The organism is Halomonas sp. SIMBA_159 (assembly GCF_046536035.1).
Lineage (GTDB): Bacteria > Pseudomonadota > Gammaproteobacteria > Pseudomonadales > Halomonadaceae > Vreelandella > Vreelandella venusta_A.
Window position 1 is genome coordinate 113,606 of the sequence record NZ_JAWJBT010000006.1, and the last position, 56,951, is coordinate 170,556.

Sequence of the window (56,951 nt, forward strand, 5' to 3'; positions counted from 1 at the left end):
CACTGAGGGTCGATATGTCCCGGGCGGTGCTGTTCGATGCTGAAACCGAGCAGCGGCTGGCCTAAGCCACTGCGTGAGGGGTATTAATCGCTGTTGCGTGCAGCGGGGGCGGGCTCTTTATCAAGCCGCTTGATCTGCCGCCAGAGGTCTTGGCGAAGGTCGGCTAGTTTGGGCTGCTCTTCTGGGGTAAACGCCACCGGGCGGCACAGCCGCTGCGCGCGCATACCTAGGCGGGCGCTCAGCAGCCCCGTTGCTAAGCCTTGGCCGGCTCTTGCCGAAAGGCGGCCTGCCAAGTCCAGCGAGAGCATGTCCATGCTGGCATCGGTAGCCAGTTCGCTGGCGCCTGCAAACGCCATGTTATGCAGCACGTGGCGAAATAGCCGCAGGCGGCTGGCGTAGCCAAGTTCCAGGCCGTACAGGCGGCTCAGCCTATCCACCATGGCAAGGCTGCGCCACGCCACAAGCGCCATATCCACCAGGGTTAGCGGGGAAACCGCTACCATTATGGCGGTTTCCCCCGACATGCGCGTAATCAACCGCTGAGCTTCCCGGTCACGGGGGGCTAGCAGGTGGTAGCGCAGCAGGGTTTGAGTCTCTTCACCGCTATGATGCGGCTGGCACGCCCGCCGAAAGGCCAGCCAGTGCGGGTCGTCGTTGCTCAGTGCAAGCTGCTGTTTTAACTGAACGGCCATCGCCTGGGCCTGCTGGCTGGAGCGCTGGGGAAGCTCGGCTAGGTTGGCCCGTAGCTGGTCGTGGCGCTTTAAGCGCCGCAAACGGCCCAGCTCCTTGAGAAGCGATACCCCGCCCAGCCCAATCAAGCTCATGCCAAACAGCTGCCACGCCATCGCCATCCACTGGGACTGGGACAGCGCGTCAGGGATGCCGGTTGCAAGCTCTACCGTGCCGAGTGTGGCACCGCCTGCCAAGGCGAACATCAGCCCCCAGCGGCGCTTGCGGGGCGCGCCAAGGGTCTCTTCCGGCAGCGCTTTGAGTTCGGCTTGGGTCGCCAGCGGCTGGTGCGATTCAGTCGCTGCAAAGCGTTCATGCTGGCGCAGGGTTTCCTGGGTAGGTTCGGGCGGCGCTTCGGTGTGGAAGTCGCGGCGGGGCTGAGGGTTGCTCATGTCAGTTTGTCTCCAATCAGCCAGTCAATCGCGGCGTCCATACGGATGTGGGGCAGTGCCTCGCTATCGGCGGGCATCGGGCGGAAGCTGGGGAAATCAAACCCTTGCTGCTGCCAAAAATCGACTTTGGGCAGGCGGCTGGGCACATCGCCGGGGTACACCAGCACGTCTTCGCCTTCTAACGTGGTGCCTTTCAGCGCTGGCGTTCGCTTGCCATCATGCAGCACTTCGCGGGCCTCGGTGGCGCGAATGGCCGCCAACGACAGCGCTTTCACCGGGATATCGGCAAAGCGTAAGTCTTTCAATGGCTCCGCCAGCAGCGCTTCTAACAGCTGCACCACGTGGGTGTGCTGGTCGGGCGTCACGTGGTCCGCTTTGGTAGCGGCAATGGCGAGACGGTCAATTTTGGGAGCGAACAGCCGAGTCAGCAGGCTGCGCTTGCCGTAATCAAAGCTCTTCATCAGCTGTTGCAGCGCGCGGGAAAGATCCTCAAAGCGCTCTGGCCCGGCGTTGAGCGCGCCCAGCACGTCCACCAGCACAATCTGGCGGTCAAAGCGGCGGAAGTGGTCGCGGTAGAAGGGTCGAACTACCTGCTGCTGATAGTAGCGAAAACGCGCCGCCAGGGTGGCGTAGAGGCTGGTTTCAGGCAGTGCATCCAGGGTCTCTTTAGGCGCACTTAGCCCCAGTAGCGGAAAAAACTGCAGCACCGGTGCGCCGTCCAACTCGCCGGGCAGTAAAAACCGCCCCGGCTGAAGGTCTGAAAAGCCCGCCTGCTTGGCTCGCCGTAGGCCTAGTGCGTAGGCCTCGGCAAGCGTGGCAAGCTGTGCTTCATCGGCTTCTGCTGTGGGGTCTAGCTGCTCTGCCTCGGCCAGCCATTCGCTAAACAGTGCCCGGCGATGAGGGCCTTCGTGCTGGGCTTGGCTCTGGCTCCAGCTGTAGAAGTCGTGCTGCAGCAGCGGCAAATCCAGCAGCCATTCGCCGGGGTAGTCGAACAGATCCAGCGTCAGGTGAGCGATATCCGGCGTGAACCAGCCCTGCTGGGCAGGGCGGTAGCGCAGCTGTAAACGCAGCTCGCTAATGCCGCGGGTGGGCTCGGGCCAGCGCGGCGGTACGTCTCTCAGCGATGCCATGCCGGGGTCATAAGGGAAGCGTGGCACGCCTAAGTCCGGCTGATTTAAACGCTGTGCGCCTAGCAGGCGGCCTTCACGGGCAACCGGTAGCAGGTCTAACTGTGCTTCTACGCCTGCATGGCGTAGTTGGTTCACCAGCGAGGTTAAAAACGCCGTTTTACCCGCTTGCGAAAGGCCCGTGACCGCCAGCCGCAGCTGCCGGTCTCGGCTTCGCTCTAACATGTTGCTCAATTCGCGGCTTAACGGCTGGCGCATCCTGTCGCTTCCTTCATCGGGTGGGGCATCTTGGCGAGGTGGTCGAGCGTTAGCGCTGCCACATCAAGACAAGCTGGGAGAGCATGGGCAGGGTCGCAATGATAAAACCGACGACCGCGAGGCTATAGCCGGGCCAGCGGCGCTGCATTTTTTGTGCAAGCGTTAAGCCAACCAAGCACACCACCATGCCGATCAGGTTAAAGGCAAGCGTGGCTGCTTCCAGCCATTGCTGTGGATCCATCGTCGCTCCTTGGGGGGTATCAATGGCTTGATCATAGCAAAGCCTGAATGAACCGATCATTAACCGCGGCTTATTGTCGTCCCTAGCAGGTGCTGTGCCCCTGGTACTAACCAAACGGGGTCAAGGCGAGTATTGGCGGCTTCAACGCATAAAAAGTGTTTGGCGGCGTCGGCGGGCGTGTCGCTGGGCAGGTCGCTATCCGGGTGCCAGACCACCGTGGAGTCGCTGGACTGCTTGCCGATGCGCAGCGTGCGCTGGCCATCGTTGAGCAGCACCGCTTCATTGGTGTGATAAATACGGTCGACCGGGCCACGAATCGCCAGCGTGCCTTGTTGTTCAGATTCAGCAAAGTCACGCAGCTTATCCAAATAGCGCGCGCCTGCTAGGCCTTCTAAGCGGCATTGATGCGCCTCATCAACGGCCAGGTAGGTATGCAGTGCGCCGCTGGTTTTGATCGGGGCATCGCCAATGTTTTCGCTGATGATCTCAACGTTTAGCCGCTGAGCGTTGGCTTGAATGACCACGCGGGCGGTAAGCTGGCTATGTAGGCGCTCTTCCGGCGAGAGGTGCACTTCGATGCCTTCGGCGTGGTCGTCAACGGCGTCCAGACGCCACATGGCGTGGCGAGCAAGCCCATGGAAGGGGCCGTTACGCTCAGGGCTCTCATCGGCGTAGCGCTCGTCGGCAAACCAGGGCCAGCAGAGCGGGATGCCGCCACGGATCGCGCCCGGCAGCGCCTGCGGCGTTGGCGTCACCCACAGCCAGCCGGTGTCGTCTGCTGGCTGGAAGTGCAGCACTTGAGCGCCCTGTAGGCTGATCACCAGCTCCCCCCAAGCCATATTGAAGAGCGCGACGTCACGCCCTTCCCAATTGGCCTGTTGGTGGCCATCTACATGGCTAAGCAGTTGCTTAAGAGAGTCGGGAATCATAACGAAGTCCTTATGGGAAGAGGCAACAAATGGGCAGAACAGTAGCGCCGTGTGCTATGGTAGGACAAGCATAGGTAAAAGGTAAAACCCCAAGCTGAGTGAAACCAAGGAGGTTGTATGGGCTTTATTGCATGGTTAATTATTGGTGGTTTGGCTGGCTGGATTGCTGGCAACATCATGCGTGGCGGTGGTTTTGGTGTATTGGGCAATATCGGCGTGGGTGTCGTTGGCGCGCTCGTCGGGGGCTTCTTGTTTAGTTTGCTGGGTTTGCAGGCGGGCGGCTTTATTGGCTCGTTGGTGACGGCAACCGTTGGTGCGGTGGTCTTGCTGTGGGTCATCAGTAAAGTCAAAAGCGCTTAGCGCTACTTATCCCAAACGGTATTTGCTGCCCGGCCTTTGTGCCGGGCAGCGCTGTTTTGTGCGGCTGCTATCGGTCTTGGCAACAGTTTCCGTTACACTATGCGTCTTTTGGCAGCCTTATCAGGCTGCTTTATTTTGTATGGTTTTCATTGATCGCTTTCTGCTTCTTCGAGGTGTCTTTTGGTCGACGCACTAAATACCTGGTGGGCCCAACAGCTGGTGCTGTGTGACTGGGCTTTTACACCGCACCCACTGGCGGTGGATGCGGTAGCGGCTGAACAGCGCTTGCTGCAGCTGGGTATTGCCGATCGTGGCGCGTTGGCGGATCAGCTGTTTTTTGCACTGGGTGCACCGTCAGGCAGCGCCGATAGCCTGCTAGGCGCACTGGAGTGGGCAGCACTCGCCGGGGCGGCGGGCTGGTTGACTCAGGCTCAGGCCACCATATGGGCACACCACCTGACGCGTCGCATAACCTCAGACTATAGCGATCAGCGAGCGTGGCTGTCGGACCTTCGCCGTGCACTCGGCGCCAAAGGCTGGGAAACCGGTGCCGATGACCGCTTTATTGACGCCTGCCAGGCACTGTCTGATCTCGAAAGCGAAGGCGAAGGGATTACTTGGCACGCTCTGGATGCTGAGCTTGCCCGTCTGCCTGCCCCCGCCTCGCTATGGCCGCAAGCGCCAGAGGCCACTCCCTGGCGGCTGGGCGCGCTGTTTCGTCCGGTCGTGATCTATCCGGCTAGCGCCGCCGATTGGCCAGATGCCATCGATTGGCTAGAGCGTATCTGGCAGGTGTATGACCGCGAACAGCTGGTCGAGGTGATGCTGTGGCTAAGTGCTCAAGGGGAGCGACAGCGCTGGGATATTGAAGCCCGAGAGCTTTTGACCATGGACCATGCCCAGCGTCAGGAGTGGCAGCGGGGCGCAGTGAACGATGCTGCTTATGCACCGGTATTAACCAACTTTGTGAATCAAGGGGAGCCGCTAGAGTGGGCCGCTTGGGATTGGCTGCGGTTAGTGGAGCTGGCGTGGGCCGGTGCTTGCTGTGGTTGGCTCAGCCAAGCGGAAGCCGATGACTTAGCGGCTCATGCCGCCGACTTGGTAGGCCGTCGTTACCATGATTGGCATGCGGTGTTGAAAGCCTACATGCGCGGGCAAAGCCTGTTTGAAGGTGTGGACCGCCGCGGTATGACGCCCAGCGCGCGTCATAAGCTGCTCATGCACGCAGCCCATAGCCCGTGGAAACATTCGCTTAGCGCGTTATTAGATGACACTACCCGCGAAGCCTCTCGCACGCGTATCAAAGCGTGGCGCAATACCCCACACCACTGGCTGCTGGCCTTGGCTGGGGTGCGCGAGCCAGATGTGATGCTGCGGCAGTTAAATCCTTCCGCCCCCATTGCCGAAGAGCGCCGCGCGGACGCGGCGGTCTACCTACAGGATTCACTGGGCCTGCACGCCGATGAGGGCCATCAGGTGCTGGCGCGCTATTGGCTGCCTGCCCAGGCACACCACTTGAATCAGTTAGCAGCCGATGCGGTACACGGCGTCATGCCGCCGTCGCAAACGCGCTTTGGCCAGCCAACCCCCGATGAGTTGAAGCAGCGTAACGCGGTGAAAGGGGTGAGCCGCCACGCAGCGACGATTCATATGGCTGAGAAATTCGCTTTTTACCTGCATATGGCCCTCGATAGCGGCTTGTTTGAGCAAGCGCCGCTTATGGAGCACGCCAGCGCCCTGCGCAGCTGCCTGTGCCGTTTTTATGCGACGCCCAAGCGCCTGCTAGAAGCCTGGTTTGCCTGGGAGAGCTGCCTGCCTGAGCCGGAGCATGACTCGCTCATCAATGAAATTGCTTGGCACCTGGAAGACCCTGGCAGCCTGTTTCATTGGCTGGATTGGCGACCCGATGCCTGGTGCGAACCGGGTGAGCGGCCGACGCTAAGTCACTTTACGGCGATGTCGCTAGTGGGGCCGCTGAACAGCGCGGTGTGGAGCGAGCCGCAGTTGGAAAGCCCACGTGAGTGCGCTGATATTCGCGAATGGGTGGAGAGCCACTACCACCTGACCAGTGCTGACGACATGCAGGAGTTTTTAACCTTCATGTTGGAATCGGGCGACCGGCAGGAGTACCAGATTAACTACGCGCCCTACACGCTAAATCCAGAGCGCTTGACCGCCGAAATCGCCATTTTGGAATCCGGTGACTGCGCAGAGGATGAGCGCCATCACCTGTTGCGTCTGCGCCGAGTCAGCACCAATGAAGACGGCTGTAACGACGTTGACATGGCTGCCTGGGATATTGCCCAGCTGGTAGACCTTGCGATTGCGGCACGGCAGTTAGGCTGGCTCGATAAACCGGCGTTTGCTGAGGTCTTAGACCGCGCCTACCAGCTAGCGGCAGATCACTACTCCGGCTGGCAAGAGTATGCAGCGGGTATGTACGCGGGCTTTTCATTTTTTATGGGCGAAACCCCCGAACGTGAGAGCTTTTTAGCCGGTTTTCGCCAAGCGCTGGTGGCCTGGCTATGCGGTGCGCCGGTGCTGGCAGGCCCCTGGGCAAGCCTGGATTTTCCCGGTAACAAGCCGCGCCATTTTGCGCCGCTGCATATTGATACGCTGCCGGGTGATCAACGCGTCTTACATTAGACTCGCCAAGCATAGGATAACTAGCTTATAGTCCAAGGTTTGAAAAAAATGAGTTTTCTCATGCTTGGGTTTTTTTCACTTTCCATTTTGTCACGAGGTTAATCGCATGGTTGCGTCGCCACACCCCGCTGTGACCGCTGTCCGTGTTGTAAGTGTTTGTGTCGCCTTTGCTTTTTTAGCTGGCTGTGCAGGCTCTGCCTCACGCCAGGGCATGGAAGCCCCCGACGATTATTTCTCGATGTCGCTTCCGGGCATGGAGGGAGCCTCTCCCCAAATGTCGCCCGTGGATCCTATCAATGCTCACCTGCGTAACCTGCAGACGCCCCCGCCAACAGTCGTTCGCCAAGCGCTGTTAGAGCAGCATCAGCGGTGGGCAGGAACGCCTTATCGGATTGGAGGGACGACGGATCGAGGGATCGACTGCTCTGCCCTGGTAAGAAACGTTTTCCGCGATACCTTTGACGTTGAGTTACCCCGTTCTACTCGAGATCAAGTGCATGAGGGACGCCCGATCGACCGCCAAGAGCTGCAGGCGGGCGATCTGGTCTTCTTCCGCCCACCCGGACGCTACAACCACGTGGGCATTTACGTCGGCAATGGCTATTTTCTCCATGCGTCCACGTCGAAAGGCGTGATTATTTCCAGCCTGGATAATAGCTATTGGCAGCGCTACTACTGGCAGTCGCGTCGAACCCTAGAGCCGACCAACCTTGCCCAGCTTAGCAGCCGTTTCATGCCGTAAGTGTTCGCCGTGAGCGTTGGTTCACGTTGGAAAGGCCATGATTGAAGCAAAAACGCGCGCCTGGTGGCGCGCGACGGCGGCCCTATGTTTAGGGTCGTTTTTGGTGTTTATTAACCTCTACGTGCCGCAACCGCTACTGCCGGGCCTGAAAGAAGCTTACGGGGTTTCCACCTTAGGCGTCAGCCTGCTGATGTCGGTATCTACGCTCTCTTTGGCCTTGGCGCTTCTGGTGTTTGGGCCGCTCTCCGATGCCATTGGCCGCGAAGGTATTATGCGCATCACGCTGCTCTTAGCGGGTGGCCTATCGCTTGCGTTAGCCTTTGCACCCACCTTTGAAAGCCTATTACTGCTGCGCTTGCTGCAGGGTTTTGTGCTGGGCGGCCTGCCCGCCGTGGCGATTGCCTGGATGGGCGACGAGTTCGATAAAACCGCCTTGCTGAGTGCCGTGGGGCTTTATATCGGGGCCAATTCGCTAGGCGGCATTAGCGGTCGTATTGTCGGTGGCGGGGCGGCGGCAATAGGCGGGCCTAGCGCTGCGTTCCTCGCGGTGGGGGCCATGACCGTGGTGGGCTGTATCATCTTCTGGCGGCTACTGCCCAATAGCCAAGCCTTTACGCCTAAGCGCTTTCAATTACGCCAAGCGGCGGGGGACCTGCTCGGCCATTTACGTTCCCCTGTGCTGCTCGCTGCCTACTTCCTTGGCGGCATTAACTTTCTGATTTTTATTAATCAATACAGCTATATCACCTTCCGTTTGGCGGAGGCGCCCTATCAACTGGCCGCCAGTGGTTTAGGCCTTATCTTTCTCACTTACCTAGGAGGCACCTTTGGTTCGACGGTGTCGGGTAAGTTGGCGGGGCGCTTTTCCCCCGCCAGTTGCATGAGTGCGGGCATTGTGATTCTGATGTTAGGCACCGCCGTGACTCTGGCGGACTCGCTGGCGCTCATCATCCTAGGCTTAACCATTAACGCCTTCGGCTTCTTTTTGGCGCACTCATTGGCCTCTAGCTGGGTGGGGCGCTACGCCCAAGGGGCACGGGGCAGCGCCTCCGCGCTCTATCTGGTGTTTTACTACCTCGGTGCCAGCATTGGCGGGTTTTGGCTGGAGCCTTTTTGGCGCTGGTCCCAGTGGCAGGGCGTGGCCATCGGCTCGTGGCTGCTGCTGTGCGTAACGTTAGCCATTGGTGTTGGCCTATGGCGCTTCGAGCGCCGTGCTGCTAACACGTAAGCGGCCACCAGCCAGATGCCACTGTTGATGGCAAAGGCGTTCTAGCAACGCCGTGTCGTGGCTGATCACGATGACACCAAGCTGGTGGCGTTCAGCGTGGGCTTTGAGCGCTTGCCATAGCGACAGCTGAGTGATGGGGTCTAGCATGGTAGAAATCTCATCGGCCACCACAAAGCGGACACCGGGGGCGAGAGCGCGCAGCACGCACACTCGCTGTAGCTCGCCGCCGGAGAGTGCGCTGGGAAAACGCTTAAGCCATTGCGGCTCAATCCCAAAAGCTTCCATCAATGTATCTGATGGTGTCCAAGCTTCTCTCAATATCTTTCCTACCCGCCAGCGCGGGTTCACCGCCAACTCAGGCGACTGCGGCAGCCACTGAACGGGACGTACCCCTCGTGCAGGCAGCTGAGAGCCGTCTATGGTCACGCTGCCCTGGTGGGGCGTTAGCTGGCCTGCCAACAGCTTGCCAAGCGTTGATTTTCCCGCTCCAGAGTTACCGCTGAGCCCTAACCACTCGCCGGGCGCAAGGCGTAGGGAAATATTCGTTAGCAGGGGCGAGCCTGACGCAAAGCGAAACGATAGTTGATGGGCTTCAAGCAAATGCTGGCTCCTGGCGCACGAATCTGGGCTGCGTGCTGAACGCGTTATCCGGTAGTGCCTGCCACAGTGAACGCGCATAGGCACCTGTCAGCTGTTCGCCCTGGCCACAAAACGCCTGAGCCGGTGCGGTCTCTATACCTCTACCCTGGTACATCACGGTGACTCGGTCGGCAATGGGCAGAGCATGACGCAGGTCGTGGGTAATCAGCATGACTGCTTTGCCCTCAAGTGTCATGGCTTTTAGCGTGGCCAGTACGCGGTCGCGCTGCGTGGGGTCTAGGCCCACGCTAGGCTCATCGGCAATCACTAGATGCGCATTGCCCGCCTGGGCCATGGCGATGAGCACTCGGCGGGCCATGCCACCGGAGAGTTCGTGTGGGTAGTGGGCGGCGGCGTGGCTAAGCTGGTAGTGGTTTAGCAGCTCATCTGCCCGCTGTTGGGCTGCGGGGCGTTCAAGCCCGGCCCGCTGGGCGGCCCAACGCACCTGTCGCTGGCTACGAGCAAGAGGGTCAAGAGCGCTTAATGATTGTGGAATCAGCGTCAACTGACGGCCACGCAGCTGTTGCTGGCGCGCAGGGGTTAATGGCGCTGCTTGAAAATGCAGCGCTCCCTCAAGCTTAGCCGCCGAGGGCAGCAGCCCCATGATGGCGTAGGCCAGCAAGCTTTTGCCTGCCCCGGAGGCACCCACCACGGCATGTACTTCGCCCGCTGCTATGTGCAGCGATAGCGCTTCGATACAGGTTGCCCACTCCCGTCGCCACCAGCGGGGATAGTAGGGGAGTTGCAGGGTTAGCCGGTCAATGGTCAGCATGGCAAACTCCTTGTGAAAATCGCGCGCTCTACAGCGCTTTGCGCAGCATTGAGGCGAAGCGTTCAATCGCCAGCACCATCAGCAGTAAACCCAGCCCCGGAAACACTCCTAGCCACCAGTAGCCGCCGGTAAGGTAGCGCATGGCGTCAGCCAGTAAGACGCCGATGGCGGGTTGGGTTGGGTCCAGGCCGACGCCTAAAAAGGTCAGGGCGGCTTCATGCAAAATGGCATGGGGAAACAGCAGCAGAGCGCCGACCAAGCAGTGGGGCAGTAAGTGGGGCAGCAGGTGATGCCACACAATAAATCCTTGGCGTTTGCCGAATCCTCTGGAAATCGCTACGTACGGGGCATGGCGTACGCTGAGTAGCTCTGCTCGGAGCACCCTAGCGAGGCTGGGCCAGTGGGTCAGCGCCACCGCGATAATCACTGCCTGGGTCCCTCCGCCCAAGGCAAAGGCAATCAGCAGCAGTAAAATCAGATGCGGCACGCTCAGCAGCGTATCAATCAGCAGGCTGACCAGGGCATCTAACGTTGATGACAGCATCGCTAGGCTTGCCAGACTGACGGCAATCACCGTGCCCAGAAACGCAGCGCTAAGGCCTACCCCAAAACTTAGGGAAAGCCCGGCTAGCGTGCGTGCCCATAATTCTCGGCCCAGGGCGTCAGTACCCATCCAGTGGCTGGCGCTAGGAGGCATCAAACGCGCCTCAAACTGCATATGGAGAGGGCTATCGCCTAGCCAGAAGTGGCTGCTAAGCAGGAGTGCTACCAGCAGGCAAAGCACCCCTGCGTAGCCTGCTGCCAGTAAGCGAGGCTGGTGGCTCATCGCTGCCCCTGCCCGATTCGCGGGTCGGCAAGCTGATACAGGCCATCGGCGATGAGGTTGCCGATGCTAACAAACAGCGCGGTAAATAGCGCAATCGCCAGCAGCAGCGGCACATCGCTTCTTAGGCCCGCTGCCACGGTGGCTTGGCCAAGCCCGGGGTAGGCAAAGACTTGCTCAATCAGGATGGAGCCGCCAAACAGTTCGCCGAGAGAGGCAAACGCCAGAGTGATGGCGGGCAGGCTGGCATGGCGAATGCCATGGCGCCAGGCGATATCGAAACGGCTCGCCCCTTGGGCAAAGGCGTGCAGCGCGGTTTCCGAGCGCATAAACGCCACCATCTTGGCGCGGGTGTGGAGCGTAATTGTGGCCGTGCCCAGCAGTGCCAGTGTCGCCGTCGGTAAGATCAAGTGGTGCAGCCGGGTCAGTGGGCTCACCTCTTCTCTGAGAACGCCCATGGGCCCCGCGCAGCAGGTGGGTGTCCAGCCGAGCGTGACTGAAAAGAGCAGTAGGGCCAGCATGGCCAGCCAAAAAGTGGGCGTCGAGGCGGTGACATAGGCATAGCCGCTAATCAAACGGTCAAACCAAGAGCCCTCTTTGCTGCCAGCCGCGATGCCCAGCATCAGTCCCAGTGTTAGCGCCAGCAGCCAAGCGCTGAACAGCAGGCCCAGCGAACGCTGAAAGCGCTGTTGGATCACCTCGCTGACGGGCTGGTCGTAGATATGGCTCCAGCCCAGCTCTCCAGTAAGTAGCTGGCGCAGCCAATGGCTAAATTGAGCGCCTGCCGGTGCATCAAACCCCCACTGTTCAGCAATTAAGGTGCGCTGCTCTGGGCTGACTTGGGCTATCTGTGGGCCGAGATAGGCGTCGACAGGGTCGATAGGTGAGAGCATCATCAACCCAAACGAGACCGCAGCCACACACAGCAGTACCAACGCCAGCCGCAGTGTGCGTGCCGTAAGCCAGATCGCTAGTCGCACGACCAGCGCCATTCCAGCAGGTTAGCCGTTACTGGCCAGCCATGGCCGTGGGGGGCCACGCCGAGCTCACCCAGGTCAAGGCAGCGGTGTTTGGCGTATACATGGGCAAGGTTGACCATCCAGGCCCAACTGGTATCGCCCTGTAGCCCATAGCCGGTTTCGCCATCCCACTGAGCGGCTTGCCAGTGTTGGTTAGCCTCTTCAGGCGTTGCTGCGGCCTGGGCGGCCTCCAGGTGGCTATCCACAGTATCGCTGGCGTAATAGCCGCTGTTGTAAAAACCGAACCCAGCATGCTCGCTATGAAAGAGGTAGAACACTTCCTGCGGACTATGGCTACCAAAACCAAACACAATGGCATCTTGATGGAGGGCTTCCCGCTGAATGTCGTCCCAGTGGCGGCCGGTGGGCTGCATCTCAATGCCGAGCGGCCGCACCATCTCGGCGCTCACTTGGGCTAGCTGTTGGCGCGTGGCGTCGCTGGAGGGGTACGTGAGACGAAAGCGTGCGGGCTGGCCGTCTTTATAGCGCAGTCCGTTCTCCTCTTGGCGCTCCCAGCCTGCCTCCTCTAGAAGCGTATTCGCACGGGCTAAATTCGGCGCTGCCAATTTTTCGCCTTCTTGGCTCCACGGAAGGCCGTCCGCTGGCCCAAAGGCCGGACGTCCAAAGCCGTTGAGCGCGACTTCCACCAGCGTTTCTCGGTTTAAGGCTAGATTCACCGCTTGGCGGATAGCGAGATCCGCCGTGACGTTATTTCCAATAGGGGCGCCGTTGGCTGCCTGCTCGCCTTCATCAGGCTGCATAGGAAATAGAATGCCGCGGTTGTCCACGCTGTTCATAATGACCCGCTGCATTTGGCTGGGGATGTTGTTAGCCAATGCTTGTGGCACCGCTGCGAGATCCACCTCACCAGCATGGGCGGCGCTTAGCGTGGCGCTTTCATCGGTAAAGAGAAACACGAGGCGCTCAAAGACCGGCGCGGGGCCATAGAAGTAGGGGTTGCGCTCAACAATCAGCTGCTCGCCCTCTTGCCACTCGACTAACTGGTAAGGGCCTGAGCCTAGCGGCTGCCTGCCGTACCCGTCGCCATAGCCATTATCCCGTTCAGCGTCAGGCACAATGCCCAGCGTCATGAGTTGGTCAATAAAGGTAATTCGCGGCGTTTTAAGCGTCAGTTCAACCGTGTTGCCGTCGACAGCCCGGGCGCTTTCCAGTGCGCTGAGATCGGCACGTCCACCCGCCTCTGCGGCGGCATTAAAGGTGAAGGCTACATCCTCAGCGGTAAGCGGAGTGTTGTCAGAAAAGCGTACGTCCGTACGTAAAGTGAGCGTCCAGGTCAGGCGATCTTCAGAAAGAGACCATTCTGTGGCTAGGCCGGGTTGCGGAGTTAAGTCTTGGCCACGGGTAAGCAGCGTAGACTGAAACAGCGGGTTGCCATATTGGCCCCAACCTAGCAGCGGGTTAAAGCCTTGCTCTGGTTCGCCGCCAATGGCGAGCACTAGCTGCTCTTTTGCCAACGCTGGCGTGCTTAGCGCTACGCATGTGGCTGCGAGAGCCAGTATGATAGGGCGACGCATGGGACACCTTTTACAGGCTATTAGTATGATGTTTTTACAATAACATCATACTAATAGCACTGGAAGTTGCGGCAATGCACAACAACGGATCAGCTAAGGAGAGGTTATGCAGCGGGTAACGGTGACGCTGGATGAGGAGCTGTTAAGCGAGGTCGATGCGCTGATGGCGCTGCGCGGCTATCAAAATCGCTCAGAGGCCATTCGTGACTTGACCCGCAACGGGTTAAAGCAGGTGAAAGAGGAAGTTGCACCCAATGCGCCGTGTATGGGAGCGCTGGTGTATGTGTATGACCACGCGGCACGCGATCTCTCTAAGCGCCTGACTCGCCACTCTCATGACCATCACGATTTAACGCTCTCAACGCTGCATGTGCATATTAATCACGATAGCTGCTTGGAAGTCGCATTATTGAAGGGGCAGGGGAGTGCGCTAAAGCAGTTTGCTGATGAGGTGACGTCGTCGCGTAGCGTGCGCTATGGCCAGCTTGTGTTGATTCCAGAAGAGTCAAAAGCACATAGCGACCATTAGAAAATAAAAAGGGCGGCCCATTGGCCGCCCTTTGTGGCATGCAAGAGCTTAGTGCTCTACGCCGCCTTCGCCGTGCACGTGACCATGCTCAGCTTCTTCCTGGCTTGCTTCGCGAACGGTCGCAATTTCAACGTCAAAGTTGAGGTGCTGACCCGCCAGCGGGTGGTTGCCATCAACTACAACGGTGTCGCCTTCAACTTTCTTGACGGTAACCATCAGCGGGCCGCCTTGGGTTTGCGCTTGGAACTGCATACCCGGCTCAATGCTTTCAACGCCCTGGAAGGCATCACGCGGTACTTCTTGCATCAGCTGCTCTTGAACTTCGCCGTAACCCTCTTCCGGGGCAACTTTAACGTTCAGCTTGTCGCCAGCAGCGCGACCTTCGAGTTCTTTTTCCAGGCCCGGAATGATGTTGCCAGCGCCGTGGAGATACGTCAGCGGCTCGCGGCCTTCGGAACTGTCTAGCACCTCACCTGCATCGTTGGTCAGGGTGTAGTGGAACGCGACAACCGAGTTTTGCGCAATTTGCATTGAATAACCTTTCGGTGAGTGCATGTCCCAATATGGTAACGCGTGTAGAGCGGCTTGTCAGGGGGTAAGCGGGCTTTTTCCACCCCCACGCCTTTAGCGCTATTGCGCCAGGGGGTGCGCAGAGATACCCTACAGCGACCACTTTTTCACCTGAAATACACTCACTGGAGACCGTTATGACCATCTTCCTAATTTGGGTTATCGCCTTTGTGCTGATTGCTTATTTTGCCAATAAGCGTTGGGAAAGCGGCGTTAGCCAAGGGCTAGATAAAATGCTGCCTAGCGTATTGAAAAGCCACGGTGACAACCGCTATCTGTGGGTTGCTGCTATCGCGGTGCTGGGTGCGACAACGCTGATCCGCCCCGTTGATATCCTGCTGGTCGCGATTCTGCTGGTAGTGATTGCGCTGGTGATTATGAAACTCGCCAACTGGGCAAGCAGTAAAGTCGCTCACTAACACGTTGTAGCATCTGCGTAGTCGCTTCACATAAACAACAGCCCGGCCAAATTGGCCGGGCTGTTGTGTTTCTGGCGGCTACTGAACATCAGCGGTGCAGATGTTCTCGCACCTGATGTTCTTGCAGCTAGATATGTTCACACCTTAAGGGTGCTGGTGTGATGTTAGTAAGGCGCAACGCTCAGGTTGGCGCCGCTACCAATCAGACGCACTCGCTGGCCTGCCTGGAACTGGCGATCGGCGCTTTGTACGACAACTACGTCTGTGCCGTCATCGCGACGAATTTCCATTTCCAGCGCATTAACGCGGTTAGCACGATCTTCTGTCGCGGTACCTGCCACGGCACCGCCTAATGCACCGGCTACGGTTGCTAACTGACGGCCTGAGCCACCACCGATCTGGCTGCCGAGCAGGCCACCGATAATTGCGCCGCCACCACCGCCCAATAAGTTACCTGTGCGGCTATCAGCCTGAATTTGTACTGGACGAACCGCTACAATGGTGCCGTAGCTGACGCTCTGGCCCGTTTGTGCTTGATTGCCACGGTACACGTCACCTGAATAGGGAGCAGTGTTGGCACAGCCTGCCAGGGTCAGAATGCTTAATGCGGCAACGGGTAGTAAACGTTTCATTAAAACCTCCAGTGGGTATCAGCATCGAGGGCTGTAAACCGATCGCAAAACATTGCTTACATCTAGTTTTAGAACAGCGTTCGTTAAAAGATAACGGAAACGTACTGCTTTGACCAGCTATCCAGAAAAAAGGTCACAAAGTAGAGTGTAGTTAGGCATTAAGAAAGCAGTGTGCAAAAAAGTTGCACTGCGCTTGCGGCCGCAATGGCTGCTCTGATTGGCAGACATAAAAACAGGAGGCCGAAGCCTCCTGTGGGTAATGCGAGTCAGCTTGTTTAACCAAATTGGTTCATGGTGTTGTCTTTACCGCCCGCTTTCAGCGCTGCGTCGCCATGGAAGAACTCTTTATGGTCGTCGCCGATGTTAGAGCCTGCCATGTCCTGGTGTTTCACCGTGGCGATACCCTGACGAATCTCTTGACGCTGGACACCTGCCACGTAGGCCAGCATTCCTTCGTCGCCAAAGTAGCCCTTGGCCAGATTGTCGGTAGATAGCGCGGCCGTATGGTAAGTAGGCAGCGTAATCAGGTGGTGGAAAATACCGGCCTCGCGGGCGCTGTCACGCTGGAAGTTGCGTGTCCACTGGTCGGCTAGCTGGCCAAGCTCGGTGTTGTCGTACTCGACGCTCATCAGCTTATCGCGCTGGTAAGCAGAGACGTCTTTACCTTCTTTCTCCCATGCATCAAATACCTGCTGGCGGAAGTTGAGTGTCCAGTTGAAGGAGGGCGAGTTGTTGTAAACAAGCTTAGCGTCCGGCACTACTTCACGAATACGGTTGACCATGCTGGCGATTTGGCCAACGTGGGGTTTTTCGGTTTCGATCCAGAGCAGATCCGCACCGTTTTGTAGGCTGGTAATACAGTCCAGAATGACGCGATCTTCACCGCTGCCTGCTTTGAACTGGTACAAGCCAGAGGCAAGGCGCTTGGGTTTTACCAGCTTGCCGTTTTGCTTGATCACCACGTCGCCGTTATTGATATCGGCAGCGTTCTCAATCACATCACCATCTAGGAAGCTGTTGTACTGGTCGCCAAGGTCGCCCGGCTCATGGGTAACGGCAATTTTCTGCGTCAGGCCAGCACCCAGAGAGTCGGTGCGCGCAACGATCACGCCATCTTCAATGCCCAGCTCTAGGAAGGCATAACGCACAGCATTAATTTTCGCCAGGAAGTCCTCATGGGGGACGGTCACTTTACCGTCCTGGTGGCCGCACTGCTTCTCATCTGATACTTGGTTTTCAAGCTGGATACAGCAGGCACCCGCCTGGATGAATTTTTTGGCCAGCAGGTAGGTCGCTTCAGCGTTACCAAAACCAGCATCGATGTCAGCAATAATGGGGACAATATGAGTTTCGTGGTTGTCGATTTTGCTAATAATTTCTTTTTCTTTAGCGCTATCGCCTGCCTCTTTTGCATCATCCAGGGCGCGGAACAGGTGGTTTAGTTCCCACGCATCGGCCTGCTTTAAGAAAGTGTAGAGCTCTTCGATCAGGTTGGCGACCGAGGTTTTTTCGTGCATGGACTGGTCAGGCAGCGGGCCAAACTCAGAGCGTAGTGCGGCCACCATCCAGCCGGAAAGGTAGAGGTAACGGCGTTTGGTGGTGCCGAAGTGTTTTTTGATGGAGATCAGCTTTTGTTGGCCGATAAAACCGTGCCAGCACCCCAGAGACTGCGTGTATTGAGAGGTGTCGGCATCATATGCTGCCATATCGTCACGCATGATTTTGGCCGTGTAACGAGCGATGTCCAGGCCGGTATGAAAGCGGTTCTGGGTACGCATGCGGGCGGCGTATTCCGGTTTGATCGCTGCCCATTTGCCGCCGTGGGCTTCGCGCAGTTGGGCCATGGCTTTGATATCGTCGAGCAGTCCTGACATGAGCTGATTCCTCCGGGGTTTTATCGTCGTTCGCACGTTAGCTTGTTTTTATGCTGCACCTGCGAGATAGATTCCAGCATTGTTCAATTTCGCGGCGCTGTCTCTACGCCAATCGTCTCTTAGTAAAACGTCGCGGCTAGGCGCTTTGCTTCATACAGCGTAGTGAGCTAACCACTAGGTCGTTCGTTAACGCTGCAGTGCAATAACTATCTACCAGGGGAAGGTATTCAACAATTGTCACTTGGGGGCACACGGCGTTGTAGTCCGACGACAGCGACTACGCCAAACGCCCTGTTTGTGTAGTCGTTTTCCGTCATAACGAGCCATTGGGCATAAAAAAAGCGCCACACAAGGTGGCGCTTTGGTAGGGTAGGCTGAGCAGGTTACAGCGCGAGGACCATCTCTCGATGGGGAATACCCGCATCCATAAAGACATCGCCATGGGCGACAAATCCCAGGCGTTCATAGAAGGCGAGGGCATGCAGCTGAGCGCTAAGCGCGGCGTGAGTGTGTCCTGCTGCGCGAGCAGCCTCAATGGTGGCTTCCATCAACTGATAGCCAATGCCTGTGCCACGTGCGCTGCTTAGCACCGCGACGCGACCAATATGCCCATCGGGCAGTAGGCGCGCAGTGCCCACTGGCTCGTCATTAAGCGTGGCGAGAAAGTGCAGGCAATCCGCATCGCGGCCATCCCACTCTTCCTCTTGTGGAACGCGCTGCTCGTCAATAAAAACCACTCGGCGAATCAGCGAGGCTGCCTCACCCAGTGTCTCCCAATCACCACGCTGAACGGTCGTTACTGCAGCCACGCCTTACTCCTCGTCTTCGTCGCCTTCGCCCATAAAGCCGAGGCTACCGGTATTGATCAGCCGCGTGAGAAGGGCGGCGGCACCGTCGATCTCCAACACTTCTTCGTACATCGGTGTGGGGTCGGCAACGCGTTTTGCTAGGGTGTCAGAGCAGGCGTGGCCGTCTCCGTCGACAAACAGCGTGGTGCCTGTGGTATCGCTGCGCCAGGCAAAGCGCGAACCCGGCATATGGAACAGCGGCTCACCTTGTTGTAGTTGAGCAACAAGGTCAGCTTCGCTCATCGGCTCTTCAAGAGGCACGACTTGGTCCATGTATTTGGGTTGGGTCATCACGCGACCAAACCACTGAGCCACTTGTGCAGAGTTATCCAGCGCTGACAGCATAAACTGACGCATGCGCTCAACGGCGGCATCGTCTAATTCGCCGAGCGCTTCTGCTGGTGCCATGCCCGCATCGCTGTAACGCTGGGAGTCGGACATTTGTTCACCGACGTAGTCGGCGTAGGACGTAATGGCTTCATCTGCAGAGGGCGCACGGAAACCCACCGAAATGGTCATGCAGTCGTCGGTTTGGCTGACGCCGTGATGTGCCCAGCCGGGGGGTAGGTAGAGCATGTCGCCAGGTGCCAGCGTCCAGTCGGAATCTGCTTCAATCTCGAAAGACTCCAGAATGCGCAGGTCAATGCCCTGAATAATGGCGGCGTTATCCGGCTGCTTGCCGCCAAGCTGCCAACGACGGTGCCCGCTGGCTTGCAGCAGAAACACATCGTACTGATCAATATGGGGGCCTACGCTTCCGCCAGGAGGCGCATAGCTCACCATGATGTCGTCTAACCGCCAGCTGGGCAGGAAATCAAACTCTTCCATCAGCGCAGCGATAGAGGGCACATAGTGATCCACCGCTTGAACCAGTAGGCTCCAGTGGCCATCGGGCAGGCGCTCGAAGGTGGCGTTGTCAAACGGCCCGTGAGACACCTGCCAAGGGCCATCGGGGCCGTTCTCTTCCACTAGCCGAGCTTCGACGCCGGGCTCACAGGCAAGACCTGCCAGCTCGTCGGGATCGATGGGGCTGACGAAATCAGGGATAGCGCCACGAATCAGCAGTGGCTTCTGCTGCCAGTAGTTGGCCAAGAAGTCTGCTGGCGTTAAATCGCCCAGCAGGGTGAGTGGCTTATCGTGATGACTCATGGCGTTATCCTAGTTCAAGTGAGCGCTACGTTAGTGTCGCAGGGCGTCGTTTAGAGTGCAGCAAGCCGCTGGTTGAGTGCTTCGGCCTGGGCCTTCGCATTACCAATATAGCTGGCGGGCGAGAGCGCCTTCAGCTCATTTTTGACCGTCTCGGGCAGCTCAAGGGTATCAATAAAGGCGGCAAAGCCCGCTTGGTCAATACGTTTGCCGCGTGTAAGTTCTTTGAGCTTCTCGTAGGGCTTTTCAATGCCATAGCGACGCATTACGGTCTGGATCGGCTCGGCCAGCACTTCCCAGCTGTTATCCAGGTCTTCTGCAAGGCGCGATGGATTAGCTTCTAATTTGCTGATGCCTTTGAGGCTGGCATGGTAGCCAATCAGACCATAGGCCAAACCAACGCCTAGGTTACGCAGTACGGTGGAGTCGGTCAGGTCGCGCTGCCAGCGGGAGATCGGCAGCTTCTGTGCTAGGTGGCTCATCACCGCGTTGGCGAGGCCTAGGTTGCCTTCTGAGTTTTCAAAGTCAATCGGGTTAACCTTGTGCGGCATGGTGGAAGAGCCAATTTCGCCCTCTACGGTGCGCTGCTTGAAGTAGCCCAGGGAGATATAGCCCCATACGTCGCGGTCAAAGTCGATCAGGATCGTGTTGTAGCGGCAGATCGCATCGAACAGTTCGGCAATGTAGTCGTGGGGTTCGATTTGCGTGGTGTAGGGGTTAAAGCTTAAGCCCAGGCCTTCCACGAAGGTGCTCGCGTTAGCTTCCCAGTCGATATCTGGGTAGGTGGTCAGGTGAGCGTTGTAGTTGCCTACCGCACCGTTGATTTTGCCCAGAATCTCCACGCTTTCGATCTGCTTGAGCTGGCGCTTGAGGCGATACGCCACGTTAGCCATCTCTTTACCCAGCGTGGTGGGGCTAGCCGTTTGGCCATGCGTGCGTGACAGCATCGGCTGGCCTGCATGGGCAATCGCCAGCTTGGCAATCTCATCAGCGACTTCGTGCATCGTCGGCAGCATGGCTTTCAGGCCGTCTGCCAGCATCACGCCGTAGGAGAGGTTGTTGATGTCTTCACTGGTGCAGGCGAAGTGGATAAATTCGGTAACGGCGTTTAGCTCTGCCTGGCCTGCAATCTTCTCTTTTAGGAAGTACTCCACCGCTTTGACGTCGTGGTTGGTGGTGCGCTCAATCTCTTTGATGCGTTCCGCGTCATCGACTGAGAAGTCACGAATAAGCTGCTCTAGAAACGCGGTGGCTTCTGCGGAAAGCGGCGGGACTTCGACAATCTGGCCGTGCTCAGCAAGGCGCTGCAGCCAGCGCACTTCCACAATCACGCGCGCACGGATCAGGCCGAATTCGCTGAAGTGTTCACGTAGCGCGGCGGCTTTGGCGCCGTAGCGGCCGTCAACGGGAGAAAGGGCGGTCAGGGCAGAGAGTTGCATGGCTTGGTTTCCAGAGTGGTCAAAGTCGGAGGTCGAAAGTAAGGTGTCTTGGCGGCTAGCTGAAGTTATCCAGCGCTCGGCGTAGCGCCTTGCGTTGAAACACCAGCTTCCAGCGGCGGCCGCCCTGCTGATGCCACAGCAGCGCAAAGCGAATGCCGGCCATTAAGCAGGCGCGTACCCGTTCGGGCATCATGCGGGTTTGCAGTAGCGAGGGGTCGCCCTGCACCACAATGCGCGTTTTAAATGTTGAGATGGTTTCTTGGTAGGTTTCACCGAGGCTGGCAATGACGTTTTCGTGGGTAGTGCCAAAGTGTTCTGCTTGACCTTGTACATGGGTCAGTTTTTGGCCTAACACGTCCATCATTTGGCGGTCGGTGCGCAGCTTATTCATTAGCAGCAGCAGCGAAAAGCCGTAGCGCAATACCACCGGGTTGGCCTGCTTACGGCCAACGAGTGCTTCCAGCGTATCCAGCCCGCGGCGCAGGTTGTTGGGGTGGCCGCCGTAGATGGCTTCAAAGCTTTCCGGGTTGGTGTCTACCGTTGCGTTAATCAGCGTTTCCCACGCACGGGTATCAACTTGCCCCGTGCGGGCGAGCTCATCGACGAGGCTTGCTGCTTGAAAGACCCCCGCCAGGGCGAGGGCTTGGCGGGCGGCGTGGGTGTCGGGCGCGCGGTGAATAGGGGTTGCGCTCATGCAGCGGTCTCCGAGGCATTCCAGGTGGCGCGAATAACGCCGCCGCCTAAGCAGATGTCGTTATCGTAAAGCACCAGCGACTGGCCGGGCGTGACCGCCCACTGCGGGTCGTCAAAAATTACCTCAACGCTGCCATCGGCCTGGGCGACAATTTCGCAGGGGCAGTCGCTTTGGCGGTAGCGGGTTTTGGCGGTAAAGCGGCCTTGCTGAACCGGCGGCTTTCCGGCGACCCAGTCCATCGCCTCGGTGGCGAGTGCATTGGTGTAAAGCAGCGGATGATGCTTGCCTTGCACCACGATCAGCACGTTGCGCTCAAGATCTTTTGCCGCCACGTACCAGGGGTCTTCGGAGTAGTTGGCCAAACCGCCAATACCTAACCCTTGACGCTGCCCCAGGGTGTAATACATCAAGCCCATGTGCTGGCCAATTTCATCGCCTTCAGGGGTCTCGATGGTGCCCGGCTGGGCGGGCAGGTACTGCTGCAAGAAGTCGCGGAAACGACGCTCACCGATAAAACAGATGCCGGTGGAGTCCTTTTTCTTCGCGGTGATGAGGTCGTGCTGCTCTGCCAGGGCGCGTACTTCGGGTTTTTCAAGCTCACCGACCGGGAACAGCGTGCGGGCAATCGCCGCTTCTGGCACCGCGTGCAGGAAGTAGCTTTGGTCCTTATTGCCATCCAAGCCTTTCAGCAGGCGCGGTAGGCCATCGCGAATGCCCTGGCGCACATAGTGGCCGGTGGCAATTTTGCTGGCACCGAGCATCTCGGCATACTCTAAGAAGACCTTAAACTTGATCTCCCGGTTACACAGGATGTCAGGGTTAGGCGTACGGCCTGCTTTGTACTCCGCCAAGAAGTGCTCGAACACGTTGTCCCAATACTCGGCAGCGAAGTTAGCCGTGTGTAGCTTGATGCCCAGTTTGGCGCACACCGCTTCAGCATCGGCGAGATCCTCCTTCGCCGTGCAGTACTCGGTGTTGTCGTCCTCATCCCAGTTTTTCATAAACAGGCCCTCGACCTCGTACCCCTGTTGGAGCAGAAGGAGAGCAGAAACGGAGGAGTCGACGCCGCCGGACATGCCGACAATCACTTTGCCGGTGGCAGCGGTGTGGGTGTCTGACGCGTCCTGGGTGGCTGTGCCATCGGTGGATGTCATTGGCATCCTCAGTTGAAGTGGTGTGCAATTGGGCGGCGATTATACACGATGGGGGCTCGATGCTTCGAGTGCTTCACTCTTGGATCACCGAAAGCGGGAAGTGACGGTGGTTCAGGGCATCGTCAATGCGTTTCAGCACCAGCGGGCTTCTTAACCGCTGCGCGGCCGCGAGGGCGACGATCTCATCGCGTGTTAACCAATGGGTAGCCACAATGGCCGAGTCAATCGCCGTGGTGAGCGGCTGTTCAGGGACGCCGGTAAATCCATGACTGTGAAACGTTTCTCCCTCTTGGGTGTGAAAAACGTACAGCCCTAAATAGCCGGTGAGCGATACCTGCCATGCCGTTTCCTCCTGCACCTCGCGCTTTATGGCGGCTACCGGCCCTTCACCTAGTTCCACATGCCCGGCTGGCTGATTAAAGAGCGTGTGGGCACCACCTTTATCCTCTTCCACCATTAAAAAATGCTCACCCTGCTGAATCACGCAGGCCACTGTGCTGCGAATGGTTGGCCGAACAGTAGGAGAAGGCGTATTCATTTTTTAGGGCCTCTGGATTTGGTGCTTCGTTTGGGAGCTGCTTTTGCGGCACGAGCTTTATTGGTACCTGAGCCTTTTGGTGAGGCGCTTTTCGGCTTGGCGTTTTTTGGCTTAGCCTTTTTTGGCACGGCGCGAGGCTGCTTGGCATTGTCCGGGCGAGGGGCGTGCAGGGTTTCTTTACGCCATTCTCCGGGTGCCAGGTCGCCAAGCTGCCAGGGGCCAATGGCCGCACGAACCAGGCGCAGGGTAGGAAAGCCTACGTGGGCGGTCATGCGGCGCACCTGGCGGTTGCGGCCTTCGCTAATAGTGAGTTCTAGCCAGCTGGTGAGAGGGTGGCGCTTGGGGTCGATCGGCGGGTCACGCTCAGCAATAGCAGGCGGCGCTATACGGCGCGCTTTGGCGGGTAGGGTCGGGCCATCTTTTAACGTAATGCCTGCTTTGAGCGCGCGGATGGCCTCATCGGTAATGTGGCCTTCAAGCTGCACCCAATAGGTTTTTGGCTGCTTGTGTTTGGGGTGAGCAATGCGGTGAATAAGGCTGCCATCATCACTGAGTAGCAGCAGGCCTTCCGAGTCAAAATCAAGACGGCCAGCGGCGTACACCCCTGGGGCGCGAATCACCTCTGCCAAGGTGGCTCTGCCCTGGCTATCGGTAAACTGGGAGAGCATACGGTAGGGTTTATGCAGTAAATATAAGGTGCTCATCGTCTCACAAGCTGTCTCAAGAACTAGAGGTGGAGGATTTGTCGACAATCGCTCATGCGGTTAAAGTGCAGCGCTGGTATAATCCGGCGCAGCTGTTTGAGATGAACCGCTGGCAGCGTAATGACCACCGTTTTCATCTGTCGTCATCGTTACCGCAGTAACCACCGAGTGACCAGTCGTACCACCGACTGACCAAAGGGGCAGCGCATACAGGATGCTCCACACGCTTCGCGGCAAGGCTAATCGTTGAATGAGCCGCGTAGCTCAGGATTTTTTATAATCACAGCGACTGAAAAAAAGAGGTTAACGCAAAAATGTCTAAAACACCGAAGATCATTTATACGCTCACCGATGAAGCTCCTGCGCTCGCTACCTACTCTTTGTTACCCATTATTGATGCCTTTACCGACTCTGCGGGTGTTGAAGTAGAGACTCGCGATATTTCTCTTGCCGCGCGCGTACTGTCCCAGTTTCCCGATGTGTTGAGCGATGAACAGCGCGTAAGCGATGACCTTGCAGAGCTAGGTCAGCTGGCGACCACGCCGGAAGCCAACATCATCAAACTACCTAACATCAGTGCCTCTGGCCCGCAGTTAAAAGCCACGATTAAAGAGCTGCAAAGCCAGGGCTACCCGCTGCCGGAGTACCCGGAAGAGCCGAAAAACGACGAAGAAGCGTCCATTAAAGCGCGTTACGACAAAGCCAAAGGCAGTGCGGTAAACCCGGTGCTGCGTGAGGGTAACTCTGACCGCCGTGCGCCGAAGTCAGTCAAGAACTACGCCCGTAAATACCCGCACCGCATGGGGGCGTGGAGTGCAGACTCTAAGTCACACGTTGCCCACATGAGTGAAGGTGATTTCTACGGCAGCGAGCAGTCCGCTGTCATGGAAAAAGCCACCCAGCTTACCATTGAGCTGCAGCAAAAAGATGGCACCAACGTGGTGCTGAAAAAGAACCTCTCTGTGCTGGAAGGCGAAGTGATTGATGCCGCCAGCATGAGCAGCCGTCGTCTGCGCAGCTTTATCGACAGCCAAATCAGCGATGCCAAAGAGAGCGGTGTTCTGTTCTCACTGCACCTGAAAGCCACCATGATGAAGGTCTCCGACCCGATCATGTTCGGCATCGTGGTGGAAGAGTTTTATAAAGACGTGCTGGAGAAGCACGCCGACGCCCTGAAGAGCGCTGGCTTCAACCCCAATAGCGGTATCGGCGATCTCTACAGCGCTATTGAGAAGCTGCCTGCTGACCAGCAGGAGGCCATCAAGGCAGATGTAGACGCCCTGTACCCATCGCGCCCGGCGATGGCGATGGTCAATTCCCACAAGGGTATTACTAACCTGCACGTGCCCAGCGACGTGATCATCGACGCTTCTATGCCAGCGATGATTCGTGATTCGGGCAAGATGTGGAATGCCAATGACGAGCTGCAAGATGCCAAAGCCGTCATTCCTGACCGCTGCTACGCCACCATCTATCAAGCGGTGATTGAAGACTGCAAGCAGCACGGCGCGTTCGATCCGACCACCATGGGCAGCGTACCTAACGTTGGCCTGATGGCGCAGAAAGCCGAAGAGTACGGCTCTCACGACAAAACCTTCCAGATGCCTGCCGACGGCACCGTGGTTGTCACCGACGAAGCGGGCCAAACGCTGTTTAGCCACCCAGTGGAAGCGGGCGATATCTGGCGTATGTGCCAGACCAAAGATGCCCCGATTCAAGACTGGGTGAAGCTGGCCGTGACCCGCGCTCGCGATAGCGGTGCCCCGGCGCTGTTCTGGCTCGACGCCAACCGTGCCCACGACGCGCAGCTGATCAAAAAGGTCGAAACGTACCTGAAAGATCACGACACCGCTGGTCTGGATATCCGTATTCTGGCCCCGGTTGATGCGATGAAGGTCTCTCTGGAGCGTATCCGCAAGGGTGAAGACACCATTTCCGTCACCGGTAACGTACTGCGCGACTACCTCACCGACCTGTTCCCGATCATGGAACTGGGCACCAGTGCCAAGATGCTCTCCATCGTACCGCTGATGAACGGTGGTGGCCTGTTTGAAACCGGCGCTGGCGGTTCTGCACCCAAGCACGTTCAGCAGTTCCTGGAAGAGAACCACCTGCGTTGGGATTCGCTGGGTGAGTTCCTGGCCCTGGCGGCGTCGCTTGAGCATCTGGGCAGCACCTTTGGCAACGCCCGTGCAACGCTTCTAGCCAAAGCACTGGATGAAGCCAACGGTCAATTCTTGGACAGCAACAAGTCACCGTCGCGTAAAGTAGGCGAGCTGGATAACCGTGGCAGCCACTTCTATCTGGCGCTCTACTGGGCTGAGGCATTAGCGGCTCAGGACCAAGACGCCGAAATGAAGACGCTGTTTGCCCGTTTAGCTGAAACGCTAAAAGCCAATGAAGCCGCTATCGTGGACGAACTTAACAGCGTTCAGGGACAGTCGGTAGATATTCAAGGTTACTTCCACCCGAACGGCGAGCTGGCCAGCCAAGCCATGCGTCCGAGCAAAACGCTTAATGACGCGCTGGCCATGGTCGCTAAAGACTAAGTGCTCCGCGTTTAGTACGCACTACGAGTACTCACTACTAGTAGTCTCTACGTGCGGCCTGCACCCCCTGCCTGCTTTGCGGGCAGGGGTTTTTTGTTTGGCCTAATGTGATAATTTTGTTTTTTTCATGAACCCTTGTTGATGGCGCGCGTCTTATACAGCAGATTAGTGTGTGTACAACTGATTGGTACGAAGATTGAGTTGCATTCGCGCACAGATCTTGTGTTTAAGCCACCGCTCGTCAGCCGAGAGAAGATGATCCTTGCTGCTTATGCTTAATACAGAAAGCCCTTACCTGGCGGCCACCGTAGAGGCAGGCATGACACGCCCAGGCATGCCCGAGCATGACGATGACCTAGCGGTGCAGTCAGCTGAGCCAGCGTTGGCGCAGCCACCCCTGTATAAGGTGGTGCTGCACAATGATGACTACACCCCGATGGAATTTGTCGTTGAGGTGCTGCAAGGCTTTTTTAATATGGATAGCGAAAAAGCCGTGCAGGTGATGCTAGCCGTACACACGCAAGGGAAAGCAACCTGCGGCATTTTTACCCGAGACATCGCTGAGACCAAAAGTTATCAAGTGAATGAGTATGCCCGTGAGTGCGAGCACCCGCTAATGTGTGATATCGAAGCTGCTGATTGAGCTGATTGCAGTGAGCAGCGTTGAAAAAAAGTAGCACAGGGGCTTGCAACCACGCCATTTGTACCCGATGTTGAGAGTGCCGGTCGATTAAACTGATCCGACGCAAGCCCTAGGTGGCGATATGCCCTAGGTAGTAGCGAAAAGGGGACTGCCATGCTGAGCAAAGAACTTGAACTGACCCTGAACACGGCCTTCACCGTGGCTCGCTCAAAGCGCCACGAATTCATGACCGTAGAGCACCTGCTGCTAGCGCTGCTGGATAACGCTTCTGCGGTTGATGTGCTGAAGGCGTGCGGGGCAAACCTCGACAAGCTGCGGTCCGATCTGCAGGATTTTATTAACTCGACCACGCCGCTGATCCCTGAAGGCCAGGGTGACCGTGAAACGCAGCCAACGCTGGGCTTCCAGCGCGTGCTGCAGCGTGCTGTATTCCATGTTCAATCCTCCGGAAAAAGCGAAGTCACAGGCGCTAACGTGCTGGTCGCTATTTTTTCTGAGCAGGAGAGCCAAGCGGTTTACTTCCTTAAACAGCAGAGCGTGGCGCGGGTCGATGCGGTCAATTACATCGCCCACGGCATCTCTAAAGTCTCGGGTCATGGCCCGTCGCCATCTCCCTCTTCTCAAGAGAGCGACGACGCTGAAGAGGGCAGTGCCGAAGGGGCTGCTCATCCGTTGACCGGCTACGCCACCAACCTCAACGAGCAGGCGCGTCAGGGTAAAATCGACCCCCTGATTGGCCGCGACCATGAGCTTGAGCGCGTAGTGCAAATTTTGGCACGTCGCCGTAAAAATAACCCGCTGCTAGTAGGTGAAGCCGGGGTGGGTAAAACCGCCATTGCAGAAGGCTTGGCTAAGCGCATTGTCGAAGAAGACGTGCCAGACGTTATCGCCGACGCGGTGGTGTACTCGCTGGATATGGGCGCGCTGCTGGCCGGTACCAAGTACCGTGGTGATTTTGAAAAACGCTTGAAGAGCCTGTTAGGTGAGCTGCGTAAACAGCCCAACGCCGTCTTATTTATCGATGAGATCCACACCGTGATAGGTGCAGGTGCTGCATCAGGTGGCGTCATGGATGCGTCTAATCTGTTGAAACCGCTGCTCTCCTCAGGCGAGCTGCGCTGCATCGGCTCAACCACGTTCCAAGAGTTTCGCGGTATCTTCGAAAAAGACCGTGCCCTGGCGCGTCGTTTCCAAAAAGTCGATGTGCTGGCACCGTCTGTTGAAGACACCATCAAGATCCTCAAAGGGCTGCGTTCGCGCTTTGAAGAGCACCACGAGCTTAAGTACACCGATGGTGCGCTAGAGAGTGCTGCTCGCTTGGCAGATCGCTATATCAATGATCGCTTCCTTCCCGATAAGGCGATTGATGTCATTGATGAAGCCGGAGCGCATCAGCGCATGCTGCCACCGGAAGTGCGCACTAACACGATCGATGTGGAGCAGGTAGAAGCGGTAGTGGCCTCTATTGCACGGATTCCGCCGAAGAGCGTGTCGAGCTCGGATCGCAAGCAGCTTGAGAAACTAGACCGCGATCTGAAAATGCTGGTGTTTGGACAGGACGAAGCCATTGATTCTCTGTCTGCCGCCATCAAGCTCTCCCGTGCGGGGCTGAAGTCGCCAGACAAACCCGTGGGTAACTTCTTGTTTGCCGGGCCAACTGGTGTGGGTAAAACGGAAGTCGCCAAACAGCTTGCGCATATCATGGGCATTGAGCTCGTTCGCTTTGATATGTCTGAGTACATGGAGCGTCACACCGTATCGCGTTTGATCGGTGCGCCTCCTGGCTATGTGGGTTACGACCAAGGCGGTCTATTAACAGAAGCGGTCACCAAACAGCCGCACTGTGTGCTTCTGCTCGATGAAATTGAGAAGGCCCACCCGGAAGTCTTTAACCTGCTGCTGCAGGTCATGGACCATGGCCGCCTGACCGATAACAACGGCCGCGAAGCGGACTTCCGTCACGTTATTTTGATTATGACGTCTAACGCAGGGGCTGAGCAGGTATCGCGCCGCTCCATCGGCTTCCAGAATCAGGACCACTCTACCGATGCCATGGAAGTGATTCGCCGCACCTTCTCACCTGAGTTCCGCAACCGTTTGGACGGCATTATCCAGTTCCATGCGCTGCCCACCTCGGTGGTGCGTAACGTGGTCGATAAGTTCTTGATCGAGCTACAGGCACAGCTAGACGAGAAGCGCGTACAGCTGGAGGTTGACGACATAGCACGTGATTGGCTGGCGGAGAAGGGCTACGACCCGGATATGGGGGCAAGGCCGATGGCTCGCTTGATTCAGGAGAAGCTCAAGAAGCCGCTAGCAGAGATGATTCTGTTTGGCGAATTGGCAGAGCATGGCGGGATTGTGCATGTCAGCCTGGAAGAGGGTGAGCTACATCTATCGACAGAGTCGGAAATGGCAGATGCGCCCTGAAAAGGGCGCTAAGATGACCAACAAGCATTAACTGAAGTATCCGCCTTACCCAGCTAACGCACAGCGCCCTGTCTTCGACGGGGCGTTGTCGTTTCCAGGGAGCGGCGCCGTAATTACGCGATACTAAAAGCAGCCATTAGGCGTTTCTGCACTCGCAGGGTTTGCTTGCGCAGAACATTGCTTGAGGGCGATATCAAGGCTTAGCGCGAGCGGTAAACAATACGGCCTTTTGAAAGATCGTAAGGTGTCAGCTCTACTTTCACCTTATCGCCGGTCAGAATGCGAATGTAGTTTTTACGCATTTTGCCAGAGATATGAGCAGTGACGACGTGGCCGTTTTCTAGCTCAACCCGGAACATGGTATTGGGAAGGGTATCAACAATAACGCCTTCCATTTCAATATGATCTTCGCGTGCCATATAGGCAGATCCTCACTTATTTTACATCGTGGATAGTCGAATGATTGCTTCATGAAGCGTTGGCACAAACCTGCACGCCTAAGAAACAGCGCTATATTGTGCCGTAAGCCTGCCGTCAAGGCAAAAAAGCTGACAAGATTAGCGAATTAAAGGTCGCCAGTGCCGACCGTCAAGCAGCTCAATGGGTGAAAAAGACTGCTTGTAACGCATCTTACGGCACTCCTCAATCCAGTAGCCAAGATAGAGGTGGGGCAACTTTTTGTCCTGACATAGGGCAATCAGCTTTAAAATGGCGAATGTGCCGAGTGAGCGCTTGTCCAGCGCATCATCGACTTTAAAAAACGTGTAGATAGCTGACAGGCCGTGCTCTAACTGGTCAAACGCTGCTACGGCAACCAGCTCACCTTCTAGGTACATCTCCATGAGATGCGCATAGGGCTCTTCAAGCGTTAGAAAGGTACGGTACTGTTCGCGACTAGGCGGATACATATCGCCGTTTGCATGGCGTTGGCGAATGTAGTCAGCATATAGAGCGTAGTGGTTGGCATCGAAGCGCGCGGCGCTCACGCGGGTCTCAATATCGTGATTGCGATTCCAGATTTTTCGCTGGGTACGGTTGGCGCTGAATTCGCCTACTGGAATACGTACTGAGCGGCAGGCATTGCAACCCTCGCAGTGGGGGCGGTATAAGTGGCGTCCGCTACGCCGAAAGCCGAGTAGAGAGAGTGAATCGTATACCCCAGGTACAGGTGATTCCTGAGGGTCTAAAAACAGCGTTGTGGCCTCTTTGCCAGGAAGATAGCTACAGGCATGCGGGACGGTTAGGAAGAAGCGCAAATCCCGCACGGGGCGGCGAGGAGCGTTACTACTCACGGCTTGCCTCCTTGGAAAATAACAGCGCGGTCACGGTGCTGTAGCGTCTGAAGATATCGCCGCAAGCCACGGCGAGGCAGGCACGGACGGCGTCTGGTAAGCAGATGATGTTAGGTGAAAAGCTTTTTCTGGCAACCATTGTTCAAGATAGTTGATGAACGTGCTGCGAGCGACTGTTGTCGCACCCAGGCTTTCCAAATGCGGCGTGTGCATTTGGCAGTCGATGAGTTCTCCCCCATGGCGTTGCATGGCGCCTGCCAAATGGGCCAGCGCAATTTTAGAAGCATCGGGTTGGCGTGAAAACATCGACTCGCCAAAGAACACAGGCCCCATGGCCAGCCCATACAGTCCACCCACCAACTCGCCGCCACGGTGCACCTCAATACTGTGGGCGATGCCAAGTTCGTGAAGACGCTGATAGGCGCGCTGCATATCCGGGTTAATCCAGGTGCCCGGCTCATCGTTTCGCGGTGCCGCGCATGCCTCTATTACCTTGCTGAACTGTTGATCTATCGTCACGCTGAAGCCACCATGTCGCAGCCGTTTAGCCAGGCTGCGGCGTCGTTTAAACTGGGCCGGTAGCAGTATCATACGTGGGTCAGGACTCCACCATAAAATGGGGTCATCGTCGCTGTACCAAGGAAAGATACCTTTCCGGTAAGCGTTAACCAGCCAGGCTGGTGTAAGCTCTCCACCGGCGGCTAGGAGGCCGTTGGGCGACTCTAACGCCTGCTCGGTAGAAGGAAAGTAAGGGTGTGGCGATGAGAGCCAAGGTAGCATCGCTTGCTCCTGTTGCTAGTGGCTTCTATAGAAGCGCTGTGACGGCGGAAGGATGCTCGGTATGATGCAAACTCGCAAGTGGATTAAAGACACCGTGTGGTGTAAAGGGAGAATCGCTTGAAAGTAAATAAGGCGGTAGACAAGCGAACGCAGCGACAGTCGCGTCAGTCACCATCGAGTACTCGTTCATCGACGCGGGTGAATGCCGCAAAGGATAAAGCGCGCCGAGTTGGCCTGCGCCTGCAAGGCTCCGCCCGTGAAGGGGTGGTTGTGGTGATGCTGGCACTCTGCGTCTTTTTGCTATTAGCGCTGTTTAGTTATCACCCAGCCGACCCCGGCTGGTCCTACCAAGGCCCAGAGACCGACGTGCGCAACTGGATGGGGCCGGTCGGTGCATGGCTTGCTGACGTGCTCTATTCACTGCTCGGGGCGAGCGCCCTGTGGTGGCCGGGTATGTTTGGCTATGCCGCTTGGTGGTTGATGCGCTCACGCCAAGTGCGTTTCGAATTAGACCCCGTCGCGATTGCCGTACGGGCAGGCGGTTTGGTGCTGTTAATGTTCGGCACGACCATGTTGGGTGCGCTGCACTTCTATCACCCGGATAGCATTCTTCCCTACGCCTCAGGCGGTATTTTAGGTGAAGGGCTCGTCGGTACGCTGAAGCCGCTGGTAAGTAGCGGCGGGGTGGGGCTAATTGCCGCCGCGCTGATCCTCATTGGTTTCCCGCTGTTTAGCGGCATGTCGTGGTTACAGGTGGCCGATGAAGTTGGGAGAAAGCTGTGCCGTCTTGGCGGCTGGTTTAGTGCCCGCCGTGCCAAAGGTCGCGAGCGGCGTGCTGAGCGCGCCTCCGTGCGCGCAGCTGCTAAAGCCGCTTCCAAGAGAGTGAAGCAGCGCTCTTGGGCAGAGCCAAGCGATACCAGTACCGACGCCGTGGATGAGGAGGAAGAGACGCCAGCCGTGCGTGTCGCGCCGCGTGCTAGCGTAGCGCCGGAGCGCGAAGCTGTGAGTGAGCGTTCACCAACAGGCCGTCGTGAGCGCCGTGAGCCAAGCTTCTCAGCCCCTGAGGAGGCCTCGCAAGACTCCGCCTCTGTGACAGACACTTCCATTCCCTGGGAAGCCGCCTCGCTATTGAGCGAGCGCCACGCGTCGGCTCATCACCGTTCGCCAGAGCCCGCGCCCGAACCGGCAGCGCCGAGCGAGCCGCTGATGCCGCTATCCGCGAAAGAGCCTGCGCCTGCGCAAGCGGCAGCTGAAGAAACTGAGCAAGCGACTGTTCAAGCATCTGTGGAAAGCCCTGTCAGCGAACCTTCGCCAGAGCCCGTGCAAGCGGCAGCGGCTGAAGAAACGACAGCGCCTACACCTAAACCGACACCCGCACCCACGGGGCCGGTTGAGGAGCCCGCATCACTAACCCGTACGCCAACGGATCAAGCACCGACGGCAGAAGCGCAAGACGATGAGCACTATGCAGCCTCCGTACCGCTGCGAGCTTTCCGGGATGAGCCAGCCCCAGCACCTGAAGAGGCACCGGCTCCTGCGGCGTTTACCAGCCGCTCTGAACCCGAACCTGAAACTGAGCCCATGCGCCCAGCGCCGGTATCGCTACGCAGTGACGATCACTCGCCAGCCTATCAAGCGCCGCCTATGGCCGCCGAGCCTCGGCGGGAGCGCGTGCCGGAAGTCGTCCCAGAGCCCGTGTGGGATGAAGATGAGGACGATGAGCTGCCGGTCAGCCTGGTAGCACCGCCCACACCGCCTGCCGCAAACTCTCGTCATGAGCCAACGTTCTCAACCGAGCAAGTTGAGGAGGAAGCGGATAACGGCCCTACGCTGTGGACCGTAGAGCATCTGCAGAGCCAGCGCCCAGCGTTTGAAACGCTGTCCGAGCCTGAAGGCGATGTGCCCAGTTTGCAGCTGTTAACACCCCCAGAGCCGCATCAGCCTAACTATACCGATGAACAGCTGGCGGATATGGCCGAGCTTCTCGAAGTGCGGCTGCGTGAGTACGGTGTCAAAGCGGAAGTCGTTGATACTTGGCCTGGCCCGGTCATTACGCGCTTTGAGATTAAGCCGGCCGCTGGGGTGAAAGTTTCTAAGATCAGCAACCTAGCCAAGGACCTTGCCCGCTCGCTGATGGTGAAAAGCGTTCGCGTAGTAGAGGTCATTCCCGGGCGGCCAACGGTGGGGATCGAAATACCTAACCCGCACCGGGCGATGATTCGCCTTCGTGAAGTCATTGATTCTGACCGCTATCAGCAGGAGAGCTCACCGCTGACGATGGCGCTGGGCCAAGATATTGGCGGCGGGCCGGTCGTGGCTAACTTAGGCAAGATGCCCCACCTGTTAGTGGCCGGTACCACCGGCTCAGGTAAGTCAGTGGGGGTTAACGCCATGCTGATTTCCATGCTGCTCAAGGCTAAGCCCGATGAGCTCAAGCTGATCATGGTGGACCCCAAGATGCTGGAGCTGTCGGTGTATGACGGTATCCCGCATCTGCTGGCGCCAGTCGTCACTGATATGAAAGAGGCGGCCAACAGCCTGCGTTGGTGCGTGGCGGAAATGGAGCGTCGTTATAAACTGATGGCCGCCATGGGGGTGCGCAATATTGCTGGGTTTAATGGCCGCTTAGATGAAGCTGAGCGTGCCGGTGCCCAAGTGGCTGACCCGCTGTGGGAGCCTCAGCCCTGGGAGATGCACCAAACGCCGCCGATCCTCGAAAAGCTACCCTACATCGTGGTGGTGATCGATGAATTTGCCGATATGTTTATGATTGTCGGTAAAAAGGTGGAAGAGCTGATTGCCCGTTTGGCGCAAAAAGCGCGCGCCGCCGGTATCCATTTGATTCTGGCCACTCAGCGCCCGTCGGTGGATGTAGTCACCGGCTTGATCAAAGCGAATATTCCGTCACGGATGGCCTTCCAGGTCTCTTCACGCATCGATTCGCGCACCATTCTGGATCAGGGCGGCGCTGAAAGCCTGCTGGGCCACGGGGATATGCTCTACCTGCCCGCAGGTTCCGGGCCGCCTAACCGTGTTCACGGTGCCTTTGTGGACGATGACGAAGTCCACCGGGTGGTGGATGACTGGAAGCGCCGAGGCGAGCCTGAGTATATCGAAGAGATTCTTTCTGGCGGCGTTTCTGCCGATGCGCTGACCGGTCTTGAAGCCGAAGGCGTTGATGGCGACGATGCTGAACAAGATGCGCTTTACGATGAAGCCGTGCAGTTTGTCACCGAGACTCGTAAAGCCTCAATTTCGGCCGTGCAGCGTCGCTTCAAAATTGGCTATAACCGTGCGGCACGTTTAGTCGATGCTATGGAGAGCGCCGGTGTTGTTTCCTCGATGGGAACGAACGGTGCCCGTGAAGTGTTAGCCCCACCGCCAGTTGGCCACTAAACGTGAGTTTGGCGGTACCAATCATGCAACAAGCGTGAAAGTCGCGCCGCCGGTGAAACCCTGCGGCGCTTTTTACGTCTGAGAGGCACATGGATCGTCTTCACGCTCCTTGCCTCGTCCGCTATTTGGCAAATGAATGCCTAGGGAGAAAGAACATGCGCGAACCCTCTAACCGTCGCTCACCTGCGCTGGCACTGGCCGCCAGTGCGCTAGGGTTAACCTTTGCTGCGCCTATGGCAGCGTGGGCCAATGAGGCTGCAGAGCGGCTGACCGAGCGCTTGGATCCTCTGGAGAACTATCACGCCACGTTCGAGCAGCAAATTTTGGATGGTGGCGGTGAACGCCTGCAAAGCGCCCGTGGTGAAATGTGGCTATCGCGCCCTGGGATGCTGCGTTGGGAAGTAGAAGCCCCCTATACACAAACCGTGGTGTCCGACGGTGATGATGTCTACCTTTACGACCCAGATCTTGAGCAGGTGACCGTGCAGGCGATGGATGATCGTGTGACCCACACGCCCGCTCTATTGCTGTCAGGCAGCGCTGATGAGCTGACCTCAAGCTACGATGTGTTTTACGAGCAGCAAGATGGCGATGATGTCTTTACGCTCATCCCCACGCTCGCAGACACGCTGTTTGAAGAGTTGAGCATGGTGTTTGAGGGCGATACGCTAACCGAGCTGTGGATGATGGACAGCACCGGCCAGCGCACCTCGATTACCTTTAGCGATATTACCCGCAACGGCAATATCGACCGTGACTTGTTCGATTTCCAGATTCCCGAAGGCACGGATATTATTCGCGAAGAGCTCTAGTGGTGACGCGTGAATGACTGTTAGTGAAGAGTACATCGTGAGTCGTGAATGGTAAGTAGTGAATAGTATGTAGTGAATGGTAAGTAGAAAAGAGACAAGGCGGGGTAGTGACTACCGCCCGCTGAATAACGCTCAGGCGCCTTAGGGCGCCTGATCTGCTTCCTGGTCGCGGTTTTCCCGCCACGCCATAATTTCCCCAAACCGCTTCTCTTGGCCAAACGGGCTAGGCTCGTAAAAGCGTGTTTTAGGCACGTACTCTGGCCAGCAGTCGTGGGCACTGCCCGCCGGGTAGCCATCCGGCTCGTTATGGGCGTAACGGTAGCCCTCACCATGCCCCAGCTGCTCCATCAGTTTGGTGGGCGCGTTACGCAGGTAGGTAGGCACTTCTACTTGTGGCTGCTGCTGGACAAACTGCTGGGCACTCTTCCAGGCGCGATCTATGCGATTACTTTTTGGAGCCACGGCTAAATGAATGGCGGCATGGGCAATCGCCCGCTGGCCCTCGTAATCGCCCAGGCGCAAATAGGCATCCCAAGCAGCGATGACCAGCGGTAGCGCGCGCGGGTCGGCGTTGCCCACGTCTTCTGATGCGATAGCCGTTAAGCGCCGAACGATATCTAGCGGATCACCGCCGCCCTGTATAAAGCGCGCCATGTACAAAAGCGCGGCGTTAGGGCGCGACGAGCGGATCGATTTATGAATGGCGGAAAGCAGGTCGTAGTAAGCATCGCCCTGTTTATCAAACGCGCTGGATTGATGCCCCACTACATCTGCCAGTACCGCCTTGCGCAATACTTCTCGGCCATCCTGCTGTTCGGTGAAGTCGCAGGCGGTTTCCAGCAGCCCCAGAGCGCGACGGGCGTCTCCTGCGCTAGCGTGTGCTAACGCCTCTAACACGCCGGGCTCTACGTCGATGGCCCGTTTTCCAAGCCCACGCTGGGTGTTTTCCAGCGCTTGTGTCATGACCTCCAGCAGCTCTTGTTGAGTAAGTGGTTTCAACACGTAGACCCGTGCGCGGGAGAGTAGCGCCGAATTTACTTCAAAGGAGGGGTTTTCGGTGGTCGCACCAATCAGCGTTAACAGGCCAGACTCCACATGAGGCAGTAGGGCATCCTGCTGACTCTTGTTCAAACGGTGAATCTCATCTAAAAAGAGAAGCGTGGGCGAGGTGCGCTGGCGGGCTCGTTCCACTACCGTGCGAATCTCTTTTACGCCAGCCATCACCGCGCTTAGGTGCTCCAGATGAGCATCAGACGCTCGTGCCAACAGCTCTGCCAGGGTGGTCTTGCCTACGCCCGGCGGCCCCCATAAGATCATAGAGCGAACCACACCAGACTCTGCCATGCGGCGTAGCGGTTTTTCCGGCCCCACCAGGGCCTGTTGCCCCACATAGTCATCCAGCGATACAGGGCGCATGCGGTAGGCCAGCGGCGCGTCTTCACCAGGAGCGGCGTCAAAAAGGTCCATATAAACTTCCGTTGTAAATCGAGACGTTGAACAACCAACTCTTAATAAGTGTCTGTGGTAAATAGGTCTGTGGCAAATAGCGTAACGTCAGACTACCTTTTGGCATAACCGTGAATAAGATCACACCACGTTGATAATCCCAGAGGCGCATCGCGAGGATTAACGCTAGTGTAGTAGAACCCTGCTCATGACCGCTTGCCGAATGCTTCCGTAAAAAGAAGGCGGCATGCATGATACTTACAAAGGAGACGGCACGATGTTGAACCAACTGCGTCTAGATCATGCCAACATGGCACGAATGCTCCATGTGCTGCAGCTAAAGCATAAAACCTTGGCCTGCGGTGAGCGGCCTGACTTCAAGCTGATGCGTGAAGTGGTTGACTACATTTTGTCCTATATGGATGGCTTTGCAACGCCCCTTGAACGTATCTGTGTTGAGCGTTTGCAGGTTCAGGCTCCTCAGCAGCTGCCTTTAATGGAGCAGATGGCCAGCGACTATCGTGAGCTCAAGCCGCGTTTAATGCGCCTCTCTCACGATATCGACATGATCCTAATGGACAATATTCTGCCTATGGATCGCTTTGCCGAGGATTTAAGAGCGTATTTGGAAGCCCACCGCGGCTACCTGCGCCACGAGCGTGAAGGGTTATTCCCCTTAATTGATAAGCACTTCAGCGAAGAAGATATGGAAGAGCTTCGCCAAGCGCTGCCAGAAGGGGCCGAGAAAGAGCTGGAGCGTCTACAGCTTGCCTACCCAGAGCTTTACGCCGAGCTATGCGGCGCGGAAATACCGCCACTGTAATCCTTTCCCACGCAAACTCTTCAGAGCCTAACGGGGCGTGTTAAACTAGCGCCCCGTTTTTATGGGCGGCTGCCAACACCGGTGGCGCAAAGGTTTGTCGAGAGGACGATGTGAGCGCATCAGGCATATACAAAAAAGACGGGGTAGGTGGGCCATGACATCAGGGCCTGTACTGATTTTTGACTCTGGTGTGGGAGGGCTCTCTGTGGCCCACGCGCTGCGTCAACACTACCCCCATGCTGCAATGTGCTATGCCTGTGACAACGCATGGTTACCTTATGGCCTGCGCGACGATGCAACGCTCGCTGAGCGTATCGTGCTGGTTTGCCAAGCGGCAGTGCAAGCCTGCCATGCTAGCGCGCTGGTAGTGGCCTGTAATACGGCGAGCACCCTGGCCCTTGAAGGCCTGCGCCAAGCGCTAACGATTCCGGTGATTGGCACGGTGCCAGCGATTAAACCCGCCGCGCTCATCAGCACCTCGCGCCATATTGGCCTGCTGGCCACCACCGCCACGGTTAACCGCCCCTACACCCAAACATTAATCGACAGCTTTGCCAGTGATTGCGTGGTCACCAAAATAGCCGCCGACGCGCTGGTCACGGAAGCGGAGGCTTGGCTTGCCGGAGTGCCGCTGAACGCACTGCGCATCCAGCAGGCGCTAGCGCCACTGTGGCAGGCGACCCAGCAGCACCCCGCACTGGATACAGTGGTGCTTGGTTGCACCCACTTCCCCTTATTGCGGCCAATGTTGGATACGCTGGCCCCAACGCCCCTTGCGTGGGTGGACTCTGGCGACGCCATTGCCCGTAGGGTGGGGCAGGTGGCGACAACACTGGTCAGCGATGCCCAAGATGGCCGCTGCTTCACCACGGCACCTGCCCAAGCGCTGACTAACGGACTAGCCCGCTACGGTTTTAGCGCAGCACAACCCCTTTTGCTGCCCAGTGCTTTCTAAGCGGTTGATTAAAAAGCAATTTTTCTGCGATTTATGTTCTGTCATTCATCTTTTGTGATTAATAGTGAGTAACGAGGAGCCACCTTGGCGATCCCAACAGTAGACCCCGCACGCTACGACGAACAGCTGGCTGAGAAGCAAGCCTATGTGGAGAGCACGTTTGCAGCGTTTGATACGCCTGCGCTAGAGGTGTACCCCTCGCCGCCCAGCCACTATCGCCAGCGCTGTGAATTTCGCATTTGGCATGAAGAGGACGACCTCTTTTACGCCATGTTCGAGGTCGACCCGGAAAACCCCAAAAACAAACGAGTGATTCGCTTAGATCAGTTTGCGGTTGCCAGCGCCCATATCAATGAGCTAATGCCTAAGCTGCGCGACGCCTTTCTTGCTAGCGACGAGTTGCGCCGCCGCCTGTTCCAGGTGGAGTTTTTAACCACGCTCTCTGGACAAGCGCTGGTCACGCTGATCTATCACCGCCCGCTAGGCGATGCGTGGGAAGCCGAAGCCCGCGCTCTGGAAAAAGCCTTAGATATCATGATCATTGGCCGCTCTCGTAAGCAGCGCCTGGTGCTAACTCAGGATCATGTGTGGGAGCGGCTCACGGTAGATGGCCGCACGCTGCACTACCAGCAGGTAGAAAACAGCTTTACCCAGCCCAACGCCCACATTTGCCAAACCATGCTGAGCTGGGCCAAAGAAGCCACGCAAGGCCGCCAAGCAGAAGATCTGGTGGAGCTTTACTGCGGCAACGGCAATTTCACGATTGCCCTGGCCGAGAATTTCCGCCGCGTATTGGCCACCGAGATTTCGCGTACCTCCGTTGCTAGTGCCAACGTCAACCTAGAAGCTAACGGCGTGACCAATGCCCACGTGGCGCGCATGTCGGCGGAAGAGTTTGCGCTGGCGCTGAAAGGTGAAAAAGAGGGCCGGCGCGTGGCCGAGATGGCGCTGGATGAGTATGACTTTTCAACTGTTTTAGTCGACCCGCCCAGGGCCGGGCTAGACGAGCAAAGCTGCCATCAAATCAGCGAATACGCTCAAATCGTCTATATTTCATGCAACCCGGCCACGCTTGCCGAGAACTTAACGCTACTGACCAAAACCCACGACATTGAGCGGTTTGCGCTATTTGACCAGTTCCCGTTTACCCACCACTGTGAGTGTGGCGTATTGCTGACCCGTCGGCAGCCAGAAGCGCCCTCACAAAGCTGATACGCTGAACTTGTCAATAGTGCTTATGATGCACAAGCGGCATACACCATGAATAACCTGTCAGATGGTTAGGGTGGCGGTCCTGGGTAGCGTAAGCTAACAGGTAGAGTGGCCTAAAGGCCTATTGTCCTTCGTTTTTTTGGCCTATGTAGTGGCCCCAGGCAGTCGAGGTGATGGATGCATTACGTTGCGATTGAAGAGAGTCGGCGGGATCTTTTAAAGCAGCTACAAGAGCGATTGGAAGCGCGACTGGAGCCAGCACGGGCAGCCGCCATTGAAGCCTTTGCGCGCCACTTTTACGCCACGGTACCGGTGGAAGACCTGGTAGACCGTCGGCTGGACGACCTTTACGGCGCGACGCTGTCCATCTGGCAGTTCTTACAGCACCATGACGCCCAAAGCCCCAAAGTGCGTATTTTTAACCCGGACTTTGAAGAGCACGGCTGGCAGTCCACCCACACCTTTGTGGCCGTGCTGCATGAAGATATGCCGTTTTTGGTGGATTCCGTACGCATTGAGCTCAACCGTCGCGGTCTCACGGTTCACGCGATCCAAAACGCCGTCTTTGCTGTGGCGCGTGATCAGCAGCATCAGCTCAGCGCGCTTGCGTCCCCCAAAGATGAAAACGCGCCGGATGCCCGTGAATCACTCATCGTGATCGAGGTAGACCGCCATACTGACGCCGAGTCACTGGCGAAAATTGAGCGCAATCTGCACGAAGTGCTGCGCGATGTGCGCACCGCCGTCGGCGATTTTGACGCCATGTGTGGGCAAATTACCTCCGCCATTCAAGAGCTGGAAAAAAACTGCCCGCCGCAAATCGACCCAGACGACCACGAAGAAGCCATCGCGTTTCTCGAGTGGCTGCTGAAGGACAACTTCACCTTCCTAGGCTACGACGAGTACCTGCTGGAAGGTAACGAGCTGCAGCGCGATCCTAACAGCGTGTTGGGCGTGTTCCGGCTGGATCAGCCGCGCTACCGCGAGCGTATCCGCACCGAAGAGGGCATCGACGAGCACGACGACTACGTGCTGGTGCCGCAACTGCTCTCGTTCGCCAAAAGCGCCCACCACTCCCGCGTGCATCGCCCCACCTATCCAGACTACATCACCGTTGACCGCTACGACGATGACGGCAATGTGATCGGCGAGCGTCGCTTCTTTGGTTTGTTTACGGCCACGGTCTACAACGAGTCGCCGCGCAATATTCCGTTGCTGCGCCGCAAGCTCAAAGCCGTGATGGACATCGCTGGCTTTAATCCCCAGGGCCACAACGGCAAGCAGCTGCTGCAGGTGCTGGAAGTGTACCCCCGTGATGATCTGTTCCAGATCAGCACGGAATCCCTGGCCAGCACCTCGCTGGGTATCCTCAATATTCGCGAGCGCCGTCAGGTGCGCCTGTTCATTCGCGCGGATGTTAGCGGTAAGTTCTACTCCTGCTTAGTGTTTGTACCACGGGATGTGTTCTCTACCGACCTGCGTCAGCGTATTCAAGGCATGCTGTGCGACGAGTTGGATGCCCACTTTGGCGACTTCAACACCTACTTGTCCGAGTCAGTGCTGGCGCGCATTCAGCTGATCCTGCGCTTCAACGGCGATGCCCCCAGCCAGTACGACCTTAAGCGCTTAGAGAGCAAAGTAGCCCGCTTAGCCCGCAGCTGGCGCGATGACCTGCAGGCGGCGATGATCGAAGGCTTCGGCGAAGAGCGCGCGAACCACCTGATTGATCAGTTCCACGATGCGTTTTCAGCCAGCTACCGGGAAGATTTCAACGCCCGCACGGCCGTATTCGATGTCCAGCATCTGCTGAATCTGGATAACGGCGACGATCTGTCGCTGTCTCTCTACCGCCCGCTGGAAGAGCAGGCGGGTGGCATGAACCTGAAGCTGTTCCACCGCGAGTCGCAAATTCCGCTCTCTGATGTGCTGCCGATGATGGAAAATCTCGGCCTGCGCGTGATTGGCGAGCGCCCCTACGATATTAATGCGCCGCAGCAGCGCTACTGGATTCACGATTTTGAGCTGGAACACAGCCGCGAAGGCGTCAACCTTAGTGAGATGCGTGACACCTTCAGCGAAGCGTTCAAGCGCATTTGGGCAGGCGAGGCCGATAACGACGCCTTTAACCGGCTGATTATCGGTGCTGGCCTGGACTGGCGCGAAGTCGCCATGCTGCGCGGCTATGCTCGCTATTTGAAGCAGATCCGCTTCGGCATGTCCCAGGACTATATCGCTGCGACGTTGGCTAACTACCCAGCCATTACTCAAACCCTGGTAGAGCTGTTCCGCTTACGTTTCGACCCGGCCCAGCAGCCCAGCAGCGTCGATGAGTGCCTTGCCAGCCTAAACGAGCATCTGGAAGGCGTTGCCAGCCTCAACGACGACCAGCTGCTGCGTCGCTTTATGGAGCTGATCCAAGCGACACTGCGCACCAACTACTACCAGAAAACCGACGATGGCCGCTTTAAGGATTACATCTCCTACAAGCTTGAGCCGTCGAAAGTAACGGGTATGCCTAAACCGCGCCCGGCGTTTGAGATCTTTGTCTGCTCGCCGCGTGTCGAAGGCGTTCACCTGCGCGGTGGCAAAGTAGCGCGTGGCGGCCTGCGCTGGTCGGATCGTCTTGAAGATTTCCGTACCGAAGTGCTGGGCCTCGTTAAAGCGCAGCAGGTGAAAAACGCGGTCATCGTGCCCGTTGGTGCGAAAGGCGGCTTTGTATGCAAACGCATGCCGGAAAATGCCGACCGCGAAACCCAGCAGAAAGAAGGTATCGCGTGCTACCAAATCTTCATTCGCGCGCTGCTGGATGTCACCGATAACCTCGTGGGTGGCGAGGTGGTACCGCCGCAAAACGTGGTGCGTCACGATGAAGATGACACCTACTTAGTGGTTGCCGCGGATAAAGGCACCGCGACTTTCTCCGATATCGCCAACGCGATTTCCGTGGAGTATGGCCACTGGCTGGGCGACGCCTTTGCCTCAGGTGGCGCAAACGGCTACGACCATAAGAAGATGGCGATTACGGCCCGCGGCGCGTGGGAATCCGTAAAGCGTCACTTCAAAAATCTGGACGTGAATACCCAAGAAGATCTGTTCACCGTGGTGGGCGTGGGCGATATGGCGGGTGACGTGTTCGGCAACGGCATGCTGCTCTCCGACAAGATCCAGCTGGTCGGTGCGTTTAACCACATGCACATCTTTGTCGACCCGAACCCCGATGCGGCGGCGGCCTTTGCCGAGCGTAAGCGCTTGTTTGATCTGCCGCGCTCCAGCTGGGAAGACTACAGCGCCGAGCTGATTTCCCAGGGTGGCGGTGTGTTTAACCGTAGTGCTAAATCGATCACCATCACGCCGGAAATGCAGCAGGTGTTTGGTATCGAAGAACCCCGCTTGTCTCCTAACGATCTGATTCGCGCCATGCTCAAGGCGAAGGTGGATCTGATTTGGAACGGCGGTATCGGCACCTACGTGAAAAGCTCAGAAGAGACCGATGCAGACGTGGGCGATAAAGCCAACGACGCGCTGCGCATCAACGGTAAAGAGCTGAACTGCCGTGTGGTCGGCGAGGGCGGTAACCTGGGCCTGACCCAGCGTGGCCGGATGGAAGCCGCCGCCAACGGCGTGCGCGTCTACACCGACTTTATCGACAATGCGGGCGGCGTGAACTGCTCGGACCACGAGGTCAATATCAAGATATTGATCGATGAAGTGGTCAAGCGTGGCGATATGACCGACAAGCAGCGTAACCAGCTGCTGGCCGACATGACCGAAGAAGTCGCCGACCTGGTGATTCTGGATAACTACCGCCAGACCCAGGCGCTGGATCTGTCGGAAATTCTCTCCCACCAGGGCATGGGGCCGTACCGCCGCTTTATCAGCGAGCTGGAGTCCGTCGGCCAAATCGACCGTGAGCTTGAGTTCCTGCCTGCCGATGACGTTCTGAAAGAGCGTGCCAGCAACAACCAGGGCATGCGCTTGCCGGAGCTGTCGGTACTGATCTCCTACGCCAAGAGCACCCTGAAGGGCGACTTGATCAACTCCGACGTGCCGGATGATCTCTATATTCACCGTCATCTGGAGCGCCTGTTCCCAGCCGTGCTCACCGAGCGCTATCAAACCGAGATGTACGACCACCGCCTGAAGCGGGAAATCGTGGCAACGCAGGTGGCTAACGACCTCGTTGATCACATGGGCATTGTGTTCGTGCGCCGCTTGATGGATTCGACTGGTGCTGGTCGAGCAGACATTGCCCGCGCTTATGTGATGGCTCGGGATGCCTTCAACCTGACCGATTTATGGGCGCAGATTGAGGCACTGGATAACCAAGTGCCCAATCGCGTGCAGTACTCCATGATGTTGGACCTGATGCGCATGATTCGTCGTGCAACCCGCTGGTTCCTGCGTCAGCATCTGGGGCTAACGACCCAGGATACTATCGAGTACTTCGGCCCACGCTTGGCGCAGCTGCAAGAGAGTATTGGCGAGCTGCTGAGCGGTGAAGAGCAAGCTGCATGGCGCAAGCGCTGCGACGAGCTGCAAGCCGCGGGTGTGCCGGAAGCATTGGCTGCCACCGTGGCCGCAGCACCGAGCCTCTACGCTGGCTTGGGCATTATTCAAGCGGCCCGCATCACCAACGAGAAGCCCCAGCGGGTCGCCGAGGTGTTCTACGAAATCGGCAGCCGCCTGGAGCTTCCTTGGATGATCCAGCAGGTCACGCACCTGGAAGTGCGCGACTCCTGGCAGGCCCAGGCGCGGGAAACCTTCCGCGATGATATCGACCGCCAGCAGCTGGCTCTGACGACAAGCGTCCTGAAGCTGGAGGCGGGCAGCCGTGATACCCAGGAGCGCGTGGCCCAGTGGTTAGAGCAGCACGCTGAGCTACATCGCCGCTGGTGCCGCTTGATCGACGAAGTGCGTGGCGGAAGCGAAGGTGGGTTCGCACTGTTTGCCGTCGCGGTTCGTGAGCTGGTGGATTTAGCGGAGAGCGATAGCGAAGCATAAGCCCTGACGGGTTCTATGAAAGCTACGTTCTAACGAAAAGCCGCGCCCTGGGAGACCAGGGCGCGGCTTTTTTTCATCCTGCGAAGAGGGGGCGATGTGCGCTATACTGCGCCCGCCCCGCACTTTGCCCACGCTCAGGAGAGTCTTGCTGATGTACCCAATTGCCCGCTCGCTGCTGTTCCGCCTGGACCCCGAAACCACCCATGGCATGGCGTTGAATGCGCTTGACGCGCTGCACAAGGTGGGCGGCATTAAGCGTGTGTATGGCGAGCCGGTGAGTGATCCTGTCGAACTCATGGGGCTGCGTTTTCCTAACCGGGTCGGGCTGGCTGCCGGGCTGGACAAAAACGCCGACCACCTCGATGCGCTGGGAGAGCTGGGGTTTGGCTTTGTAGAAGTGGGCACCGTGACCCCTAAAGCACAGCCGGGTAACCCTAAACCGCGTCTGTTTCGGCTAGCTGGGCACGAGGCGATCATCAATCGCTTTGGTTTCAACAACAAAGGGGTGGAGCATCTTGTTGCCCAGGTTAAAAAGCGTCACTACAACGGTATTGTGGGCATTAATATTGGCAAGAACCTGAGTACCTCTGTAGAACACGCCCTGGACGATTACCTGGCCTGCCTCAACGCGGTACACGGCGCGGCGGACTATATTGCGGTGAATATCTCCTCACCCAATACGCCGGGGCTGCGTACGCTGCAGTTTGGCGAACAGTTAGACGCGCTGTTAGGCCCCATTCGCGCTAAAAGCCGCGAGCTGGATGCCCAAGCAGGCCGCAACGTGCCGTTGCTGGTGAAAATTGCGCCGGACATGAGCGAAGAGGAAGTGGCGTTAGTGGCAGGCAGCATTGCCCGTAACGAGCTAGATGGCGTGATTGCCACCAATACCACCGTTTCCCGGGACGCTGTGAGCGATGACCCCCAGGCTCAAGAAGCGGGTGGGCTTTCCGGCAAGCCGGTGTTTGAAGCGTCCAACACGGTGATTCGTCTGCTGCGATCGCATCTCCCTACGCTGCCGATCATTGGGGTAGGCGGTATTGATAGCGGTGAAACGGCGAAGGCGAAAATAGCCGCTGGGGCGGACTTGGTTCAGCTTTATTCAGGCTTAATCTATCAAGGTCCGGCACTCGTGCAGCAGTGTGCCAAAGCGCTAAAGCAGGGCGATTGAGCGTCGAGCTAGAAGGGTGATTTGAAACGATCTGTCGAGGCAGCAATACGTCGAGGCAGCAATATGTCGAGGCAATAAAAAGCCCGCTTGGCAGCGGGCTCCGTTCTCCAAATGTTTGGGTAAAAGGTAAACTAACTAGGTCACGACCATGGGGTTTTTATGGATACCGGAAACGCCGGTCATCCCATCCCACTGATCGCCGCGACCTTCACGCCAACCGCTCATCCAATATTCGCGTAAATTGACATCTTGACTGGGACAATCATCACGGGAGCGACCCGTAATGCCCGCTTTGTAGCCGTGAACATAAGCCCGTTGGAAGCGATCACGTTTTTGTCGTTTCATTGGCTAACCTCTTTTCATGAAAGCCTTTTGATAAGAAACAGGGCATAAGGCGACGTGGTATAAGCATGCCCGTAAGAGCGCGCTCCACCAACGTTAGCCAGCTCTGCTTCGAGAGGTGACTTCAAGTTCAAGAGAGAGCTGCTGCCTCAGCGCTAATGCCTAGCACTCACGTGCTGAACGGGCGAAGCGGCAAACTCGAACAAGCCATAGGTCGTTACCGGTGTTGTGAAACATGCACAATAATGACCTAGACAAGCAACGCATGCGTTTTTTAGTAGCTACCCTCTTATTGTTAGACCATGATGGGGTCACTTGTCGACCATCAAATTGTCATAAGACGTAAACTCATTTGCCATATATAGGAATAACGCGCGGTTACGCGCGGCGATCACCATGACCGAGCTGAGCCAAACTGCCCCCCTAAACCTCCTGGCAACCTGCCCTAAAGGCATCGAAGGCCTGCTAGCGGACGAACTGACAGCCCTGGGCGCCGCGCCGGGTAAAACCACCGTGGCAGGGGTCTATTTTTCTGCCGACCAAGCCACCGCCTACCGGGTTTGCTTGTGGTCTCGCTTAGCAAACCGCGTGATTTTGCTATTGGCGCGTGAAGCGATGATAGAGACCGCAGAGCAGGTGCGCGATGTGGTTGCACGCATCTCCTGGAGCCAGCACCTTGCCCCCGGTAAGACGCTGGCCGTGGATTTTCATGGCCGCAGCGACCACATTCGCCACACGCGGTTTGGCGCACAAACGGTGAAAGATGGCGTGGTGGATGCGCTACAGCTGGCCGGTCAAGAACGGCCCAATGTCGATACCAAAACACCCGACCTGCGCATTTACGCCCACCTGCACCGGGCCAACCTGAGCCTGGGGATTGATCTCTCTGGCGAGAGCCTGCACCGCCGTGGCTACCGCCGCGATGTGGGCCACGCGCCGCTTAAAGAGAACCTAGCGGCAGCACTGCTGGTGCGGGCCGGCTGGCCAGAGCGGGCCAAAGCGGGGGAGCCACTGATTGACCCGCTGTGTGGTGCGGGTACGCTGCTGATTGAGGCGGCGCTGATGGCGGCTGACCAAGCCCCTAACCTGAACCGCGAGCGGTTTGGCTTTCACGGCTGGGCAGGCCATCAAGAGGCCGTATGGAGTGAATTAAAACGCGAAGCTGAAGCACGCGCCTCGATTGGCCGCAAACGCTGCAAAACGGAACTGATGGGCTTTGATCAAAGCCCGGCAGCGCTGACCGCCGCGAAATCTAACGCCATGCGGGCGGGCATTCCTGCGCTGATAACGCTCCACGGCCAGAGCCTTGCCCAGCTGACCCGGCCAGAGACCCTGACCGCCGAGCAGGGGCTATTGATCACCAACCCGCCCTACGGCGAGCGCTTGGGCGAGCTGCCTGAGCTGGTGCGGCTTTACGCCCAGCTAGGTGAAAAAGCCAAGGCTCTGTTCCCTGGCTGGACGCTAGCGATGTTTACCGGCAACCCGGACCTCGGCCACCGCTTAGGCCTGCGTGCCCACAAACAGTACGCGCTAAAAAACGGCGCGCTGGATGCCAAACTGCTGTTAATGGAGATTGGCAGTGTTCGTCCTGCGCCTCAGGAGAGCAGTGAGCCGTCAGAAGCGGGCGTGGCGCCCCAGGCAAGCAGTACTGCAAAACCGGCGGTGTCGGAAAATGCGCAGATGTTTGCCAATCGTCTAGCGAAAAACCAGAAACGCCTGAAAAAGTGGCTGAAGCAGAGCGGTGAGACCTGCTACCGCATTTACGATGCCGATATGCCTGAATACGCGCTGGCGGTGGATCGTTACGGCGACCGCGTGCATGTGCAGGAGTACGCCGCGCCCAGCTCTATTAACCCGGCGCAGGCGCAGAAACGGCTGTTTGATGCCCTGGAAGTGCTGCCCGAGGCGCTGGGTGTCGACCCTAGTAAGATTTATGTCAAACGCCGCGAGCGGCAAACCGGTGCGGCCCAGTACCAAAAGCGCGAAGCCAGCGGCGAGCGTTTTGAAGTGCAGGAGGGCAGCGCTCGGCTATGGGTCAACCTGCGCGATTATCTGGATACTGGCCTGTTTCTGGATCACCGTCCGGTACGCCGGATGCTCGGCGAGATGGCGAGCGGCAAGCGCTTTCTCAACTTGTTCTGCTATACCGCGACGGCCACTGTGCAAGCCGCGCTGGGCGGGGCCAGCGACAGCGTTAGCGTGGATATGTCTAACACCTACCTGGAGTGGGCGCGGGACAACTTTGCGCTCAACAAGCTCGACCCAAGGCTGCACCGCGTGGTGCGTGATGACTGCTTCCGCTGGCTGGAAACCGCCAACGCGCAGTTTGATCTGATCTTTATGGACCCCCCGACCTTCTCGAACTCGAAGAAGATGCGCGACACGCTGGATGTGCAGCGCGACCATCCGCGCTTAGTGGAACTGGCCATGGCACGCCTAGCCCCCGGCGGTACGCTGGTGTTCTCCAACAACCAGCGGCGCTTTAAGCTGGATGAAGCGCTGAGCGAGCGCTACGCGGTAGAGGAGATCACCACGCGCACCTTCGACCCGGATTTCCAGCGGCGCACCAACCTGCACCACGTGTTTTTGCTGCGCCACTCTTCGTGAGCCACTTCTTCTGAGCCGATAAAGAGCAAGGGCGATGATTGAACTATCGATTTACACGACGCTGGGATGCCACCTGTGTGCCCAGTTAGAGGCGCTGGTGGCCACACTGGCCAACCAAGAGGTGAGGTTGCACCACATCGAGATCAGCGACGACGATGCGCTGGTCGAGCAATACGGCACACGAATTCCGGTGTTGGTGGATGCCAACGGCGTTGAGCTGGATCGCGGCTTCGATGTGGCGCGTTTAAGCCACTGGCTGAAGGAACGAGGCTGGTTGGATGAGGCGGCGCTTGCCGCGCTCACCACGCCGCCGGAACAAGCGCCCACCGTGGGGGTGCATCAACGTAACGGGCGGCGCTTCTTAGGCTAACAAAGCGGGGCGATTCAGTCTAAAGGGTGATGCGTCAGAGCGCGTCTAATAGCGACAGCTGGCGCATCGCTTCCTGGCCTTCCGGCGTGTGGTCGGCGGCTTCCAGCACCTTGCGGAACCCGCGGGAGGATTGAATCGTTGTTTCATCCTCCAGCCACATCTGTGCCTGCTCCAGGCTATCCGCTAACTGGTGCTTCAACCCGCCAAACTGGGTGCCGATTTGCCCCCAGGCGCGGCTGAAAATCCAGTCGCCGAACATATCCTGGTGAATATGCACCAACACATAGTCATGGTCGGTTTCCCAGCGTACGATCACACCCATCTCCTTAACAACTTCTTGATCATGCCTGCACAGCAAGCCATTGCGGGCGTATTGTAAAGCCCGGATACCAAAACGCCTATGAAACTTGTTATCGACGCTAATATCCCCGCCGCCGACGCCTGTTTTGGGGGCGTGGGTACGTTGCACCGCCTGCCGGGCCGCGAGATCCGAGCGGCTGACCTGCAAAATGCCGATGCGCTGATCGTGCGCTCCATCACTCAGGTGAATCGCGCTTTACTTACCGATAGCCCGGTGCGTTTTGTGGGCACCTGCACCATTGGCACCGACCATATTGATCTCGATTATCTCAAAGAGCGCAATATTGGCTTTGCCAGCGCGCCGGGGTGCAATGCGGAGGCGGTGGTCGATTATGTGCTCAGCAGCCTGCTGACGGTGAGCGAGCGAGAAGGCTGGCCGCTGCTGGAGCGAACCGTGGGTATCGTTGGGGCAGGCAACGTGGGTAGCCGCTTGCAGCGCCGTTTACAGGCGCTCGGCGTGGCGGTGCGGGTGTGCGATCCACCCAGGGCGGAACAAGAAGGCGCAAGCGGTTTTGTATCCCTCGATACGCTGATTGATGAGTGCGACGTGATTTGCCTGCACACCCCGCTGGTGAAGGCTGGCCCTCACGCCACCTATCAACTGCTGAATGCTCAGCGTATCAACGAGCTGGCCCCTGGTACGCTGCTGTTAAACGCCGGGCGAGGCGACTGCGTTGATGGCCTAGCGCTGCGCAGCCGTTTGGCGGGGAAGGGCGATATCACCGCCGTGTTAGACGTTTGGGAAGACGAGCCGGGCATTGATGCGGGGCTGCGTGATTTGGTTGCGCTGGCAACGCCCCACATTGCCGGGCATAGCCTGGATGGCAAGCTGCGCGGCACCTGGATGATTCAGCAAGCGTTGGCCGAACAGTTAGGCCAGCCCAGCGGTATGCCGTTTAGCGAACTCTGCCCGCCGCCAGCGCTGGCCGCGTTAACGTTGCAGAGCGCACTGCCGGTGGAAGAGGCACTTCGGCTCTGCGCGCGGGCCGTGTATGACGTGCGCCGCGACCATGATGCGTTGCAGCGTCAGGTGATGCACCAGGGGATTGCCAAGGGCTTTGATAGCTGCCGCGCTAACTACCCGCTGCGCCGCGAGTTCGCCACGCTGACCATTTACCTGGAGAACGATGCGGTGTCATTGCAGCCGTCGCTGCAGGCGGCAGGTTTTCAGGTGCGCTGCGGCTAACCCACCTTATTGGTTTGCCTAAACGCACAAGGCCCGCATTGGCGGGCCTTGGCGTACTTTATCAAGTGCTTTATCAAGCGCTTTACAGTTTACTGACGGTAAGCGGCTTCTTTTAGGGCGCGGATACGGTCATCCAACGGCGGGTGGCTGGCGAACAGCTGCTCCACCAGAGAGCGGGTTTGGCCTTTGGTGATCGCCATTGCGCGCAGGGTGTCCGGCATTTGGTCGGGCATCTCGGTTTCAGCCTTCAGGCGTGCCAGGGCGTTGACCATCGCACCGGTGCCTGCCAAGCGGGCACCCGCTTCATCAGCCCGGTACTCGCGGTAGCGGGAGAACCAAGCCACAATCGCGGAAGCGACGATGCCAAATACAATCTCTGCCACCATCACCACTGCAAAATAGCCTATAAAGCCCAGGCCACCTTCGCCGTCGCTGCGGCTTTTCAAGAAGCTATCGACCAAGTGGGCGACAATGCGGGCGAAGAACATCACGAAGGTATTCACCACGCCCTGAATCAGCGCTAGGGTCACCATGTCGCCGTTAGCCACGTGGCCAATTTCATGTGCCAGAACCGCGCGAACTTCTTCAGGACGCATGCGGTTGAGCAAGCCCGCCGAAACCGCTACCAGCGCATCGTTTTTATTCCAGCCGGTGGCAAAGGCGTTGGACTGCTGGGCGGGAAAGATGCCCACTTCTGGGGTTTTAATGCCCGCTTCCCGAGAAAGCTCGGCCACGGTGTCTACCAGCCACTGCTCGGTGGAGTTCGACGGGTTTTCGATAATCACCGTGCCGGTTGAGCGCTTCGCCATCCATTTAGAGATAAACAGCGATACCAGCGAGCCCGCCATACCAAACACAAAGCAGAAGATCAGCAGGCTGGTGAAGTTAATACCCTGGCTGTTGAGATAGCTCTCAACGCCAAACAGCCGCAGCGTAATGCTGGCGACCAGTAACACCGCTAAGTTAGTGGCTAAAAACAGCACGATTCGCATCATGGATGAAGATCTCCCTCAAGGTCATAACAAGTGTTAACGGAATGATGGCTTAGATACGTGCTTTTCATGTCAGTTTCAAGTCGCTGGTTGAGTGTCGATAGCTGCTGTCGATAACTACTGGCGATAGCGAGACAAGAAATTGGCAAAGCGGTCAAGCGCGTCGCCGAGCTGGTCGGCCCAGGGCAGCGTGACAATGCGCACGTGGTCAGGTTCTGGCCAGTTAAAGGCGGTGCCCTGTACCAGCAGAATTTTTTCCTGCAAGAGCAAGTCCAGCACCAACTGCTGGTCATCTTTAATATTGAACACTTTGGGGTCTAAGCGCGGGAACGCGTAGAGCGCGCCTTTAGGCGTCACGCAGGAGACCCCAGGAATCGCGTTGAGCTTCTCAACGGTAATGTCGCGCTGGGCCAGCAAACGCCCGCCCGGCAGAATCAAATCGTTAATCGACTGATAACCGCCTAGCGCCGTTTGAATGGCGTGCTGGGCAGGAACGTTGGCGCATAGTCGCATCGAGGCCAGCATGGTCAGGCCCTGAATAAAGTCCTTCGCTCGCTGTTTCGCTAGAGTGCCGGAAATAGTCATCCAACCAGAGCGAAAGCCCGCGCAGCGGTAGCTTTTAGACAGCCCGTTCATGGTGATCACCAGCTGGTCATCGTCGGCCAGCGCGCCGGTAGAGGTGTGCTCGACGCCGTCGTAGAGAATCTTGTCGTAGATCTCATCGGAGAACACCACCAGATTGTGCTCTTGGGCGATATCCAACACTTCCCGTACCACTTCCGGTGGGTAGACCGCACCTGTTGGGTTATTGGGGTTGATGATCACAATGGCGCGGGTGCGGCTGGTGACTTTGGCACGAATATCGGCCATATCTGGTGCCCAGTCGGCCTGCTCGTCGCACAGGTAGTGCACGCCGTGGCCGCCGGAAAGGTGGGCGGCTGCGGTCCAGAGCGGGTAATCCGGCGCGGGGATCAGCACTTCGTCGCCGTCGTTTAACAGCGCCTGCATGGCCATGACGATCAGCTCGGAAACGCCATTACCAATATAGATATCTTCGATACCCACCCCAGGAATCTGCTTACGCTGGCACTCCTGCATAATCGCTTTACGGGCGGAATAGAGGCCTTTGGAATCACAGTAGCCCTGGGCAGTGGGCAGATTGCGCATCACATCCTGCAGAATCTCTTCCGGCGCTTCGAAGCCAAACGGTGCCGGGTTGCCAATGTTGAGCTTCAAGATTCGCTGGCCTTCCTCTTCCAGGCGCTTGGCGTGGTCGAGTACCGGGCCGCGAATGTCGTAGCAAACGTTGTGCAGTTTGTGTGATTTTTTCAGCGTGTGTGATTCTCTAGGCTGCGGGGTGTCCATGGGGTGCGTTATCCAAAAGTGTCCAGTGCCGTGGAAGTGTTTGACGTGTGGCTCATTATGCGTCGGATGAGGCCGGGCTGTCTTGGTCGTTTTGCGCTGGCGGCGGCGGAATATCTGCCGGGGTTTCCAGCGTGACCCGGCCAAGCTTGCCATCGCGTAACTCATGCAGCAGTACTTCCGCGCCGCGGTGCAGGTCTACTTCGCCGCCAGGGCGCAGGCCGCCGCGTTTTCCGGCAATCTCCTTGAGAATGGCGTGGCCGTCAAACCCGGCAATAGCAAGGAAATCAGGCTTCTTCGGGCCGTCAGCATCGACTTCCTCCACCACGGGGGCTTCGTAGGTGGGCAGTTCTTTCAGCTTGTAGCGGGCGGTTAGCTCGGCAGGGTAGCGTTTGGCGAGCTCCGCGCTGGCAACAATGGCCACATCGGTATACTCAATGGCGGTATCGCGAATCGCGCCGCTGGCCGCCAAGCGGTAGGCGCTGGCCTGGTCTTCGATTTTGGGCCATAGCACCCCAGGGGTGTCGATGAGCGCTACTCGGCCATCAATGCGTACTTTTTGCTGGCGCTTGGTCACCGCAGGCTCGTTGCCGGTTTTGGCTATTTTGCGCCCGGCCAGGCCGTTAATCAGCGTCGATTTCCCTACGTTCGGGATGCCCATCACCATCACGCGCACGTCGCGGTCGGCGCGCACTGCACCCGCCAGCTCGTGGCAAAGCTTAGGAATCTTCTTAAGCTCGCGGGTATTGGTGGTGGTAATCGCCAGGGCGCGAGTGTCTTCCTGGGCGTCAAAAAAGGCTACCCACTCGTCGGTGCGAACGGGGTCTGCCAGGTCGGCGCGGGAAAGAATTTTCAGCACCGGCTTATGGCGGGTCAGCTCGGCCAGCATGGGGTTTGCGCTGGAGTAGGGCAGGCGCGCATCGAGCACCTCAATCACCACATCAATTTCCGGCAGCGCGTCCTTGATCTGGCGGCGGGCCTTGTTCATATGTCCGGGGAACCAGCCGAGCATGGGTTTCTCCTACAAGCACAAAAATACAAGCATAAAAAAGCGGGCGACCATTCTAACAGATGGTGCCCGCCTTGCTGTGCTTCCTTTCAGGGGGTTACTCGTCGGGGTGAAACTCTAACGAGACCGAGTTGATGCAGTAGCGTAAGCCGGTGGTCTCGGGCGGCCCATCAGGGAAAACATGACCTAAGTGAGCATCGCAGTGAGAACACACCACTTCCGTGCGAATCATTCCATGGGAGGTGTCGCGATTCTCTTCAACGCAGCGGGTGCCCAGCGGCCGATCAAAGCTTGGCCAGCCGCAGCCCGCATCGAATTTGTGCTCGTTTTCAAATAGCGGCGCGTGGCAGCAAATACAGTGATAGATGCCTTGGGCATCGCTCACTTGGTAGTCACCGGTAAATGGGCGTTCGGTGCCTTTCTCCCGTGCAACCCGGTACTGCTCTGGGGTGAGCTGCTTGCGCCATTCGTCGGGGGATTTGTCTATTTTCGCCATGGGGGTCTCCTCTCCCTCTGGTTACCGTAATCAGAGGCTTACTTGGCAGACTAGCCTATCACCGTTAGGCCTTCTTATGGCTAATGACAATAGGCTGCCTGCCCAAGTTCAGCATGTGCGAAAGTGGCAAAATCCGCCAGTGGGCTTTATACGCTCGCAGCGCCGCCGTTACTGCGCGGGTCGTGAGCGCTCTCAATCAGCCCGTCTGGGTGGCGCACAATGCCGCCTGCGTGGCCCATGGTGTCGCTGAAGGCTTCTGGCAGTACTTCTACGTCGTGGCCTGCGGTGGCAAGTTCGGTCACTAAGCGGTCATCAAAGCGCTCTTCTAACTTCAGGTTAGTGCTGGACTCTCCCCAGGTGCGCCCTAACAGCCAGCGCGGTGCGGTGACTGCCTGCTGTAGCGGCATGCCATGCAGCGCGTAACGGGAGAACACGGCCGCTTGAGTTTGCGGCTGGCCTTCGCCGCCCATGGTGCCGTACACCATGGTGCGACCATCATTAAACAGCGCCAGCGCTGGGTTAAGGGTATGGAAGGGTTTGCGACCAGGGGCTAAGCCGCGTAAATCGTCTGGGTTGAGAGAAAAGCTAATGCCGCGGTTTTGCCACAGCACGCCGCTTTCAGGCAGCACCACGCCGCTACCAAACTCCCAGTAGATGCTCTGAATAAAGCTCACCGAGCGGCCTTCGCTGTCGACAGTGCCCATCCAAATAGTATCGCCGGGCGCGGGCTCGTGAGGCCAAGGTAGCGCCTGTGCAGAGTTAATTTCGGCGGCTTCTGCACCAATGCGCTCTTCGCTGAGCAGTTCCTGCAGCGGCGTGGGCACTCGGTGTGGGTCTGTAACGTAGCGGTCGCGCAGCATAAAGGCGCGTTTGGTGGCTTCAATTAGCCCGTGCAGGTGGTCAAAGCCGTTGGGCTCGGCGGCTTTAATGCGCTCGTAAATACCCAAAATCATTAGCGACGCCATGCCTTGCGTCGGTGCGGGCAGGTTATACAGCGTAGCGTCATTGAGTTTTACGTGCAGCGGTGTGACTTGCTGGGCGCGGTAAGCGTGAAAATCAGCTAGGCGCAGCGGGCTGCCGAGTGCCTCTAAATCCTTCGCCATGCTGGCGGCAAGCTCGCCACGGTAGAAATCATCTAGGCCAGCATTGGCCAAGCGCTTTAACGTATTAGCCAAGCGCGGCTGGCGCAGGCGCTCGCCTTCACGGGGAACTTGGCCGTTGAGCAGCAGGGCATCGCTAAAGCCGGGGCTTTGGCTCAGGCGCTCTAGGTGTTTGGCGGTGAGGGTTTCCTGGCTTTGAGAAACAGCAATGCCCTCATCGGCATGGCGAATGGCATCGGCCAGCAGCGTGGGCAGCGGCAGCGCGTTACCCCAGCCCGCCGCTACGTTGAGCGCTTCCTGCCAGCCGCTGATAGTGCCCGCCATAGTAAGTGCGGCTTTTGGCCCACGTTCAGGGATCTGCGACTCACCGGCGTAAAAATCACGGTTGGCTAGTTGGGCGGCAGGGCCGCAGGCGTCGATGGCCACCGGCGCTTTGCCCGGTTCATGAATCAGCCAAAAACCATCACCCCCCAAGGCATTCATATGCGGGTACACCACGGCGATGGCCGCCGCCGCGGCGACCATGGCTTCGACGGCATTGCCGCCTTGCTTTAATACATCGCGACCGGCGCTAGCGGCAAGGTGGTGCGGGGCAACACAGCTGCCGCCGTAACTACGTTGGGTATGGAGCAT

At 57.8% G+C, this 56,951-nt stretch carries 51 protein-coding genes (1 of these 51 cut by a window edge); 21 read left to right on the forward strand and 30 right to left on the reverse strand.

Features of this window, described 5'->3' with window-relative positions:
* Window positions 1-65: the 3' end of an ABC transporter ATP-binding protein gene (locus R0J87_RS05655; RefSeq protein ID WP_404465608.1), read on the forward strand. The gene continues 1,057 nt to the left of window position 1, outside the view; 65 of the gene's 1,122 nt are visible here — the last part of the coding sequence; the start codon falls outside the window, past its left edge; the stop codon is at window positions 63-65.
* Window positions 66-83: 18 nt separating this feature from the next.
* Here R0J87_RS05655 and R0J87_RS05660 read toward each other — a convergent pair whose 3' ends face one another.
* The 4 genes from R0J87_RS05660 to R0J87_RS05675 are packed head-to-tail and all read right to left on the reverse strand — an operon-like array spanning window position 84 to window position 3,676.
* Window positions 84-1,121 carry a YcjF family protein gene (locus R0J87_RS05660; protein WP_498884888.1) on the reverse strand — a complete coding sequence of 346 codons (1,038 nt, stop codon included), beginning with the start codon at window positions 1,119-1,121 and terminating at the stop codon, window positions 84-86.
* Window positions 1,118-2,506 (reverse strand): YcjX family GTP-binding protein, encoded by a 1,389-nt coding sequence (locus R0J87_RS05665; RefSeq protein WP_498884889.1) that lies wholly within the window; start codon window positions 2,504-2,506, stop codon window positions 1,118-1,120. The genes R0J87_RS05660 and R0J87_RS05665 overlap by 4 nt, the downstream gene beginning before the upstream one ends.
* Window positions 2,507-2,555: 49 nt before the next feature.
* On the reverse strand, window positions 2,556-2,747 hold the full coding sequence (locus R0J87_RS05670) for a hypothetical protein (RefSeq protein ID WP_058576924.1): 192 nt from the start codon (window positions 2,745-2,747) through the stop codon (window positions 2,556-2,558).
* 59 nt (window positions 2,748-2,806) lie between these two features.
* Complete coding sequence (locus tag R0J87_RS05675; RefSeq protein WP_498884891.1) at window positions 2,807-3,676, reverse strand: D-hexose-6-phosphate mutarotase; 870 nt, start codon at window positions 3,674-3,676, stop codon at window positions 2,807-2,809.
* A gap of 117 nt (window positions 3,677-3,793) precedes the next feature.
* Between R0J87_RS05675 and R0J87_RS05680 the strand changes: the two genes are divergently transcribed.
* The 4 genes from R0J87_RS05680 to R0J87_RS05695 all read left to right on the forward strand — a co-directional run bounded on the left by R0J87_RS05680 (window position 3,794) and on the right by R0J87_RS05695 (window position 8,652).
* Window positions 3,794-4,036, forward strand: a complete 243-nt coding sequence (locus tag R0J87_RS05680; protein WP_139525453.1) for a GlsB/YeaQ/YmgE family stress response membrane protein — start codon at window positions 3,794-3,796, stop codon at window positions 4,034-4,036.
* Between the two features lie 180 nt (window positions 4,037-4,216).
* Window positions 4,217-6,682: a DUF1266 domain-containing protein gene (locus tag R0J87_RS05685; RefSeq protein WP_498884894.1), complete on the forward strand. Its 2,466-nt coding sequence runs from the start codon at window positions 4,217-4,219 to the stop codon at window positions 6,680-6,682.
* A 106-nt stretch (window positions 6,683-6,788) separates the two neighbouring features.
* Entirely contained in the window at window positions 6,789-7,424 is a 636-nt protein-coding gene (locus tag R0J87_RS05690) for a C40 family peptidase (RefSeq protein WP_404345149.1), read from the forward strand.
* A 37-nt stretch (window positions 7,425-7,461) separates the two neighbouring features.
* On the forward strand, window positions 7,462-8,652 hold the full coding sequence (locus R0J87_RS05695; RefSeq protein ID WP_498884897.1) for an MFS transporter: 1,191 nt from the start codon (window positions 7,462-7,464) through the stop codon (window positions 8,650-8,652).
* On the opposite strand, the gene R0J87_RS05700 is transcribed toward R0J87_RS05695, so the two are convergent.
* The 5 genes from R0J87_RS05700 to R0J87_RS05720 are packed head-to-tail and all read right to left on the reverse strand — an operon-like array spanning window position 8,617 to window position 13,440.
* Window positions 8,617-9,252: an ABC transporter ATP-binding protein gene (locus R0J87_RS05700; protein ID WP_498884899.1), complete on the reverse strand. Its 636-nt coding sequence runs from the start codon at window positions 9,250-9,252 to the stop codon at window positions 8,617-8,619. The genes R0J87_RS05695 and R0J87_RS05700 overlap by 36 nt on opposite strands.
* Entirely contained in the window at window positions 9,245-10,063 is an 819-nt protein-coding gene (locus R0J87_RS05705; RefSeq protein ID WP_498884901.1) for an ATP-binding cassette domain-containing protein, read from the reverse strand. Before R0J87_RS05705 ends, R0J87_RS05700 begins: the two co-directional genes overlap by 8 nt.
* 28 nt (window positions 10,064-10,091) lie before the next feature.
* Window positions 10,092-10,889, reverse strand: coding sequence for an ABC transporter permease (locus tag R0J87_RS05710; RefSeq protein ID WP_498884903.1), 798 nt, complete (start codon window positions 10,887-10,889; stop codon window positions 10,092-10,094).
* Window positions 10,886-11,878, reverse strand: a complete 993-nt coding sequence (locus R0J87_RS05715; RefSeq protein WP_498884905.1) for an ABC transporter permease — start codon at window positions 11,876-11,878, stop codon at window positions 10,886-10,888. Before R0J87_RS05715 ends, R0J87_RS05710 begins: the two co-directional genes overlap by 4 nt.
* Complete coding sequence (locus R0J87_RS05720; protein WP_498884907.1) at window positions 11,857-13,440, reverse strand: ABC transporter substrate-binding protein; 1,584 nt, start codon at window positions 13,438-13,440, stop codon at window positions 11,857-11,859. The genes R0J87_RS05715 and R0J87_RS05720 overlap by 22 nt, the downstream gene beginning before the upstream one ends.
* Window positions 13,441-13,546: 106 nt before the next feature.
* On the opposite strand from R0J87_RS05720, the gene nikR reads away from it, so the two are divergent.
* Window positions 13,547-13,969 carry a nickel-responsive transcriptional regulator NikR gene (nikR, locus tag R0J87_RS05725; RefSeq protein ID WP_404345158.1) on the forward strand — a complete coding sequence of 141 codons (423 nt, stop codon included), beginning with the start codon at window positions 13,547-13,549 and terminating at the stop codon, window positions 13,967-13,969.
* 48 nt (window positions 13,970-14,017) lie between these two features.
* Here nikR and R0J87_RS05730 read toward each other — a convergent pair whose 3' ends face one another.
* Window positions 14,018-14,500 carry an FKBP-type peptidyl-prolyl cis-trans isomerase gene (locus R0J87_RS05730; protein ID WP_311062911.1) on the reverse strand — a complete coding sequence of 161 codons (483 nt, stop codon included), beginning with the start codon at window positions 14,498-14,500 and terminating at the stop codon, window positions 14,018-14,020.
* Between the two features lie 176 nt (window positions 14,501-14,676).
* Here R0J87_RS05730 and R0J87_RS05735 point away from each other — a divergent pair, with 176 nt between their 5' ends.
* Window positions 14,677-14,958 (forward strand): hypothetical protein, encoded by a 282-nt coding sequence (locus R0J87_RS05735; protein ID WP_404345160.1) that lies wholly within the window; start codon window positions 14,677-14,679, stop codon window positions 14,956-14,958.
* Window positions 14,959-15,122: 164 nt separating this feature from the next.
* Here the strand turns inward: R0J87_RS05735 and R0J87_RS05740 are convergent, their stop codons facing one another.
* The 9 genes from R0J87_RS05740 to R0J87_RS05780 form a co-directional block, all read right to left on the reverse strand.
* Entirely contained in the window at window positions 15,123-15,590 is a 468-nt protein-coding gene (locus R0J87_RS05740) for an outer membrane lipoprotein (protein WP_404345161.1), read from the reverse strand.
* Window positions 15,591-15,865: 275 nt separating this feature from the next.
* Complete coding sequence (locus tag R0J87_RS05745) at window positions 15,866-17,464, reverse strand: isocitrate lyase (protein WP_498884910.1); 1,599 nt, start codon at window positions 17,462-17,464, stop codon at window positions 15,866-15,868.
* A gap of 383 nt (window positions 17,465-17,847) precedes the next feature.
* Window positions 17,848-18,273 (reverse strand): GNAT family N-acetyltransferase, encoded by a 426-nt coding sequence (locus R0J87_RS05750; RefSeq protein ID WP_404345163.1) that lies wholly within the window; start codon window positions 18,271-18,273, stop codon window positions 17,848-17,850.
* A 3-nt stretch (window positions 18,274-18,276) separates the two neighbouring features.
* Window positions 18,277-19,461 (reverse strand): JmjC domain-containing protein, encoded by a 1,185-nt coding sequence (locus R0J87_RS05755; protein WP_498884913.1) that lies wholly within the window; start codon window positions 19,459-19,461, stop codon window positions 18,277-18,279.
* Between the two features lie 50 nt (window positions 19,462-19,511).
* Window positions 19,512-20,897, reverse strand: coding sequence for an adenylosuccinate lyase (gene purB / locus R0J87_RS05760; RefSeq protein WP_498884915.1), 1,386 nt, complete (start codon window positions 20,895-20,897; stop codon window positions 19,512-19,514).
* A gap of 55 nt (window positions 20,898-20,952) precedes the next feature.
* Window positions 20,953-21,591, reverse strand: coding sequence for a high frequency lysogenization protein HflD (hflD, locus tag R0J87_RS05765; protein WP_498884917.1), 639 nt, complete (start codon window positions 21,589-21,591; stop codon window positions 20,953-20,955).
* Complete coding sequence (gene mnmA / locus R0J87_RS05770; protein WP_498884918.1) at window positions 21,588-22,745, reverse strand: tRNA 2-thiouridine(34) synthase MnmA; 1,158 nt, start codon at window positions 22,743-22,745, stop codon at window positions 21,588-21,590. Before mnmA ends, hflD begins: the two co-directional genes overlap by 4 nt.
* A gap of 73 nt (window positions 22,746-22,818) precedes the next feature.
* Complete coding sequence (locus tag R0J87_RS05775; protein WP_498884920.1) at window positions 22,819-23,283, reverse strand: NUDIX domain-containing protein; 465 nt, start codon at window positions 23,281-23,283, stop codon at window positions 22,819-22,821.
* Window positions 23,280-23,987 (reverse strand): pseudouridine synthase, encoded by a 708-nt coding sequence (locus R0J87_RS05780; RefSeq protein ID WP_498884922.1) that lies wholly within the window; start codon window positions 23,985-23,987, stop codon window positions 23,280-23,282. Before R0J87_RS05780 ends, R0J87_RS05775 begins: the two co-directional genes overlap by 4 nt.
* A 38-nt stretch (window positions 23,988-24,025) precedes the next feature.
* On the opposite strand from R0J87_RS05780, the gene R0J87_RS05785 reads away from it, so the two are divergent.
* The 4 genes from R0J87_RS05785 (at window position 24,026) to clpA (ending at window position 29,609) form a co-directional block, all read left to right on the forward strand.
* Entirely contained in the window at window positions 24,026-24,148 is a 123-nt protein-coding gene (locus tag R0J87_RS05785; protein WP_498884924.1) for a hypothetical protein, read from the forward strand.
* A 153-nt stretch (window positions 24,149-24,301) separates the two neighbouring features.
* Entirely contained in the window at window positions 24,302-26,536 is a 2,235-nt protein-coding gene (locus R0J87_RS05790) for an NADP-dependent isocitrate dehydrogenase (RefSeq protein WP_498884925.1), read from the forward strand.
* Window positions 26,537-26,870: 334 nt separating this feature from the next.
* A complete protein-coding gene (clpS, locus tag R0J87_RS05795) occupies window positions 26,871-27,179 on the forward strand; it encodes an ATP-dependent Clp protease adapter ClpS (RefSeq protein ID WP_311063586.1) in 309 nt (102 codons plus the stop codon).
* Between the two features lie 153 nt (window positions 27,180-27,332).
* Window positions 27,333-29,609, forward strand: a complete 2,277-nt coding sequence (gene clpA / locus R0J87_RS05800; RefSeq protein WP_498884927.1) for an ATP-dependent Clp protease ATP-binding subunit ClpA — start codon at window positions 27,333-27,335, stop codon at window positions 29,607-29,609.
* A 200-nt stretch (window positions 29,610-29,809) separates the two neighbouring features.
* On the opposite strand, the gene infA is transcribed toward clpA, so the two are convergent.
* The 3 genes from infA to aat all read right to left on the reverse strand — a co-directional run bounded on the left by infA (window position 29,810) and on the right by aat (window position 31,681).
* Complete coding sequence (infA, locus tag R0J87_RS05805) at window positions 29,810-30,028, reverse strand: translation initiation factor IF-1 (protein ID WP_007111068.1); 219 nt, start codon at window positions 30,026-30,028, stop codon at window positions 29,810-29,812.
* A gap of 138 nt (window positions 30,029-30,166) precedes the next feature.
* Entirely contained in the window at window positions 30,167-30,901 is a 735-nt protein-coding gene (locus tag R0J87_RS05810) for an arginyltransferase (RefSeq protein WP_404345170.1), read from the reverse strand.
* Between the two features lie 30 nt (window positions 30,902-30,931).
* Complete coding sequence (gene aat, locus R0J87_RS05815) at window positions 30,932-31,681, reverse strand: leucyl/phenylalanyl-tRNA--protein transferase (RefSeq protein WP_498884932.1); 750 nt, start codon at window positions 31,679-31,681, stop codon at window positions 30,932-30,934.
* Between the two features lie 117 nt (window positions 31,682-31,798).
* Between aat and R0J87_RS05820 the strand changes: the two genes are divergently transcribed.
* Together R0J87_RS05820 and lolA are read left to right on the forward strand one after the other, a co-directional pair.
* Window positions 31,799-35,077, forward strand: coding sequence for a DNA translocase FtsK (locus R0J87_RS05820; RefSeq protein WP_498884934.1), 3,279 nt, complete (start codon window positions 31,799-31,801; stop codon window positions 35,075-35,077).
* A gap of 155 nt (window positions 35,078-35,232) precedes the next feature.
* Window positions 35,233-35,889, forward strand: a complete 657-nt coding sequence (lolA, locus tag R0J87_RS05825; RefSeq protein WP_498884936.1) for an outer membrane lipoprotein periplasmic chaperone LolA — start codon at window positions 35,233-35,235, stop codon at window positions 35,887-35,889.
* A gap of 141 nt (window positions 35,890-36,030) precedes the next feature.
* Here lolA and R0J87_RS05830 read toward each other — a convergent pair whose 3' ends face one another.
* Window positions 36,031-37,356 (reverse strand): replication-associated recombination protein A, encoded by a 1,326-nt coding sequence (locus R0J87_RS05830; RefSeq protein ID WP_498884937.1) that lies wholly within the window; start codon window positions 37,354-37,356, stop codon window positions 36,031-36,033.
* A 256-nt stretch (window positions 37,357-37,612) separates the two neighbouring features.
* On the opposite strand from R0J87_RS05830, the gene R0J87_RS05835 reads away from it, so the two are divergent.
* The 5 genes from R0J87_RS05835 (at window position 37,613) to R0J87_RS05855 (ending at window position 46,494) form a co-directional block, all read left to right on the forward strand.
* Window positions 37,613-38,158 (forward strand): hemerythrin domain-containing protein, encoded by a 546-nt coding sequence (locus R0J87_RS05835; RefSeq protein ID WP_404345175.1) that lies wholly within the window; start codon window positions 37,613-37,615, stop codon window positions 38,156-38,158.
* A gap of 154 nt (window positions 38,159-38,312) precedes the next feature.
* The gene (murI, locus tag R0J87_RS05840) at window positions 38,313-39,113 is read left to right on the forward strand and encodes a glutamate racemase (protein WP_498884940.1); all 801 of its coding nucleotides are present in this window, start codon (window positions 38,313-38,315) and stop codon (window positions 39,111-39,113) included.
* A gap of 84 nt (window positions 39,114-39,197) precedes the next feature.
* Window positions 39,198-40,325, forward strand: a complete 1,128-nt coding sequence (trmA, locus tag R0J87_RS05845; RefSeq protein WP_498884941.1) for a tRNA (uridine(54)-C5)-methyltransferase TrmA — start codon at window positions 39,198-39,200, stop codon at window positions 40,323-40,325.
* Between the two features lie 177 nt (window positions 40,326-40,502).
* Entirely contained in the window at window positions 40,503-45,326 is a 4,824-nt protein-coding gene (locus R0J87_RS05850; protein WP_498884943.1) for an NAD-glutamate dehydrogenase, read from the forward strand.
* A 151-nt stretch (window positions 45,327-45,477) separates the two neighbouring features.
* On the forward strand, window positions 45,478-46,494 hold the full coding sequence (locus R0J87_RS05855) for a quinone-dependent dihydroorotate dehydrogenase (RefSeq protein WP_399842679.1): 1,017 nt from the start codon (window positions 45,478-45,480) through the stop codon (window positions 46,492-46,494).
* 135 nt (window positions 46,495-46,629) lie between these two features.
* Here R0J87_RS05855 and rmf read toward each other — a convergent pair whose 3' ends face one another.
* On the reverse strand, window positions 46,630-46,839 hold the full coding sequence (gene rmf / locus R0J87_RS05860) for a ribosome modulation factor (protein ID WP_498884945.1): 210 nt from the start codon (window positions 46,837-46,839) through the stop codon (window positions 46,630-46,632).
* A 393-nt stretch (window positions 46,840-47,232) separates the two neighbouring features.
* Between rmf and rlmKL the strand changes: the two genes are divergently transcribed.
* Together rlmKL and R0J87_RS05870 are read left to right on the forward strand one after the other, a co-directional pair.
* Window positions 47,233-49,443: a bifunctional 23S rRNA (guanine(2069)-N(7))-methyltransferase RlmK/23S rRNA (guanine(2445)-N(2))-methyltransferase RlmL gene (gene rlmKL / locus R0J87_RS05865; RefSeq protein WP_498884947.1), complete on the forward strand. Its 2,211-nt coding sequence runs from the start codon at window positions 47,233-47,235 to the stop codon at window positions 49,441-49,443.
* 34 nt (window positions 49,444-49,477) lie between these two features.
* Window positions 49,478-49,813 carry a glutaredoxin family protein gene (locus R0J87_RS05870; protein WP_498884949.1) on the forward strand — a complete coding sequence of 112 codons (336 nt, stop codon included), beginning with the start codon at window positions 49,478-49,480 and terminating at the stop codon, window positions 49,811-49,813.
* Between the two features lie 34 nt (window positions 49,814-49,847).
* Here the strand turns inward: R0J87_RS05870 and R0J87_RS05875 are convergent, their stop codons facing one another.
* On the reverse strand, window positions 49,848-50,129 hold the full coding sequence (locus tag R0J87_RS05875) for a WGR domain-containing protein (protein ID WP_188638065.1): 282 nt from the start codon (window positions 50,127-50,129) through the stop codon (window positions 49,848-49,850).
* An 84-nt stretch (window positions 50,130-50,213) separates the two neighbouring features.
* Between R0J87_RS05875 and pdxB the strand changes: the two genes are divergently transcribed.
* On the forward strand, window positions 50,214-51,359 hold the full coding sequence (pdxB, locus tag R0J87_RS05880; RefSeq protein WP_498884951.1) for a 4-phosphoerythronate dehydrogenase PdxB: 1,146 nt from the start codon (window positions 50,214-50,216) through the stop codon (window positions 51,357-51,359).
* 89 nt (window positions 51,360-51,448) lie between these two features.
* Here the strand turns inward: pdxB and htpX are convergent, their stop codons facing one another.
* From htpX to R0J87_RS05905, 5 genes are all read right to left on the reverse strand, one after another.
* The gene (gene htpX, locus R0J87_RS05885) at window positions 51,449-52,354 is read right to left on the reverse strand and encodes a protease HtpX (protein WP_404345183.1); all 906 of its coding nucleotides are present in this window, start codon (window positions 52,352-52,354) and stop codon (window positions 51,449-51,451) included.
* Window positions 52,355-52,468: 114 nt separating this feature from the next.
* A complete protein-coding gene (locus tag R0J87_RS05890; RefSeq protein ID WP_404345184.1) occupies window positions 52,469-53,716 on the reverse strand; it encodes a pyridoxal phosphate-dependent aminotransferase in 1,248 nt (415 codons plus the stop codon).
* Window positions 53,717-53,771: 55 nt separating this feature from the next.
* Complete coding sequence (gene ylqF, locus R0J87_RS05895) at window positions 53,772-54,725, reverse strand: ribosome biogenesis GTPase YlqF (protein ID WP_404345185.1); 954 nt, start codon at window positions 54,723-54,725, stop codon at window positions 53,772-53,774.
* Window positions 54,726-54,819: 94 nt separating this feature from the next.
* The gene (msrB, locus tag R0J87_RS05900; protein WP_404345186.1) at window positions 54,820-55,218 is read right to left on the reverse strand and encodes a peptide-methionine (R)-S-oxide reductase MsrB; all 399 of its coding nucleotides are present in this window, start codon (window positions 55,216-55,218) and stop codon (window positions 54,820-54,822) included.
* A gap of 146 nt (window positions 55,219-55,364) precedes the next feature.
* Complete coding sequence (locus R0J87_RS05905) at window positions 55,365-56,951, reverse strand: gamma-glutamyltransferase family protein (RefSeq protein WP_498884954.1); 1,587 nt, start codon at window positions 56,949-56,951, stop codon at window positions 55,365-55,367.

What these genes read in the sequence shown, in the direction of transcription:
- R0J87_RS05660 (WP_498884888.1), bottom strand. Translation starts at nt 1,121, where the DNA reads ATGAGCAACCCTCAGCCCCGCCGCGACTTCCACACCGAAGCGCCGCCC.
- R0J87_RS05665 (WP_498884889.1), bottom strand. Translation starts at nt 2,506, where the DNA reads ATGCGCCAGCCGTTAAGCCGCGAATTGAGCAACATGTTAGAGCGAAGC.
- R0J87_RS05670 (WP_058576924.1), bottom strand. Translation starts at nt 2,747, where the DNA reads ATGGATCCACAGCAATGGCTGGAAGCAGCCACGCTTGCCTTTAACCTG.
- R0J87_RS05675 (WP_498884891.1), bottom strand. Translation starts at nt 3,676, where the DNA reads ATGATTCCCGACTCTCTTAAGCAACTGCTTAGCCATGTAGATGGCCAC.
- R0J87_RS05680 (WP_139525453.1), top strand. Translation starts at nt 3,794, where the DNA reads ATGGGCTTTATTGCATGGTTAATTATTGGTGGTTTGGCTGGCTGGATT.
- R0J87_RS05690 (WP_404345149.1), top strand. Translation starts at nt 6,789, where the DNA reads ATGGTTGCGTCGCCACACCCCGCTGTGACCGCTGTCCGTGTTGTAAGT.
- R0J87_RS05695 (WP_498884897.1), top strand. Translation starts at nt 7,462, where the DNA reads ATGATTGAAGCAAAAACGCGCGCCTGGTGGCGCGCGACGGCGGCCCTA.
- R0J87_RS05705 (WP_498884901.1), bottom strand. Translation starts at nt 10,063, where the DNA reads ATGCTGACCATTGACCGGCTAACCCTGCAACTCCCCTACTATCCCCGC.
- R0J87_RS05710 (WP_498884903.1), bottom strand. Translation starts at nt 10,889, where the DNA reads ATGAGCCACCAGCCTCGCTTACTGGCAGCAGGCTACGCAGGGGTGCTT.
- R0J87_RS05715 (WP_498884905.1), bottom strand. Translation starts at nt 11,878, where the DNA reads ATGGCGCTGGTCGTGCGACTAGCGATCTGGCTTACGGCACGCACACTG.
- R0J87_RS05720 (WP_498884907.1), bottom strand. Translation starts at nt 13,440, where the DNA reads ATGCGTCGCCCTATCATACTGGCTCTCGCAGCCACATGCGTAGCGCTA.
- nikR (WP_404345158.1), top strand. Translation starts at nt 13,547, where the DNA reads ATGCAGCGGGTAACGGTGACGCTGGATGAGGAGCTGTTAAGCGAGGTC.
- R0J87_RS05730 (WP_311062911.1), bottom strand. Translation starts at nt 14,500, where the DNA reads ATGCAAATTGCGCAAAACTCGGTTGTCGCGTTCCACTACACCCTGACC.
- R0J87_RS05735 (WP_404345160.1), top strand. Translation starts at nt 14,677, where the DNA reads ATGACCATCTTCCTAATTTGGGTTATCGCCTTTGTGCTGATTGCTTAT.
- R0J87_RS05740 (WP_404345161.1), bottom strand. Translation starts at nt 15,590, where the DNA reads ATGAAACGTTTACTACCCGTTGCCGCATTAAGCATTCTGACCCTGGCA.
- R0J87_RS05745 (WP_498884910.1), bottom strand. Translation starts at nt 17,464, where the DNA reads ATGTCAGGACTGCTCGACGATATCAAAGCCATGGCCCAACTGCGCGAA.
- R0J87_RS05755 (WP_498884913.1), bottom strand. Translation starts at nt 19,461, where the DNA reads ATGAGTCATCACGATAAGCCACTCACCCTGCTGGGCGATTTAACGCCA.
- purB (WP_498884915.1), bottom strand. Translation starts at nt 20,897, where the DNA reads ATGCAACTCTCTGCCCTGACCGCCCTTTCTCCCGTTGACGGCCGCTAC.
- hflD (WP_498884917.1), bottom strand. Translation starts at nt 21,591, where the DNA reads ATGAGCGCAACCCCTATTCACCGCGCGCCCGACACCCACGCCGCCCGC.
- mnmA (WP_498884918.1), bottom strand. Translation starts at nt 22,745, where the DNA reads ATGACATCCACCGATGGCACAGCCACCCAGGACGCGTCAGACACCCAC.
- R0J87_RS05775 (WP_498884920.1), bottom strand. Translation starts at nt 23,283, where the DNA reads ATGAATACGCCTTCTCCTACTGTTCGGCCAACCATTCGCAGCACAGTG.
- R0J87_RS05780 (WP_498884922.1), bottom strand. Translation starts at nt 23,987, where the DNA reads ATGAGCACCTTATATTTACTGCATAAACCCTACCGTATGCTCTCCCAG.
- R0J87_RS05790 (WP_498884925.1), top strand. Translation starts at nt 24,302, where the DNA reads ATGTCTAAAACACCGAAGATCATTTATACGCTCACCGATGAAGCTCCT.
- clpS (WP_311063586.1), top strand. Translation starts at nt 26,871, where the DNA reads ATGCCCGAGCATGACGATGACCTAGCGGTGCAGTCAGCTGAGCCAGCG.
- clpA (WP_498884927.1), top strand. Translation starts at nt 27,333, where the DNA reads ATGCTGAGCAAAGAACTTGAACTGACCCTGAACACGGCCTTCACCGTG.
- infA (WP_007111068.1), bottom strand. Translation starts at nt 30,028, where the DNA reads ATGGCACGCGAAGATCATATTGAAATGGAAGGCGTTATTGTTGATACC.
- aat (WP_498884932.1), bottom strand. Translation starts at nt 31,681, where the DNA reads ATGCTACCTTGGCTCTCATCGCCACACCCTTACTTTCCTTCTACCGAG.
- lolA (WP_498884936.1), top strand. Translation starts at nt 35,233, where the DNA reads ATGCGCGAACCCTCTAACCGTCGCTCACCTGCGCTGGCACTGGCCGCC.
- R0J87_RS05830 (WP_498884937.1), bottom strand. Translation starts at nt 37,356, where the DNA reads ATGGACCTTTTTGACGCCGCTCCTGGTGAAGACGCGCCGCTGGCCTAC.
- R0J87_RS05835 (WP_404345175.1), top strand. Translation starts at nt 37,613, where the DNA reads ATGTTGAACCAACTGCGTCTAGATCATGCCAACATGGCACGAATGCTC.
- murI (WP_498884940.1), top strand. Translation starts at nt 38,313, where the DNA reads ATGACATCAGGGCCTGTACTGATTTTTGACTCTGGTGTGGGAGGGCTC.
- R0J87_RS05850 (WP_498884943.1), top strand. Translation starts at nt 40,503, where the DNA reads ATGCATTACGTTGCGATTGAAGAGAGTCGGCGGGATCTTTTAAAGCAG.
- R0J87_RS05855 (WP_399842679.1), top strand. Translation starts at nt 45,478, where the DNA reads ATGTACCCAATTGCCCGCTCGCTGCTGTTCCGCCTGGACCCCGAAACC.
- rmf (WP_498884945.1), bottom strand. Translation starts at nt 46,839, where the DNA reads ATGAAACGACAAAAACGTGATCGCTTCCAACGGGCTTATGTTCACGGC.
- rlmKL (WP_498884947.1), top strand. Translation starts at nt 47,233, where the DNA reads ATGACCGAGCTGAGCCAAACTGCCCCCCTAAACCTCCTGGCAACCTGC.
- R0J87_RS05870 (WP_498884949.1), top strand. Translation starts at nt 49,478, where the DNA reads ATGATTGAACTATCGATTTACACGACGCTGGGATGCCACCTGTGTGCC.
- pdxB (WP_498884951.1), top strand. Translation starts at nt 50,214, where the DNA reads ATGAAACTTGTTATCGACGCTAATATCCCCGCCGCCGACGCCTGTTTT.
- htpX (WP_404345183.1), bottom strand. Translation starts at nt 52,354, where the DNA reads ATGATGCGAATCGTGCTGTTTTTAGCCACTAACTTAGCGGTGTTACTG.
- R0J87_RS05890 (WP_404345184.1), bottom strand. Translation starts at nt 53,716, where the DNA reads ATGGACACCCCGCAGCCTAGAGAATCACACACGCTGAAAAAATCACAC.
- ylqF (WP_404345185.1), bottom strand. Translation starts at nt 54,725, where the DNA reads ATGCTCGGCTGGTTCCCCGGACATATGAACAAGGCCCGCCGCCAGATC.
- msrB (WP_404345186.1), bottom strand. Translation starts at nt 55,218, where the DNA reads ATGGCGAAAATAGACAAATCCCCCGACGAATGGCGCAAGCAGCTCACC.
- R0J87_RS05905 (WP_498884954.1), bottom strand. Translation starts at nt 56,951, where the DNA reads ATGCTCCATACCCAACGTAGTTACGGCGGCAGCTGTGTTGCCCCGCAC.